Annotated in this window: 31 protein-coding genes; 5 read left to right on the forward strand and 26 right to left on the reverse strand. The window is 69.2% G+C overall.

What is annotated here, in order from left to right:
* Positions 1-77 precede the first annotated feature (77 nt).
* The 13 genes from fhuE to DBV14_RS02310 all read right to left on the reverse strand — a co-directional run bounded on the left by fhuE (position 78) and on the right by DBV14_RS02310 (position 26,083).
* Entirely contained in the window at positions 78-2,546 is a 2,469-nt protein-coding gene (fhuE, locus tag DBV14_RS02250; RefSeq protein ID WP_124457573.1) for a ferric-rhodotorulic acid/ferric-coprogen receptor FhuE, read from the reverse strand.
* 70 nt (positions 2,547-2,616) lie between these two features.
* Positions 2,617-3,672, reverse strand: a complete 1,056-nt coding sequence (locus tag DBV14_RS02255; protein ID WP_124457574.1) for a FecR domain-containing protein — start codon at positions 3,670-3,672, stop codon at positions 2,617-2,619.
* A 7-nt stretch (positions 3,673-3,679) separates the two neighbouring features.
* Positions 3,680-4,189, reverse strand: coding sequence for a sigma-70 family RNA polymerase sigma factor (locus tag DBV14_RS02260; RefSeq protein WP_124457575.1), 510 nt, complete (start codon positions 4,187-4,189; stop codon positions 3,680-3,682).
* A gap of 74 nt (positions 4,190-4,263) precedes the next feature.
* On the reverse strand, positions 4,264-6,759 hold the full coding sequence (locus DBV14_RS02265) for a TonB-dependent receptor (protein WP_221621865.1): 2,496 nt from the start codon (positions 6,757-6,759) through the stop codon (positions 4,264-4,266).
* Positions 6,760-6,885: 126 nt separating this feature from the next.
* A complete protein-coding gene (locus DBV14_RS02270) occupies positions 6,886-7,905 on the reverse strand; it encodes a FecR domain-containing protein (RefSeq protein ID WP_124457576.1) in 1,020 nt (339 codons plus the stop codon).
* Positions 7,902-8,435, reverse strand: coding sequence for a sigma-70 family RNA polymerase sigma factor (locus DBV14_RS02275; protein WP_124457577.1), 534 nt, complete (start codon positions 8,433-8,435; stop codon positions 7,902-7,904). The genes DBV14_RS02270 and DBV14_RS02275 overlap by 4 nt, the downstream gene beginning before the upstream one ends.
* Before the next feature lie 85 nt (positions 8,436-8,520).
* Complete coding sequence (locus DBV14_RS02280) at positions 8,521-20,493, reverse strand: filamentous haemagglutinin family protein (RefSeq protein WP_124457578.1); 11,973 nt, start codon at positions 20,491-20,493, stop codon at positions 8,521-8,523.
* Positions 20,494-20,662: 169 nt separating this feature from the next.
* Positions 20,663-21,694, reverse strand: coding sequence for a FecR domain-containing protein (locus tag DBV14_RS02285; RefSeq protein ID WP_124457579.1), 1,032 nt, complete (start codon positions 21,692-21,694; stop codon positions 20,663-20,665).
* Positions 21,695-21,805: 111 nt separating this feature from the next.
* On the reverse strand, positions 21,806-22,315 hold the full coding sequence (locus DBV14_RS02290; RefSeq protein ID WP_124457580.1) for an RNA polymerase sigma factor: 510 nt from the start codon (positions 22,313-22,315) through the stop codon (positions 21,806-21,808).
* The gene (locus DBV14_RS02295; protein WP_124457581.1) at positions 22,312-23,031 is read right to left on the reverse strand and encodes an STN domain-containing protein; all 720 of its coding nucleotides are present in this window, start codon (positions 23,029-23,031) and stop codon (positions 22,312-22,314) included. Before DBV14_RS02295 ends, DBV14_RS02290 begins: the two co-directional genes overlap by 4 nt.
* A gap of 193 nt (positions 23,032-23,224) precedes the next feature.
* Positions 23,225-24,466 (reverse strand): MFS transporter, encoded by a 1,242-nt coding sequence (locus DBV14_RS02300; RefSeq protein WP_124457582.1) that lies wholly within the window; start codon positions 24,464-24,466, stop codon positions 23,225-23,227.
* A gap of 14 nt (positions 24,467-24,480) precedes the next feature.
* The gene (locus DBV14_RS02305; RefSeq protein ID WP_124457583.1) at positions 24,481-25,344 is read right to left on the reverse strand and encodes an NAD(P)-dependent oxidoreductase; all 864 of its coding nucleotides are present in this window, start codon (positions 25,342-25,344) and stop codon (positions 24,481-24,483) included.
* Positions 25,345-25,501: 157 nt separating this feature from the next.
* Positions 25,502-26,083: a TetR/AcrR family transcriptional regulator gene (locus tag DBV14_RS02310; protein ID WP_124457584.1), complete on the reverse strand. Its 582-nt coding sequence runs from the start codon at positions 26,081-26,083 to the stop codon at positions 25,502-25,504.
* Positions 26,084-26,796: 713 nt separating this feature from the next.
* Here DBV14_RS02310 and tuf point away from each other — a divergent pair.
* Positions 26,797-27,993: an elongation factor Tu gene (tuf, locus tag DBV14_RS02315; RefSeq protein ID WP_124457585.1), complete on the forward strand. Its 1,197-nt coding sequence runs from the start codon at positions 26,797-26,799 to the stop codon at positions 27,991-27,993.
* A gap of 56 nt (positions 27,994-28,049) precedes the next feature.
* On the opposite strand, the gene DBV14_RS02320 is transcribed toward tuf, so the two are convergent.
* From DBV14_RS02320 to DBV14_RS02330, 3 genes are read right to left on the reverse strand one after another with little or no spacing between them, the layout of a single operon-like run.
* Positions 28,050-28,490, reverse strand: a complete 441-nt coding sequence (locus DBV14_RS02320) for a VOC family protein (RefSeq protein WP_124457586.1) — start codon at positions 28,488-28,490, stop codon at positions 28,050-28,052.
* Positions 28,491-28,523: 33 nt separating this feature from the next.
* Entirely contained in the window at positions 28,524-29,288 is a 765-nt protein-coding gene (locus tag DBV14_RS02325) for a hypothetical protein (protein ID WP_124457587.1), read from the reverse strand.
* Entirely contained in the window at positions 29,288-30,214 is a 927-nt protein-coding gene (locus tag DBV14_RS02330) for a LysR family transcriptional regulator (RefSeq protein WP_124457588.1), read from the reverse strand. Before DBV14_RS02330 ends, DBV14_RS02325 begins: the two co-directional genes overlap by 1 nt.
* A gap of 138 nt (positions 30,215-30,352) precedes the next feature.
* Between DBV14_RS02330 and DBV14_RS02335 the strand changes: the two genes are divergently transcribed.
* Positions 30,353-31,789 carry an MFS transporter gene (locus DBV14_RS02335; RefSeq protein ID WP_124457589.1) on the forward strand — a complete coding sequence of 479 codons (1,437 nt, stop codon included), beginning with the start codon at positions 30,353-30,355 and terminating at the stop codon, positions 31,787-31,789.
* A gap of 45 nt (positions 31,790-31,834) precedes the next feature.
* On the opposite strand, the gene DBV14_RS02340 is transcribed toward DBV14_RS02335, so the two are convergent.
* The 7 genes from DBV14_RS02340 to DBV14_RS02370 all read right to left on the reverse strand — a co-directional run bounded on the left by DBV14_RS02340 (position 31,835) and on the right by DBV14_RS02370 (position 36,447).
* Positions 31,835-32,266 carry a hypothetical protein gene (locus DBV14_RS02340; RefSeq protein WP_124457590.1) on the reverse strand — a complete coding sequence of 144 codons (432 nt, stop codon included), beginning with the start codon at positions 32,264-32,266 and terminating at the stop codon, positions 31,835-31,837.
* 255 nt (positions 32,267-32,521) lie between these two features.
* A complete protein-coding gene (locus DBV14_RS02345; RefSeq protein WP_124457591.1) occupies positions 32,522-33,334 on the reverse strand; it encodes an ornithine carbamoyltransferase in 813 nt (270 codons plus the stop codon).
* Positions 33,335-33,375: 41 nt separating this feature from the next.
* Positions 33,376-33,708 carry a hypothetical protein gene (locus DBV14_RS02350; RefSeq protein ID WP_124457592.1) on the reverse strand — a complete coding sequence of 111 codons (333 nt, stop codon included), beginning with the start codon at positions 33,706-33,708 and terminating at the stop codon, positions 33,376-33,378.
* 317 nt (positions 33,709-34,025) lie between these two features.
* On the reverse strand, positions 34,026-34,187 hold the full coding sequence (locus DBV14_RS33580) for a hypothetical protein (protein ID WP_221621866.1): 162 nt from the start codon (positions 34,185-34,187) through the stop codon (positions 34,026-34,028).
* Between the two features lie 126 nt (positions 34,188-34,313).
* Positions 34,314-34,706, reverse strand: coding sequence for a VOC family protein (locus DBV14_RS02360; protein ID WP_124457594.1), 393 nt, complete (start codon positions 34,704-34,706; stop codon positions 34,314-34,316).
* A 122-nt stretch (positions 34,707-34,828) separates the two neighbouring features.
* The gene (locus DBV14_RS02365) at positions 34,829-35,701 is read right to left on the reverse strand and encodes a DMT family transporter (protein ID WP_124457595.1); all 873 of its coding nucleotides are present in this window, start codon (positions 35,699-35,701) and stop codon (positions 34,829-34,831) included.
* Between the two features lie 119 nt (positions 35,702-35,820).
* A complete protein-coding gene (locus tag DBV14_RS02370) occupies positions 35,821-36,447 on the reverse strand; it encodes a TetR/AcrR family transcriptional regulator (protein WP_124457596.1) in 627 nt (208 codons plus the stop codon).
* Positions 36,448-36,598: 151 nt separating this feature from the next.
* Here DBV14_RS02370 and DBV14_RS02375 point away from each other — a divergent pair, with 151 nt between their 5' ends.
* Positions 36,599-37,816 carry an ABA4-like family protein gene (locus DBV14_RS02375; protein WP_124457597.1) on the forward strand — a complete coding sequence of 406 codons (1,218 nt, stop codon included), beginning with the start codon at positions 36,599-36,601 and terminating at the stop codon, positions 37,814-37,816.
* Between the two features lie 241 nt (positions 37,817-38,057).
* On the opposite strand, the gene DBV14_RS02380 is transcribed toward DBV14_RS02375, so the two are convergent.
* The 3 genes from DBV14_RS02380 to DBV14_RS02390 form a co-directional block, all read right to left on the reverse strand.
* The gene (locus tag DBV14_RS02380; protein ID WP_124457598.1) at positions 38,058-38,525 is read right to left on the reverse strand and encodes a hypothetical protein; all 468 of its coding nucleotides are present in this window, start codon (positions 38,523-38,525) and stop codon (positions 38,058-38,060) included.
* Positions 38,526-38,556: 31 nt separating this feature from the next.
* Complete coding sequence (locus tag DBV14_RS02385) at positions 38,557-42,789, reverse strand: OmpA family protein (RefSeq protein ID WP_185545898.1); 4,233 nt, start codon at positions 42,787-42,789, stop codon at positions 38,557-38,559.
* Between the two features lie 89 nt (positions 42,790-42,878).
* Positions 42,879-50,924, reverse strand: a complete 8,046-nt coding sequence (locus DBV14_RS02390; RefSeq protein ID WP_124457600.1) for an SdrD B-like domain-containing protein — start codon at positions 50,922-50,924, stop codon at positions 42,879-42,881.
* Between the two features lie 221 nt (positions 50,925-51,145).
* On the opposite strand from DBV14_RS02390, the gene DBV14_RS02395 reads away from it, so the two are divergent.
* Together DBV14_RS02395 and DBV14_RS02400 are read left to right on the forward strand one after the other, a co-directional pair.
* On the forward strand, positions 51,146-51,991 hold the full coding sequence (locus DBV14_RS02395) for a helix-turn-helix domain-containing protein (protein ID WP_124457601.1): 846 nt from the start codon (positions 51,146-51,148) through the stop codon (positions 51,989-51,991).
* An 8-nt stretch (positions 51,992-51,999) separates the two neighbouring features.
* On the forward strand, positions 52,000-54,333 hold the full coding sequence (locus DBV14_RS02400) for an ATP-binding protein (RefSeq protein ID WP_124457602.1): 2,334 nt from the start codon (positions 52,000-52,002) through the stop codon (positions 54,331-54,333).
* Positions 54,334-54,499: the final 166 nt, after the last annotated feature.

The raw sequence follows: 54,499 nt of genomic DNA on the forward strand, positions 1-54,499 counted from the left end.
GGTGTCAGTCGCACAAGCCAAGAATGACCCCGCTCCCGCTCCCAAGCAGCGCCCCCACATCGACACCCCTGCCGCAGTCAGAACTTGTAGTTCAGCGTCGCCACGACATTGCGTGGAATGCCGACATAAGCCTGCCCGTCGATGTTGTTGTAGTACTTCTTGTTGAAGAGGTTTTCGACGTTCACCTGCAACGACAGTTTCGGCGTGAACGCATAGCGCGCCATCAGGCTCACAACCGCCAGCGACTTCTGCGTGTAGCGCATCGCCACGTCGTCCACGCTGAACCGGTAGTAGGTGCGGTTCTGCCAGTTGACCCCGCCGCCGACCGTCAGTTGCTGCCACTGGCCCGGCAACCGGTACGTCGTGAACACGTTCACCAGCGTCGACGGCATCGCCGTGTTGACCCGGTCGCCGTTCGCTTCACGCGCCAGCGTGCGTGCAATGCCCGCGCTCAGGTTCCATCCGCTCGCCAGTTCGCCCGACACCTGCATCTCGAACCCCTTGCTCAGCACCCCCTTCGCGCCCCGGTAGGCCTCGTTGGTCGAGTCCGGCACCAGCCGGCCGCCGTCGCGCTGCGCCACGTTGTCCTGCTGCGCGCGGAAGAGTGCGAACGACGTGTTGAGCTTGCCGCCCAGGTGCTCGCCCTTGATGCCGATCTCGTAGCTCTTGCCCGTCACCGGGTCGAGGTACGCGCCGGTGGCGTCGCGGTAGTTCTGCGGCTGGAAGATGTCGGTGTAGCTCGCATATGCCGAATACGTGTCGTTGATGTCGTACACCAGTCCGGCATAGGGCGTGAACACCTCATGGCGCCGCGTGGCCTTCGAGTTGCTGGTGCGCCAGCTGTTCTGGCGTCCGCCGACGATCAGCTTGAGCGGGTCGGCCAGCGAGAAGCGCACGGCGCCGTAGTAGCCGGTCTGCCGCGTCTTGTCGATCTCGGACACCTTCAGCGGGCCCCACGCCGGCTCGGGGAACGAGCCGTTCCACAGGTAGAAGTTGCCGGAGTCGGCCACCTCGCCGACGGGTGCGTGCTTGGCCTGCACATAGCGCGACTGCGCGTTGCTCATGCCCACCACCACCTCGTGCTTGCGGCCCAGCAGCTCGAACGGGCCGGTGAGCTGCAGGTCGACGTTGTTCTGGCGGAAGGCATGCTCGAAGTGGCCGGTCAGCGCGCGCAGGCCGGTGCCGGTGATGCGGTCCATGTCGCCGTACAGGTAGAGCAGCCTGGCGTCTTGTTCGCTCTTGCGGTGCGCCAGGTTGGCCTTGAGCTTCCAGCCGTTGTCGAAGCGGTGCGTGAGGTTGGCGAACACGATGGTGTTGGTCGCGTCCCAGTTCGTCCACGGCGTGCCCACGGTCTTGGAGGCGTCCCAGCGCGCGGGCGAGCCGTCGCTGAACACCAGCGGCAGGCCGCCCCAGGTCGAGCCGGTCGGGCGGTTGGCTTGGTACTCCACGCCCACGCTCAGCGTGGTGTCGGGCGTGAGGTCGGCATCGACCACGCCATAGAACACGCGCTTGCGGCCGTGGTACATGTCGATGTACGAATCGCGCGCCTCCGCCATGCCGATGACGCGCGCACGCACGCGGCCGTCTTCGGTCAGCGGCGTCGACAGGTCGACCGTGGCGCGGCGCTGGTTCCACGAGCCCAGGCCCAATGACACCGCGCCGGCGAACACCTTGCTGTCGGCATGCTTGCGCACCAGGTTGATCGAGGCCGACGGGTTGCCCGCGCCGCTGAGCAGACCGGTCGAGCCGCGCACGACCTCGATGCGGTCGTACAGCGTGGGGTCGTTGTTCGAGGCGCCGAAGAAGTCGGTCGTGACCGTGGTCGGCACGCCGTCGTACTGGTAGTTGTCGATGTAGAAGCCGCGCGAATACAGGTCGGTGCGGTCGGTGTCGGAGCTCACCGAGAAGACGCCGGTGACGCTCTTCATGGCCTGGCCGAGCGACAACAGGTTCTGGTCTTCGATCTGCTGGCGCGTGAGCACGGTGACCGACTGCGGCGTGTCGCGCAGCGACAGCGCCAGCCCGGTGGCTGCGGCGGTGGCCGGCGTGGTGTACGAGCCGGTGCCTTCGGTGGTGCCGCTGCGGTCGGCCTCGGCCGTGACCGTGACGGGCGCCAGCGTGTCGACACCGCCCTGCGCGTTGCTGCTGCCTGCCGGGCGGCGGCCCAGCGTGTAGCTGCCATCGGTGCGCGCCACGACCTGCAGGCCGCTGCCCGCCAGCAGGCGCGTGATGGCCTCGCGGGCGGTGAAGCGGCCCGACAGCGCCAGGCTGCCGAGCCCCTCGGTCAGCACCGGGTCGAACGACAGCGCAATGCCGCTGCCGACCGCGAAGCTGGCCAGCGTGCGGCCGAGCGGGCCGGCGGGAATGGCATAGGCACGGGTGGCCGCGGCGTCCAGCGACACCGCTTCGGCCGCGAAGGCCGTGGCGGGCATCCCGGCGCCGACAAGGCCTCCCAGGGCCAGCATCAGCAGCGCATGGCGAAGGGCGGAATTCAGGCGGCGCTCGGCATGCGGATGCGGCGGAACGGACGAACGGGGAGCGGACATGGGAGCGGGCCTTTCGGTTGGGCAACGGAGGGTTCTTCACCTTCCTTGCCAGCCGAAACGAAAAAAAGTCTCACCCCTTGGGCGAAATATTTTCAGAAACTTTGGCGGACGCTTTCGGCACGCTGGATGTGCCCTTCGGCACCAACGTGACCCAGTAGCCGCGCAGCCGCGTCACCGCGTCCACCGGATAGGTCGAGACCAGCATGCCGAGCACGCGGTCGGTGTCGGCGATGGGGAACGCGCCGGAGATGCGCAGGTCGGCCACGGCCGCATCGCAATGCAGCGCGCCGGGCCGGTAGCGCGACAGCTCGGCCGCGAAGTCGGCCAGGCGCATCTTGTCGGCCAGCAGCATGCCTTGCGTCCATGCCACGTCGGCTTCGTCGGCCGGCGTGAAACCACCAATGCTTTCCGAAGTGAAGCGACCCTGCTGCCCGGCCTGCAGCACGCGCGGCGCCGGCGCGCCCCAGCCGCCGGGCGACAGGCGTACGGCCCCTTCGAGCACGGCGACGTGCGTGGCCGGCCCTTCGCGGCGCACGCTGAAGCGGGTGCCCAGTGCTTCCATGGTGCCGCTGTCGGTCGCCACGCGAAACGGGCGGTGGGCGCCGCCGCTGTCGGGCGCGGTGGCAATCCATATCTCGCCCGCGCGCAGCACCACCAGGCGCTGCGTGGCGTCGAAGCGCACGTCGATGGCGCTGGCGGTGTTGAGCGTGAGGCGGCTGCCATCGGCCAGCCGCAGTTCGCGCCGCTCGCCGGTGGCGGTGCGGTGCTCGGCCGTCCAGCCGCGTTCGCTGGCCAGCTGCCATGCGACCCAGCCCGCGGGCACGGCCGCCAGCAGCGCGGCCAGCCGGGCCACGGCGGCGCGCCGGCCTGCTTGGGCGGATCGCGTGGGCCGCGAGAGCGATGGCATCGCCAGTGCCGAAGGCAGGCCGCCGAGCTTGTTCATCAGCAGCTCGGCGCGGGCCCATGCACGGGCATTGTCGGGGTGGCTCTGGCGCCAGCGCTCGCAGGCGCGGCGGTCTTCGTCGGTGGCGGCGCTGTCGTTCAGGCGCACCAGCCAGTCGGCGGCCTCGTCGAGCGCGCGGGACGGCGGCGCGACCGAAGGCGCCTCGAAGGCAAGCTGCTTCATGGCGCGCTCAGTCCATCAGCGCCAGGCAACCGCGAAAGCCCTGCTGCATGTAGCGCTTGACGGTGACGAGCGACACGCCAAGCTCGCGTGCGATGTCTTCGTACTTCATGCCTTCGATCTGCGACAGCAGGAAGGCGCGCCGCGCCAGCGGCTTGAGCGCGTCGAGCATGGCGTCGATCTCGTGCAGCGTCTGCAGGATCAGCAGGCGCTGCTCGGGCGACGGCGCCTCGGGCTCGGGCACGTGGGCCAGCGCCTCCAGGTACGCACGCTCCAGCGCCTGGCGCTGGTACCAGTTCACCAGAATGTTCTTGGCGACGCTTGTCAGGTAGGCGCGCGGCTGCGCGATGGCTTCAGGGTTGCGCGCGGTGAGCAGCCGCGTGAAGGTGTCTTGCGCCAGGTCGGCCGCATCGAAAGAGTTGCCCAGCTTCTTGCGCAGCCACGACTGGAGCCAGCCGTGATGGTCGCTGTACAGCGTGTGGACTTGCTGGAAGGCTGCTTCGGTGGCGGCGGCAGACATGGTGGCGGGCGGCTCGGCGGCCTGGCTGCCGCCACTTAATAAGAATGGTTCTCATTTTACAGCCGCCCGCGGCGTCACAGCTTCGGCGTGTATTTCACCGTGAACATCACGTTGCGCGGATCGCCATAGTTGTTGTTGCCGTTGGTCTCGTTGAAGGCCGGGATGTAGTAGCGCTTGTCGAAGATGTTGTTGATGTTCACGGCCAGCGAGACTTCGGGCGTGGCCTGGTAGGCCAGGCGCGCGCCCCACACCGTGAAGCCCGGCACCTTGTACGTGCGGTCGTAGCCCAGCGTGTGGCTCTGCGCCGTGAAGCCGCCGCCCACGCTGAGCTTGCTCCAGTCGCCGGGCAGTTGGTAGCTGGCCCACACGCGCAGCATGTGCTTGGGCGTCCACTGGCTGAACACCTTGCCCTTGTTGTCGGGGTCTTCCAGGAACTTCGTGGTGTTGAAGGTGTAGCCGGCCGTGAGCTGCAGGCGCGGCGCGATCTCGCCGCTGACCTCGGCCTCGATGCCCTGGCTGCGCACCTTGCCCGACGACTTGGAGCAGTACCAGCCGTCGCAGGCATAGCCCGCGTCGTAGTCGGCCACGGCGCGGTTCTTGTGGTCGTAGCGGAACACGGCCAGCGAGGTGTTCAGGCGCCCGTCCATCAGCTCGCCCTTCACGCCCAGTTCGTAGTTGCTGCCGATGATCGGCTTGAGCCCGTCGCCCGCTGCGGTGCGTTCGGTCTGCGGCTCGAACACGTCGGTGTAGCTCGCATAGGCCGACCATTGCTTGTTCAGTGCGTACACCAGTCCCACATAAGGCGTGACCTCGCCCGACGTCTTGACGGTACTGCGAATATCCTGGGCGCGCACGGTGTAGAGGTAGTCGTACCAGCTCACGCGCGCGCCGACGATGGCCGTCAACGGCTCCGCGAGCTTGGCGCGCCAGGTGCCGTAGATGCCCTTCTGCCGCACGTCGTAGTGCGGGTCGCTCGCGCGCCCGCCGGCTGCGAGGATGGTCTGGTAGTTCTGCGGCGGACGGTAGTGGTCGATGGCGAAGATGTTGCCGCCGCCGCTGAAGCGGCGCGCGTACCTGTCGTTCGACAAGAACTTCATGTAGCTCGCGCCGATGGTCACTTCGTGCTGCATCGACAGCGCTTCGAAGCGCCCGTTCAGGTAGGCGTCGAAACCGGTCTTGCGCGATTTGAAGGCCGTGTCCCAGTCGGCAAAGTCGAGGCCGCTGCCATCGGCCTCCACGTCGCCGTGCATGCGCTGGTGCCGCGAGCTGTTCTTCTCGTTCATGCCCAACGCCGAGACCTTCAGCTTCCAGTTGTCGTTGAAGCGGTGCGCCAGGTCCGCATACAGCGTGGTCTGCTCGACCGAGGTGTGGTTCCACACCGCGCCCGTGAACACCGAGCGCGGCAGGCCGATGTCGCGGCCATCCGGGTAGCGCGGAAAGCCGCGCAGCATCGGCCGGCCCTTCATGTCGGCGTTGCTCACGCCAATGCCCACGGTGGTGTCGGGCGAGAGGTCGTAGTCGAGCGCGGCGTACAGCGAGCGCGTGTTGCTCCACTCGTAGTCGGTGAACGAATGGCGACGGTCTTCGTCGATCACCACGCGGCCGCGCAGCGTGCCTTCGGCGTTGAGTGGACCGCCGGCATCGAGTTGCGCGCCGTAGCGGTCCCACGAGCCGGCCTTGCCCGTCAGCGTGAGCGTCTTCTCGGCCTGCCCGCGCTTGCGCACGAGGTTGACCGCGCCACCCGGGCTGCCGGTGCCCTGCAGCAGGCCCGAGGCGCCGCGCAGCACTTCGAGCCGGTCGAAGAACACCGTGTCTTCGCTGGCCCAGTTGCCCAGCGAATACATGTTGCGCGGCACCGGCACGCCGTCGTATTGCCAGGCGTCGATCTGGAAGCCGCGCGAAGACAGGATCATTCCCGGCCCCACGCCCTTCACACCCACGATGCCCGTGACGCTGTTGGCCGCGTCGCGCAGGTCGACCAGGCCCTGGTCGTCCATGCGCTGGCGCGTGAGCACGCTCACCGATTGCGGAATGTCTTTCAGCGACTGCTCGCCCTTGCCGAGCGTCACGGCGCGCGCGGTGTACGACTGCGTGCCTTCGGTGGTGGCACTGCGCTCGGCCTGCGCCGTCACCGTTACCGCCTCCAGCGTGGAGCCGCTGGTTTCGCTGTCCACCGGACCGCCGATGGCCGACGAACGCAGCGCATACGAACCGCCCGAGCCGCCAGCCGCTTCGAGCCCCGAGCCAGCCAGCAGGCGCGCGAAACCTTCGCGCACCGCGTGGCTGCCTTGCAGGCCCGGCGACCGCTTGCCCTGCACCAGCGCGGGCGGCATCGTGATGCTCACGCCCGCCGCGGCGGCAAAGCCCGACAGCGCCTCGTCGAGCGGACCGGCCGCGATGCTGTAGGCCTTGCGCGGCTCGGCCTGTGCCGCCGGCGTGGCGGGCGCGCTCTGTGCGTTCTGCGCGGTGGCCGTGCCTGCCGCGGCGCAGGCCATGGCGAGCAGCGCGCCATGCACCGCGCGCGAGACTTGGTGGGAATCGAAGGGAAGAAGCGGTCGGCGACGGGCCATGAAGTGATCTCTCGCGAAAGGTGTGAAGTTGCTGTTCCTCAAGGCTTCACACGCGAGAAAAAGAAAGGGGACACGCCGGGACAAAAAGATTTCGATTCGCGCAGACGACCGGCGCGGGCCTGCGCTTCAGCCGCCCGGTGCCACTACCGTCACCCAGTAGCGCGTGCGAAAGAGCACGTCCACCGGCAGCGCCTGCGGCAGGCTGTCGAGCACCGGGCCGGTGTCTCGCAGCTGGAACACGCCCGACACGCGAAGGTCGGCCACGGCCGGATCGCAACGCAGCACGCCCGGCCGGTAGCGGCCCAGCTCGGCAAGAAAGTCTTGCAGCCGCATGTTCCTTGCGCGCAGCACGCCGCGCGACCAGTCGTCGGCCTCCGGGCCCACGGGCGCGATCTCGCCGACCGCCGATGCGGAGAACGCGGCCTGCTCGCCCGCCTTCAGAACCACGGCTAACCCGCGCGCGTCATCGGGCCGGATTTCCACCGCGCCTTCGAGCACCGCGAGATGGCTGCGCCGGTCTTCGTGCTGCCGCACCACGAAACGCGTGCCCAGCGCGCGCAATCGCCCCTGCGCGGTCTCGACGATGAAGGGCCGGTACGCCGGGTCGCTCGACGCCACCGAATCGGGCGCGGTGTCGATCAGGATTTCTCCCGCGCGCAGCCGCACCAGGCGTTGCTTCGCGTCGTAGGCAATGTCGATCGCCGTCGCGGTGTTCAGCTGGATGCGCGTGCCGTCGGGCAAGCGCAGTTCGCGGCGCTCGCCGGTGGCGGTGCGCTGGTCGGCCATCCATTCGCGCGCCGGCGAAGCGCGCCACGCCAGCCAGCCCGCCGGTGCGGCGGTCAGCAGGACGGCCAGCGTCTTGATGGCCGTGCGGCGGTCGGCGCGCACCTTGCGGCCCAGCGCCGGCATCGACAGCGCGCCCGGCAGCATGCCGAACTTGCGGCTCACCAACTCGGCGCGCTGCCAGGCCGCTTCGTGCGCCGGATCGGCCTCGCGCCAGTACGTCCATCGCGCGTGGTCCGCCGCCGTGGCCTCGCCCGACTGCAGCAGGAAGAACCATTGCGCCGCCTGCATGGCGACGCCTTCGTCCACGGCCACGCCGCTGTGCGTGTTGTGGGCGCCATGTGCGCTGCTCGTTGCGCTCATGCCACCAGCAGGATGCAGCGCGCCATCGCCTCGGCCATGTAGCGCTTGACCGTGCGCTCGCTCACCGACAGCCGGGTCGCGATCTCCGCGTAGCCCAGCCCTTCGAGCTGCGCCATCAAAAAGGCCTGCCGCACCGGCAACGCCAGCCCGTCGAGCATGGCGTCGATCTCTTGCAGCGTTTCCAGAATGATCGCCTGCTGCTCGGGTGACGGCGCCTGCGGCTCGGGCAGCGCGCTCAGCGCTTCCAGGTAGGCCTGCTCCAGCGAACGCCGGCGGTACAGGTTGGCCAGCAGCCGCTTGGCGACCACCGTGAGGTAGGCGCGCGGCTCGCGCAACTGCCAGTCGCCCTGCTTCTCTGGCGTGTGCTCCGGCGCGGCAAGGATGCGAACGAAGGTGTCTTGCGCAAGGTCCGCCGCGTCGAAGGCATTGCCCAGCTTCTTGCGCAACCAGCCCTGCAGCCAGCCGTGGTGGTCGCTGTAGAGCGCGTGGATGTGCGGGTGATGAAGAAGAGCAGCGGAATCGGCGGCCATGGCGGACGGAACGGACGGGACATGGCGGCCGGGGCCGCGCAAATAAGAATTGTTCTCATTTTATGCATCATCCGCCTGACCCCGTTCAAAGCCCCAGGCTGCGCCGTTCCGCCGGCGTGAGCTGGTTGCGTTCCGACGCGCCCATGGCCGCGTCGCCCAGCACCTGCACCGCGCTGCCCTTGCGGTAGCCCGCCTCGTTGCCGCCACCGCCGCGCGGCGCGCCGCCATCGGCACCGCCGCCGCCCGTGCCCGGCAGCGGCTCGTTGCCGAAGCCCAGCACACGCACCGTGAAGACCGAGGGCAGCGCCTGCCGCGCGGCATTGCGCTCGCGCTGCATCACGTCCTGCGCGGCGGCACTGGCCTGCGATGCGGCGGCGCTCGCGTTGGTCAGCGCGCCGACGTTCACCGCGGCCACGGCCGGCAGCCCGCTCGACTCGCCCTTGACCTGGATGTTGGCCGCGTTCACCACGTGCAGCGCCGCGAGGTTGACGTTGCCCGACACGCGAATGCCCGCCTCGCCCGCGTCGATGGTGCCCAGCGGCGCGATCAGGTCCACGTCGCCGGCCGGTACCTCGGCAATCGGCGCCAGCGTGGCGATGCCCGCGCCCGTGCTCGGCACGTTGGGCGACAGCTTCACGTTGCCCAGCATGTCGTACTCGCGCTTGGGCGGCGTGTAGACCACCGTGGTCTTGGAGCCCCGGCCGGCATTGATGTCGCCCTCGGCCGACCAGATCACGATGCCGCCGCCGAAGGTGGTGAAGATGCGCGACAGGCCCAGCAGCACGCTGTCGCGCGTGTAGATCTCGATGTCGCCCTTGCCCTGCGTCAGCAGGCCGGTGCTCGGCGGCGGCAGCACGCCGTTGGCCCCCACCGTGAGCCCGCCGCCGGGCGCCAGCACCTGGATGCCGCCGCCGAAGTCGGTGTGCACGCCCGCCGCGCCCTGGAACTTGATGCTTCCCTGGTGGTCGACGGCTTGCCCCTGCGCATCGCGGCGCGGCAGCAGCACCGCCGTGGCGTTGCGCCCGCGCAGGTAGCTGCCGGCGCGGCGGCTGCCGGCGTCGTTGTACTCGCGCCCGCTCTGGCGCAGTTCCTCGAAGTACACCTCGCGCACCAGCACGCCCTGCTGCTCTTCGCCCAGCGCAAGAAACGCGGCCAGCGCGCCCGCCGCATCGCCCGCATAGCCGAAGCGCTGGCGCATCCATTCGAGCAGGCGGGCCTCGTAGGTCCTGGCGACCTTGCCGGCCTGGTCGGCCAGCGGCAGTGCCGCGTCGGCCAGGTTCTTCGCATCGAAATAACGCGCGGCAAAACCGGCGTAGTCGGGGCCGCCCTTCGCGCCCATCCCGGCCGCGAGCACGATGGCGGCACCGTCGCGCGCGTCGCCTTCCACCACCGGGCCGATGCTGTTGATGGTGCCGGCCGCGCCGGGCAGCCCCTGCTGCTGGATGTTGCGCCCGGCGGACACCGAGAGCAGCCCCGGTCCGCCGATGTCGAGCGTCAGGTTCAGGATGTCCCGCCCTGCCTTCAGCAGCGTGATGTCGCTCCCGTCGGTGTTGAGCACCACGCCCGACAGAAGAATGTCGCGCCCCGCGCGCACCTCCATCCGCTTGGCGGCGATGGTCTGGAACTCGACCGCGACGCCGGCCTCGGTGCGTTGCGTCCGGCGGCCGACAGCCACCGTCACGTCGCCGTCCTTCGCGTAGATGCGAATGGGCTCGCTATCGCCGCGGTGCAGGTTGGTGGCCCGGTCCGCGCCAAAACCGAACAGCACGCCGCCGTCCGACAGCGCCTCGTAGAAATCCTGCGCCTCGGGCGAGGGCGTGCCGACCGGCAGGTAGTAGTTGCTGGCCTGGCGTGCCAGCTGCCAGAGCGGCTTCTCCGGCGTGGCGAGCAGGTCGGGGGATCCGCCCGACATCGCCGGGTCGCCGAACACATGGTCACGCGCCAGCAGTTCGAGTTGGCCCTGCCGCGATGGCGCCAGCGTCAGGCTGGTGGTGATCGAGCCGTTCGCCGCCACCGCGATGAAGCGGCCCGGGTCGTAGCGCATCTCGCTGCCGCCGTAGGGGCGTCGCTGCAGGATGTCGCCGCCGCCCGCGAACAGCTCGATGCCGCTGCGATCGGTCCACAGCGTGAACCAGTTGTTCGCCGCGCCTTCGATGCCGCCGAAGGCCGCCTGCGTCTCGCCGCCGCGCGCGGGCACGCGGCCCGCGTCCCGGCCGGTGCTCACGTTCAGGTCACCGCGCGCCTCGATGCGGACCGTGCCGTCGCCGACGATCACGCCCAGCGGACCGAAACCGAGCCGGTCGCGCGGCACGCGCGGATCGGGCGCGCGCGGATCGTTCTGCCGGCTCAGGCCGTAGCTCGTCTCCAGCGTCTGGCCGATGGAGCCGGCCCGCACCCAGGTGTCGCCGCGCAGGTTCACCACCTGCCCCGCCGTGGCCTGCACGTCGGCTGGATCGACGCCGGTGTTGACCCGCCCGCCCACTTCGTAGGTCAGCCGGCCGCCGCCCGTTTGCAGCAGCCTGCCATCGGCCGTCATGCGGCCGGTGCCCGCAACCACCAGGTCGAGCGCCGGCGTGGTCAGGGGCGACAGCATGTCGTCCATCGTCACCTTCCGGTCGGAGCCGGCATCGCCGCCCGCGCGCACCGTGAGATGGCCGCCGCCGAGCGTGCCGATGCCGCTGAAGCCGACCATCTCGACGGCACCGACCAGTCCGTCGAGGCGGTACTGTCCGAAGTTGATGCCCCACGCGGCCGACTGGCCCAGCCCGGCCCCACCCTGCAGCCAGAGCCAGCGCCCGACGTCGTTGCCGGTGCGTGCCATGTTCGAATCGGCCGTCATGAAGCCGCGCACGTCGCCCTGCGCCGACAGCAGCAGGTCGCCGCCGCCCTGCGTGAAGTACATGCGGCGCGCGTTCAGCGTGGCCTCGTAGCCTTCGTTGCCGCCGCCCAGCACCGAACCGTCGTAGGCGCGTGCGCGCTCGGTGTCCCACGCTTCACTGCCCGCGATCTGCGTGCCGGCCGTGTACACGCCGAACAGCGACTTCTGCCGGTAGTCGCCACCGGCCAGCAGTTCAAGAAAACCGGTGCCGGTGCGAACGACCGACAGCGCATGGTCGGGGAAGCCCGCCAGGCTCTGCTGGTGCGGATCGTCGAGCAGCAGGTCGCCGCCCTCGCTCAGCCTCGATTTCGGCTGCACCGTGCGGCTGTCCGCCGAGCCCAGGTCGGCACCGCTCACCAGCCGCATCGACCACGAGCGCATGCCCGGCGCGAGCATGCCGGCCACGGCCATCATGCGGCCCTGCCCGTCGTCGCGGTTCGTCCAGCCGCCGTCGTCGGGCGTCACCGGCGGCGGCTCGAAGCCATCGGAGATGCTGCCGTTGACGATGAGGTTGCCGCCCGCGCGCATCACCACCGTGCCGGGCTCGCCCGAGCCGCGCACCGCCGCGTCGACACCGGGGCCGTAGCGGTAGCCCGAGAAATCGATCTCGCGGCTGACGGTCAGGTCGCCCGTGCTTCGAATCTCCACGCCGGGGCGCAGGTGGAAGGCATCGCCACGCGCGGCCAGCCCCGCAAGGCGCGTGCGCAGCGCGCCGTTGGCGCCGGCCGCGTCGATGAAGGCCGTGCTGTCGGCATGCAGCGTGTCGAAGTAAGCCTGGTCGACCACGCCATCGGCCGGCGTGTAGCGGGCGAAGGCATCGACCGCGATGCTCGCCGCTCCCTGCACCACCACGCCTGCCGGCGCGCTCACCGCAACGTCGTCGGTGCCGATGCGGCGTGCGGCAATGCGCAGCTCGCCGCGCGGCACCGCATCGGCCGAGCGAAGGTCGATGGCGGCGCCGGGTTCGAGCCGCACCGTGCCCGCCGCCGAGGCCAGCTCGACCTGCCCCCGGTTCATCGCCTCGATGACCTGGCCGCGCCCGTCCAGGCGCAGTTGCGTGCCGCGCGCATCGAGCACCGCGCGCGGCGACAGCTGCAGGTCGTCGCGCGCCGCGAGGCGAATCGTGCCGGGGTCGTCGCCGCTCGCATCGACGCGGCCATTGACGGTCAACGAGCCGCCATCGGCGGACACCTCGATGCGGTTGGCGCGCAGTTCGTCGCCGATGACGATGTCGCCCGTCTTCACCACGAAGCGGCGAGCACCGATCACGCCGCCGGCATTGAGGCGTTGGTTGAGCCCGCTGAAATCGTCGAGCACGCCCGCGCGGATGTCGATGCTGCCGGCTTCGCGCGCCGACGGCGAGCCGCCGTCGACGCGGCCCATCAGGCTCACGCGGCCACCGTTGCCCACGGCCGTGGCACGCACCGCCCCCGCCGGCTTGCCCGCTGCCGACACGTCGATGCGCGAACCCGCCGCCTGCTCGATGGCGCCGTTCCCGGTTTCCATCACCAGCTCTCCGCCGCTGCTGTGGCGCGTCACGTCGAAGAAGCGCAGCGCGCGGCCGGCCAGGTCGATCTGCCCGTTGTCGTCCACGCGGATGCCTTCCGCGGCATCGATTGCCAGCCGCCCGCCGGGCAGTGCGACGGCCGTGTCGAGCGCCACCGTGCGGCCCGCGAGGCGGATGTCCGCCCCCAATGCATCGATGCCCGAAGTGCCGGCCGGCGCCACACCCACGGGTGTACCGATGCGCACGGCGCCGCCGGTGCGATAGACCATCGACGAGCCCGCTTCGCCGGTCAGCAGCGGCGTGCGCAGCGACAGCTCGCCCCCGCTGCCCGTCGCGGCATCGGTGCCGCGCTCGAACACCGAGAGCGTGTTGCGCCGGTTGGCCGTGATGCGCTCGCTCGCATCGAGCGAGACCGACGAGAAGCCCAGCACGAGGCGGTCGAGCGCCACCTGGTCCTGCCCGCGCATGCCGGACGCATCGCCGAACTCGATGCGTCGTGCCTCGAACGCGAGCCGGCCGCTGCCGGTGCCCGCGCCGCCCGGCACGACCGCGCCCGGCCGGCGGCTCACGAAGGGCGAACCGGGCGTTCCGAGTCCGGTCGACAGGCCGCTCCAGACCAGCGTGTCGGCCACGACGCGCGCGGTGTCGCCCGTGGTTCCCCAACCCTGGATGGCGGGTGCGGCCAGCACCAGCAACGCGCCGTCGTCGGCACCGGCCGCGCCCATGTCGAGATCGACCGCGCCGAAGAAACGCAGCGCATCGCCCGCCGTGAGACTCAGCCGCTCGACACGCGCCTGCCCCGCCGTGCCGGGCCGCAGCAGCCGCTCCAGCATGCCCTGGCTGAGGCGCACGCCCGAGCCGAGCACACCCTGCGATTCGGCGGCGGCGAACGAAGCCAGCGTGCCGACGTTGATGGTCGGCGCCGCGATGCTCAGGTAGCGCGCATTGAACTCCGCCTCGCCCAGCGACACCGGCCCGGTGGTCAGGAAGCCGATGGTGCCGCGCGTGCGCAGCATGGCGCCGTCGTCGACGCGGATCGTGCTGAACGGCGCCGTGGGCGTGCCGTCCGGCGCCGAGAAATCGATGCGGCCGTTGGCCACCGTGAGGATGGCCAGCCGGTAGGCATTCGAGTTGTCCCAGAAAAGATAGCCCAGCGACGAGTCGAGGCTGTTGGTGGGCCCCTGCGTGGTGTCCAGCAGCGCGCCGCGTTCGACGCGCACGTTGCGCCCCACCAGGAAGATCTGCCCCGCCGACAGGTGCGCGCCCTCGCGCACGACCACGTTCTCCGCGGCCATCGAGCTGAAGGTCACGCGGCGCCCGAGCTGCACGAGGCCGCCGTTGGGGTCGTAGAACGTGGCTTCGCGCAGGCCGTAGAGGCCGCCTACGATCAGCGTGCCCGCGTTGAAGGCCGACAGTTGCGCGGCGTCGAACGCTGCGTAGCCGGACGTGGCGGCGGCGCCGGGCGCCAGCACCTCCATCGGGCGCGAGCCGGTAAGAAACACATTGCCCGCCAGGCCGCCGGGGGCGGCGTCCAGGTCGACGCGCCCCGCGAACGAGAGCAACCGCCCGGTGGCATTGCCGAAGTGCAGGTGCAGGCTTTGCGCATCGCGCTCCAGCCGCGGACGCACGCGGTCGAACGCGGCGGCATTGGCCAGCGCGAAGTCGGCATAGCCTGTTTCGTTGTACTGCGAGAGGCTGCGCACCGCCTGCCCCGGCGTGAGCGTCATGGCCGTCGGCAGCGCATCGCGCACGCCGGTGTTGGCAATGCCCAGGTAGCCGCTCGCGCGCTGCGAACCGCTGGCGCGCAGCGCATCGAACTGCTGCTGCTCGCCGCGTGCGCCCAGCTCCACGCGCCAGGCGCCGGGCAACAGCGCAAAGGTCGATGGCAGCAACGTGTAGGTGCCCGCGGGCAGGCCGCCCACGGGCGCGTCGAAGCGCACCTGCTGCCCCACGCGCGGCGCGCCGGCGCCCATGTCGGGCAACACCGGTGCGTAACCTGCGTCGAAGCCCGGCACGATGGCGAACACGCCCGCGCCGGGGCTGCTGAAGGCATGGGCCGGGTTGGCGTTGACCAGCGGCGTGCGCAGCACGTCCACCGAGCCGCCCCGGCCGGTGAAGAAGCCCGCGCCGCGCAACTGCCCGCCGCCCGAAATGTCGACCAGCGAGCCCGGCTGCGCGTCGAGCCGCGTCTGGCTGAACACGATGCCGGGTCGCACGTACACGTCGTGCGGGTCGGACGGGTCGCCCGCCACTTCCGCCAGGTCGGAGAAGCGCACGGCCTGGCCGTTGTAGAGGTAGTTGAGGCCATCAACGGTGCCGCCGTACGGCAGGTCGAGGCCGCGTGCACTGGTCGAGGTGATGCTGCCGTCGCGCAGCAGCACGTTCATCACCTGCGTAGTGGGAGGCACGCTGCCCTCGAAGACCCGCGTCTTGATGCCGAACAGGATCGTGCCCAGCGGCGCGCTCAGCACGCCGCCATGGTCGATCTGCGCGGCCGCCAGCGTGAGCGAACCGAAGACCGAGGGCGGCGTGGCCGGTCGCTTGCCGCCGCTCTCGTACGCGCGCAGCGTGAGCGTGCGCGCCTCGTCGAAGCGCAACGGATCGCCGGAGCTGCCTTGGCCCCGCATGCCCACGCGCATCTCTCCGCTGGCCCCCGTGGTGGGATAGATCTGCGCGGCGGTCACGGTCATGTCGCCACCGCTGGCCAGCAGGCCGTTGGTAAAGCGCAAGTCGCCCCGGCTGGTCAGCGACGCCGCATCGAAGCCGGCCGCATCGACCGGCTTTTCCTCGTACTGGAAGTTGTCGGAATTCGGGAAGAGCCGCCGCAGGGTGGCGCCGGAGCCACCGAGGAAATTGAGGCCCCGCACATCGATCAGGTCGGCCTCGACCGACAGCCGGGCGTCGTTGCGGGCCGCGGACAGCAGCCCCAGCCCGTTGTTCAACTGCAGCCCCGACATGAACTCGTTCTGGTCGATGGCAATCGGCACCTTGCCGTCGAACAGCACATAGGGCGCCGCCAGCGACACGCGGGCGCGCGGCGATGTGTCGGCAACCGACAGCACGCCGCGCCGCAGCATCAGGGCCTCGGGCAGCCGCAGGTCGACATCGCCCTCGAAACTGAAGAGGTCGCGGCTCCAGAGATCGAGCGTGCCGAAGCCGCCCTCGCGCACCTGCGCCACGCTGATGCGCGCGCGACCGTCTGCCAGCGAGGCGTCGGCCATGCCGGGACGCAGCCCGGCGGCCGCGCCGCTGTTAACGCGGTCCTGTGTGATGCCGAACACGACCATGCGGTGCGGGTTGCTCGGCGGGTTGTCCAGCGCCAGGCTGAGCACGCCACCGGCCGCCCCTTCGCCGCCGGCCGCGGCGCGCAGCGAGGCGTCGTTGACGATGCCGCGCGACGAGCCCAGGCGGATCAACCCGCCGTCGCCCACCAGCTGCAGCGATCGCGCGGCCGAGCGCCGTGCGCTGTCGGCCGGCACGTCGATGTCGGCCGCCGAACCCGAGGCATCGAGCCGCGCGCCCGGCCGCAACACCACGAAGGCCCGGCTCGCGGAAAGAAAGTCGCGGTCGGCCCGCGTGAAGTCGTCCATGCCGATGCGCACCGAGCCGCCGCCGGGTGCCACGCCATAGCGCAGGCCGGCGCTGTCGATGGCCGTGTAGGCGCGACCGGCGGCGTCGAGCACGGCATCGCCGCCGATCCAGATGGCGGTGTCGGCCGGTGCAAGGCCCGGCGCGTATCTGGGCCCGCGCACGGCTTCGGTGACCAGCACGATGTCGCCGCCCGGCGCCACGATGCGGCCTTCCATCGTCAGTTGTCCGGCCGACATCAGCCGCACCTTGCGGCCCGCGTCGACCTCGATGCGCGCGCCCTGCGCGACTTCGAGCACCGCGCCCTGCAGCGACAGGTCGGCGCCGCCGCGTTGGGTCAGGCGGCGCCGCGCCGGGTCTTCCAGATACAGCGGCGGCAGCCAGCTTTCGAGCGTCGCCTGCGGATCGGCGCCGGTGGCAATGTCGCGCGCGGCGGCGTTCGCACGCAGCACCGGCATCTGCGGGTGCAGCACGGCATCGCCGGCAACGCGCACGCCGCTGGCACTGGCGATGCGGTAGCTGGAGAAACCGCTGCGCAGCAGCTCGGGTGCGAGCTGCTGCACCGGCTGGAACGAGATCTCTTGCGCAAAGTGCGTGCCGCGGGCAACGTCGCTGCCTGCCGCATAGGTCACGGCGAGCGGCGTGATCTTGCCGGCCGCCTGGGCAAAGCGCAGCGCCTGGATCGGAATGCCCTGCGGAAACACCGCCGAAGGCAGCACCCCGCCCACGGGCAACTGGCCCATGCCCGTGATGCGCGTGCCGGCCGGCAGCAAGGTGCCGGCCGGGCAATAGCCCTGCGCCGTATAGACCGAGAAGCCGGTGGGCACGGTCCAGGCGGCGGCCGTGTCCAGGGGCCTGGCAAGGACAGGCGTCGCCCCCGGGGGCAGCGGCGCATCGGTGAAGGCGACCGTCAGTTCCAGCACGAGGTCCATCGGCAGCCGCTCGCCGGCACCGATGCGCAAGGGGTTCGCCAGCCGCAGCGCGGTGGGCGCCGGCGCACCGGCCGCCAGCACGCCGCCTTGCAGCCAATCGTCGCGCCCGAACAGCAGGCCGCCGGGAGACTCCAGCGTGAGCGTGCCGCCGCCGAGCACACCCTCGGAGCGGATGAGTCCATCGACCCTCAACGTGGCGCTGCCGGGCGGCTCCACGCCGCTGTCGCTCACGAGCCGGGCGCCGGCCTGCAGGCTCACGTCGCCGCCGCGCGCACCGCGCAGCTTGCCGTCGCGCCCCATCGTCGCGCCCGAGGACACATCGACCACGCTGCCGCGCTCCAGCGCGATGGCGCCGTCGATCATGCGCACCGTCAGGCTGCCGCCGTCGGCGAACGCCATGTCGGCTTCGGGGCGGCCGTCGCGCACGTGGTTGGTCCAGCGGCCGCGCAGGTCGAGCCGCGCGCCTTCGCCCAGCACGAAGGCGGCACTGCCTTCGCGCATCAGCAACTGGCCGGGCCCGGGGCTGCCGATGGTCATGACCGGCGCGACGTTGCCCACGCTGATGTCGCCGCTGCGGATCGTCACGTCCGCATCGATGCGCGTGCGCGCGGCCAGCACGTCGAGCCGCCCGCCGTCGGCCAGCTGCAGCGGGCGTTCGATCGACACCTCGCCCGCCGTGACCAGCGTCAACCCGCCAAGGCCGAAGCCGGCGAGGCGGCGGGCGTCGATCTGCACGGTGCCCACGCGGTCGGCCGGCAGCGCGCCGGCGCGCGGTGCGTCCGGCCCCAGCGTGTCGCCGATGTCGGCCACGTCGCCGATCCGCACGCGGATGTCGTGCGCACCGTCCGCGCCCACGCCGTTGAGCCGCCGCAGCGCCAGCGTGCCGGCCTGCGCCACCGCGCCGTGCGGCTGCACGTAGCCATCGTTCGCCGCCCCGCGCGCCTGCGTCTGCTGCGCGCCGGTGAACACCTGCGCGGCGATGTCGCCTTCGAGCACGGCGGTGGGGGCGTTGACGACCAGCCGGCCGGCATCGCGGCCCACCGTGTAGCCGTTTTCCAGTTGGCGCTGCGGGCCGATCAGCGGGTTGTAGAAGTAGCCGGTGGACTTCCTGCCCCAGCGCGCGTGCTCGTCTTCAAAGCCGCGATAGAGGCCGTCGAACACCACGTCCGACGGCGCCTTGTCGAGCCGGTAGAGCCGGCCGTCGCTGCCCTTGAGCCAGCTCTGGTTGAGATAGCCGGTCTGCACGTCGAGCGTGCCACCCGAGAGATTGATGGCCGAACCCGCCTGCGTCACCACCTCGCGCCCGCCGAGCACCACGGTGCCGCCCTGCGCCATCCACTCGCCCAGGCTGTGCGGCTGGTTGCCCAGGTAGCCGCCCACTTCGAGCAGGCCGCCGGCGGTGTACCAGCGGTCCTTGTCGTACACGCCGGCCTTGGCCGGCACGTAGGTGAGCCGCCGCCGGTCGATCCACACGCTGGCGTTGTTGAGCTTGCCGGTGTCGCGGTTGAGCGGCGCGTCGCGCTGCTCGTTGCCCTGGATGTTCACCAGCACGTTGTTGGCTGCCATCGCCACGCTGACGCCCACCGCGCCCGACACGTCGAGCTGCGCGTTCTTCGCGACGAAGGCCCGGCGCGTCGCGCTCACCGAAACCTGGCCGCCGGTGGCGAGCGTGAGCGAATCGCCCTCGAAGCGCGCGTCGCCGCCGCTCACGATCTCGATGCGCGACAGGTCGCGGCGGTCCTGCAGCCGCGAGAGGTTGTCGAAAACGCCCACCTCCGCATTGGCGCGCAGGCGGTCGAGGTCGGCCGACTCCTTGATGAAGGCTTCGCGCTGGCTGTCGAGTGCGTTCGCACCACGGTCGGCATCGAGCAGCACCGCCGTCACGGCGTTGCGGCCGACCGTCACGGTTCCCCGCGTGTCGCTCGCCGCGTTCAGCAGGTGGACCGTGCCGCGCGTGTTGACTGTGGTGGTCGCCAAGGCCACGCCGTCCTGCCGCACGTCGCGTCCGGCCAGCGTGACGTCGCCCTCGGCCGCCACCATCAGGCCGCTGTTGCGCACCAGGCCGGCCGTGCTGTCGGGCGCGAAGCGCGGCGCGACCTCGTTGCCGCGCGTGGTCGAAAAAGTGTTGCCGACGGTGCCGGCGCCCTTGCGGATGATGAAGCCGTCGCCCGCGGCCAGCAGCGCCTGGCCGCGCGGCGTGGCGACCTCGCCGGCGTTGTGCACCTCGGTGCCCAGCAGCAGCACGTAGCCGCCGCCCTGCGTCACCGACGCGGGCTGCCGCGTCGCGATGCGCGCGCCGGGTTGCATCTCGACCTTGCCGAGCGCCTCGGTGAAGGCGGGCGCGGGCTGTCCGCCAGCCTGCGCACTGTAGATGCCGTTCTTCTGGAACTGCGCGTCGCTCATGTTCGCGGCTGCCACCACCAGGTTTCGCGTGTCGACCTGGCTCGTGCCGCCGAAGACCACGCCGTTGCGGTTGACCACCAGCACCGTGCCGTCGGCCTTGATCTGCCCCTGGATGCGGCTCGGCCGCGCCTGCGGGTCATTGACGCGGTTGAGCACGGCCCAGTCCTTCTGCTGCTGGAACTCCACCGTCGTCGCCTTGCCGACATTGAAGGTTTCCCAGTTCAGGATGGCCTTGTCGCCGGTCTGCCGGATGGTCACGCTCGTGCGGCCATCGGGCGTGCTGCCTTGCTGCGGACGCTCTGCGTTGAGCCAGCCCGCCGTGAGGCTCGCGCTGTCGACCTTCAGCCCCCCTTCCGCCAGGCCGTCGGGCACCGAAGCCTCGCCCTGGGCGGCACGGCGCGCGGCCGCTTGCGCCGCCTGCTGCGCTGCGATGCCCTGGGCTGCGAGATTCAGGTTGCCGAGCGAACGCTGCAGTTCCTGGTTGGCCCGCTGCTGCTGCGCCTGCGGGCTGGTGAGCATCGAGGCCGGCTGGCCATTGGGCAGCCGGCCCGTGGCCTCGGCCACGCCCTGTGCCATGTTCTTCTGCGCCATCCAGCCCGCGCTGAAGGCCTGCTGCGCCTGGGCCGCGCCGGTCAAGCCGGTCATGCCCGAAAAGGCCAGCAGTGCGATCGCATGCGCAACGGGCTTCAGCCGTGCACGTTGGTGAAAAGGTAACGGAAAGACGGAAGACGACGGCTGGCGGAACGACATGGTGACGGGTCCGTATGAAACGTGAGGTGTTCTTCGGATGTCCAGGCGACCGCGTTCATGCGATCGCCGGGACACCGGCTGCTACCTAGACGTTGCAGCGGCGAAGACCCGCCAAGAAATCTGCCGCCCGCCTTGTTTCTTTTCTTCTCTTCTCTCTTCGCCTGTGCGTTCAGGCCAGCAGCACGACACCGGCCGGCAGCCGCGTCACGTGGGCGCCGAACAGCTTTTCGATCTGCACGATGGCCTCGTCGAGCGCACTGATGCGAAAGTGCCCGCTCAGCCGACGCCCCGCCAGCGATTCGTTCGCCAGCACGACGCGGCCCGCGCGGTAGCGGTTGATCTCGGCCACCGCTTCGGACAGCGGCGTGCCGCGGAACACCACCACGCCGCGGCGCCACGCCAGCGCCTGCTCCATGTCGACCGGCGTGACGGCCGCAAGGCCCGCGGGGCCGTACCAGACACGCTCGCCTTCGCGCAGCGCGACGTTGCTGCCCGCCGTGTGCAGTACCTCGGCACGGCCTTCGGTGCAGGTGACGCAATAGCGTTCGTCATCCGCGCGCCGCACCTCGACGCTGCCCACGCCGGGCACGATGCGCGCGTTGCCCGCCAGCAGTTCCACGGGCCGGGCACCGGCACCGCGCTGGACGGACGCTTCGCCGGCAATCAGGCGGACCCGGTCGCCGCCTTCACCCGCTTCACCAGCTTCACCGCCAGTGCCCTGCACCGCCAGGCTGGTCTGCGTGTTGAGCGTGAGCTCCACGTGGTCGGACAACGCCACCTTCGCCTGCTGGCCCGTGCCGGTGCGGTAGTCGGCCGCCAGCTCGGACCACGAGGGCCACAGCGCCAACGGCGGATGAATGGCCGCCACGACCGCCGCGGCGCCCGCGGCCGACAGGCCGGCGCCCAGCATCCAGCGCCGCCGCGGGTCGGGCAAGGCGGCGGTGGCTGCCACTGCCGCTCGGTGCGGCATCGAAGACGAGGCCGGATACAGGCGTTGGTAGGTGGCCGCGATGCCGCCGATGTCATGCCACTCCTGCCGTGCGCGCGCAAAGGCCTCGCTGTGCTGCGTGCTGCGCGCGCACCATTGCCGCAGCAGCCGTGCGTCGCGGCCGGTGGCCTCGCCCGAGCGGATGCGGCGCACCCAGGCGCGCGCTTCCTCGTCCAGCGGGGACGCGGAGGCATCGGGGTCGTCAACGGCCATGTTCGCAGCAACAGTCATCGGATTCGGTTTTCGGGAAGCACCGTGTGCGTGGGTGCGCGCAAGGGTGCGTGTGCAAGACCTGGACGGATGGCGGGGCGATCGACCGCCAGGTTATTTGGTTTTGTTACGCATCTGCGCCACGCAGAACTCGTGCGCGGCATGGATCTCGCGCTCGACGCGACGCAGCGGAATCGCGTAGCGGCGCGCCAGTTCCTTCTGCGGAACGCCTTCGACGCGCGACGCGAACAGAAGCTGGCGGCGCAGCGGCGGCAGCAGGTCCATCGCGCGTGCGAGCGCTTCCAGGTCGATGCGCGCGCCGGCGGCGTCAGCGGGGTCGACGGCTTTCTCGTCGGGCACCAGCAGCGCATCGACCTCGTCGCCCGACAGCAGCAGCCGTTCGGAACGGATGCGGTCGATGGCCAGATTGACGGCCGTGCGCAGCAGGAAGCTTTGCGGGCTGTGCACCGGCGTGGCGGGCGCGCGGGTCGAGAGCTTGACATAGGTGTCGTGCAGCACGTCTTCGGCCAGCTCGATGGAGCCCAGCCGGTGCACCAGCTTGCTGCGCAGCGTTTCGTAGCGGTCGACCAGGAAGCGCAGCAGCTCGGAGGGCGCGACGGTCATGGCGCCGCCTTGCAGTCGCCGGTCTGCGTCGGTTGGCGCGGCAATACCAGCAGCGTGACGGGCTGCGCCAGGCCGGCGGGCGGCTCGGATGGCAACGCGAGGCCATGGAGCAGGTGGCGGATGCGCGCGTCTCGCGCGCCGTCGCCGGTCGGGTGCAGCAACACGCGCGATACGGCATTGCCGGCATCGATCCAGAGGTTGAGCGCCAGCCGGTAGGCGCCCGGAATCGTCTTCGGATCGCCGCACAGCACGGCGACCACACGGGCCTGCAGCCGGCCATAGTAGGCCTGCATCGCAGCCTTGTCGGGCATGCCGTTGTCCCGCGGCGCCGATGCAGAAGCCGCACCGTCCGGTACCGTCTCGCGCATCAGCATGAACGCAGCCTGCGAGGTGTAGCGGGCTTCGATGCCCGTGCCCGCCAGCAGGCGATGCAACGCGGCCTCGGGGGTGAACTCGCCTTGCAGCGGGCCCGCCATGTGCCCTTCGGCGATCTGGTCGTCATAGAGCAGCGACTGGCCCGTCAGCCGGTGGAACTGCGTCAGTGCGCTTTGCAGGGGCTGGCGCGGAATGTCGAAGCGAAGGCGCCCTGCGGGCACGGCCGGCGCTTCGGCTTCCACAGCCGTCGGCTGTGCACCGGCGCCGCGCGCGATGCCGCCCAGGCCGAGCATCGCCATCGCCATCAGTCCCGCGAGCGCGTACCGACCAGCGACAGGCATGCCGACTCAGCATCGAGAAAGGAGGAGGAAGCATCCATGCGGCGCAGTTGGGGGGAAGTCCGGGGCACCGGCTCATCGGCGCGGATCCGGACGACCGGCATGGTGCCGCCGCGGCGTGACGATGGCGTGTCAGCGCGATGACAACGCAACGCCGCGCCGCCGCGTGCGTTCCCGCTTCTTTTTCTTGCCTTCTTCAGTGCACGGCCGAACGCGACCCCGGTTTGAATCCATGCCCCCTGGCCCACCACGCCACCGAAAGCGCGAGCAATGCCAGGCCCGCCAGCGCCCATGGCAACGACGCTGCCCCTGCGCTTTCGAGCAGCAGGCCGCCCGCCACGCCACCGCCGGCCACCGCGAGATTGAAGACCGTCACCAGCATCGATTGCGCGACGTCGGCGTCGTCGCCCGCCGCATCGGCCATGGCCGTCTGCAACAGGGTGGGCGCACCGCCGAACGTCAGGCCCCAGGCGATCACCCCGGCGTACACGGCAGCCGGGGATGCGCTGCCGATGCCAAGCACCAATGCAGCCACCGCAAATATCGCGAGGCTCAGCAGCGTGAGCGCCCGCAGCCATCGGTCGACCCACACCCCCGTGATCCAGATGCCGGCGATCGATGCCACGCCGAACACCAGCAGCACCGTGCCCACGCGCTTCCCCAGCCCGACCGACGCCAGGAACGGCGCGATGTAGGTGTAGAGGATGTTGTGCGCCAGGATCCACGCGAGGATGACGAACAGCACCGGCCGGATGCCCGGCATCGTGAAGATGCGCGCCACCGGCCGCCGCTTGTGCGCCTCCTGCCCTGCAAAATCCGGCACGCCGAAGCGCACCCACACGAGCAGTGCCAGGGCCAGCGCCGACATGGTCCAGAACACGCCGCGCCAGTCCGACAGCGTGCCGAGCCAGGTGCCCAGCGGCACGCCGAGCGACAGCGCGATCGGCTGGCCCACGCCCACCACCGCCAGCGCGCGACCCTGCAGATGGTGCGGCACCATGCGCCGCGCATAGCCGGCCAGCAGCCCCCAGATCAGGCCCGCGGCCATGCCCGCGACGAAGCGCGCAGCCAGCGTCAGCGCGTAGTGCGTCGACAGCGCGGTCAGCGTGTTGAAGACCAGCAGGCCGCCGATGGCCAGAAGGAACAGCGGCCGCCTGCGCCAGTTGCGAGTGATGGCGATGACGGGAATCGCCGCCACCACCGAGCCCAGCGCATAGAGCGTCACCAGCTGGCCTGCCAGCCCTTCGGACACACCGAGGCCCGCGCCGATCTGCGGCAGCAGGCCGGCCGGCATGGTCTCCGTCATGATCGCCAGGAAGCCCGCCATGGTGAACGCCAGCAACCGCCAGACGGGAAGCTGCGCGGGAAGCCGCGCGGTGCCAGCGGCGGTGCTTGCGGTGCGCGCTTCATCGGCACCCGCAGTCGTCGTTGTCTGCATCTCGCTTTCGTCCGCTAGGCGAGGTATGACGCGGCCATGTCCTTGTCGCCATGGCCGGCGTCGCGGGCGCGGCGGAATCTTTCGAGCCCCGCCGCAGCGGCATCGACCTTGACGCCGGCACCGCGCGCGGCATCGACGACCAGCTGCGAGTCTTTCACCGCATTCGCGACCGAGAAGCTGGTCGTGTAGTCGTCGGCCAGGATCGCCGCGGCCTTGAGCTGGAAGTAGCCGCTGTCCATCGGGCCGCCCTTGACCACGTCCACCACCAGCGCCGGATCGACGCCGAGCCCCTTGGCGATCGCCAGGCTTTCGGCGATGCCGTGCGTCAGCGCGAAGGCCCAGCTGTTGAGCGCCAGCTTCAGGCGGCTGCTGTCGCCCGCCTGTTCCGACACCCACAGCGTGCGCTTGCCGATGGCGTCGAACACCGGCTGCACGACCGCGCGGCCTTCGAGCGGGCCCGATGCAAGGACGACCAGCTGGCCCTGCTCCGCCGGCTGGCGCGTACCCTGCACGGGCGCGTCGTAGAAACCGAGGCCGTGCTGGCGGGCCAGCGCGGCGAGCGCTTCATTGGCATCGATGCCGACCGTGCTCAATTGAATCCAGGTCGCGCCTTTCGACAGCGCCGGTGCCGCTGCGTCCAGTGCCTCGCGCACGGCCGGTCCGTCCTTCAGCGAAGTCAGCACGATGTGCGCGCCCTTCACCGCCTCTTGCGCGGTGCCGAACACCTGGACGTCCGATGCCTCCAGGGCCTGTGCTTTCTGCGCCGTGCGGTTCCAGGCACGGACCACGAAACCCTGCTTGCGCAGGTTCCTGGCCACGGCCGCGCCGATGATGCCCGTGCCGAGCACGGCGACGGTGGTGGTAGAGGTGTTTGCCATTGAAGAATCTCCAAGTGAATCAAGAAAAAAAGAAAGAAAAGCGACAGGAAAGCCGCACGCTGGGTACTGGAACGATCAGTACAGAACTGGGTAAATTTTTGGCACGCAGCCTCGCTTCCCTTCGGAAGCCGGCGGCGCGCCGTGGGGTGTCTTCTGCCTAGATCGCGTCGATGGCCACGTTGACCACATCCAGCAGGCGTTGCCGCCGTCCCTGGCGGCTGCTGCCCTTGCTGAGCACGCGCAAGCCCTGGATGGTCGCGACCACGAAGCGCGCGACGGCGCGTGGGCTGTTGTGCGCGTCGATCTCGCCGCTTTCCTGCGCGCGCACCAAGGCGCGTTCCAGCGCCTTTTCAAGCCGCAGGAAGTTCTGCGACACGATCTCGGCCACCACCTCGTCCTGCCCCGCCAGCTCGAGCGTGGCATTGGCAGCCAGGCAGCCGCGCTGGTCGGCGTCGCCGAGTTCGTCTTCGACGATCCGCATCATCAGCTGGCGCACCAATGCCTTCACCGGTCCGGGCTCGGACAGCAGCTCGATGTTCGACACCGTGAGAGCGTGGTAGCGACGCAGCGCGTGTTCGTACAGGCCGTGCTTGCTCTCGAAGGCGTTGTAGAGGCTGCTGCGCGCAAGGCCGGTACCGTCGATCAGGTCCTGCATCGAGGTACCGGCATAGCCGCGACGCCAGAACACCTGCATGGCGGCGTCGGCAATGGCATCGGGTTCGAACAGCTTGGGGCGCATCGGAAGACTACTTTTGGAATGATCGTTCCAATAAATGTAGATTCATCCACGAAGCGTGTCAATCGATGCCCTGTCCGGCCCTTGTCCGCCGCGGGTTGTTGGCGCGCCAGGCAACGACTGCGGTATGCGCGCAACGCTCTCGTTGCCGGATTGCTATTGCAGTGTTAGCCTCCGACCCCCAAATATCAACCATCGCACCGCGGCTCTAACAGCTCGCCGCACGAGAAACCCATGAAGCAGTTCCCGACCCCGCAAGACGCATCGATGACCCGCAAAGCTGCGGCGACGTCGCTGCGCGCTTTTGGCGCCCCATTGCTTTACTAGAGCCTTTCGCACCCGGAGGCTCGGCCTCCCAGTTCCACAAGACCCGGTAGGCCTCGAGCCACCGGGTTTTTTGTTTTCTGCCTGCCCCATTGGAGACCTGGACATGAGCTTCGAACGAGAACTTTTTCTTTTCGCCGCACGCGCTGCCGGCGCGGTGCTGTGCGTCGACTCCGTGGAGTGGTTCGTGTAAAGCCTCCAGGCCCTCGTGCGCCTGGAGGTCCATCCTTCAGGCAAGAAAAGAAGCCTGTCGGGTGGCCCACCCCGGCAGGCTTTTTTTTCGCCCGCATGGCGGGCATCGCGAGTTTGGTGCGCGCGCACCGACAACCCGCCGACCGTTTCGCCTGGCCAGCGAATCGGATCGGTTTTTTACTCTCAAACTGGAGAAAACAATGATGAACAACAAGGTTCATGTGAACGTCGGAACCATCGGTCATGTCGACCATGGCAAGACGACGCTGACGGCTGCTCTTACCTTCGTGCAGGCTGCGCGCACTGGCGGCCGTGCGCTGTCGTACGGGCAGATCGACAACGCAAAGGAAGAGCGCGAGCGCGGCATCACGATCAACACTTCGCACGTCGAGTACGAGTCGGATGTCCGTCACTACGCACACATCGACTGCCCCGGGCATGCCGACTACATCAAGAACATGATCACCGGCGCCTCGCAGATGGATGGCGCGATCCTGCTGGTGGACGGCACCGAAGGCGCGGCACGGCAGACCATCGAGCACGTGCTGCTGGCGCGCCAGGTGAACGTCGGCCACATGGCGGTGTTCGTGAACAAGATGGACCTCGTTGCCGACAGCGACCGTGCGGAGATCGAGCAGCTGATCGAAATGGAGATCGGCGCGCTGCTGGCTGCGCACGGATACGACGATGCCCGGTTCGTTTTCGGCAGTGCGCTGAAGGCTTTGGCCGCCGCTGAACGCGGCGAGCTCGACGGTCCCGACGTGCAATGCATCGTCGAGCTCGTGAACGCGCTGGACTCGCGCATTCCTGATCCGGTGCGCGACTACGACGCGCCGTTCATGATGCCTGTCGAAGGCGTGCACACCATCACGGGCCGCGGCACGGTGATCAGCGGCCGTGTCGAGCGCGGAATGATCCGCGTTGGCGACAGCCTGGAGATCGTCGGGCTCAGCTCGGTGGGCGACGAGAAGGTGGTCGTTACCGGCGTGCAGTCGTTCCACAAGGACGTCGCCGAGGCACGGGCCGGCATGAACGTCGGCCTGCTGCTGCGCGGGGTCAAGCGCGACGATGTCGTGCGAGGCCAGGTCGTGGTGAAGCCCGGTGCGCTGAAGCCGTACCGGACGGGGCGTGCGCAGATCTTCGTTCTCGGCAAGGACGAAGGCGGTCGCCATACCCCGTTCGGCTCCGGCTACCAGCCGCAGTTCTTCTTCGGCACGACCGACGTGACGGGTGTCATTCGCGTCGACACCGAGACCGGCATGGTCGAGCCGGGCGCGCAGGCGCAGATCAGCTTCGAGCTGAACAAGCCCGTGGCCATCGAGAACGGCATGCGGTTCGCAATGCGCGAAGGCGGCAAGACCGTCGGCGCAGGCATCGTGACCGAGGTGCTCGGCTGAAGGGCTGATACGCCACTTGCCCCTGTCGTCCGCTTGTCGGGCGGCAGGGGCTTTTTTTATCCCTGGCCGAGTTGTTCGGCCAGCCCGACGAGGATGCCCTCGGGCCCTCGAATGTAGGCGAGCTTGTACGACGCCCCGTACTGCATCTGGCCGATGAGATCCGCGCCATGCGCCTGCATCCGCGCGACGACGGCATCGATGCCATCGACGGCAAACATGATGCGGCGAAGACCCAGGGCGTTCACCGGCGCATCCACCGGCCCGAACCTCACGGCATCGGGCGTGTGGAACTTGTCCAGTTCGATTCCCTGCCCATCGGGCGTGCGCAGCATCGCAATGGTCGATCGGACGTCTCCAAGCCCGATGAGCTTTCCGACATCAGGCCCCTCCACCGTGGTCTCGCCCTCCAGTTCGAGGCCAAGCTCGATGAAGAACGCCTTCACCGCTTCGAGATCGTCGACGACGATCAGGATGTTGTCCATTCGCTTGATGGTCATGTCTTTGGTCCTTCTTTCAATCGTCGGGCCTTCTCACCCCGCTCGCGCCTGCCGGGCACGGTTCAACTCGCTCAGGCAGGAGCCCGGTTGCTGCTCAACCTCCCCCTCCGGCCCCAGAACAGCGATGAGCGGCCCATCGACGACAACCTGGAGCCCCGGAGGAACGGCGAAGAACTTCACCAGGTCCGGCCTGTCGATTGCCAGTTGGTAGAGAGAAGTCTTCGTGAATTGCGACGGGTCTTGAGCGCCATGCTCGTCGGAAAGATCGGTGAGCCACCAGCCCGAATCGGTCGCGTCATGGGGCGCCGCGCGCGTCAACAGAACTCTGGCCGCCGACTTGTACTGCAGATGCACGACGGCACTCTCTTGCAACGACGGAAAGTCCGGCGCGATCTCCGGCACAAGGCTTTGAACGACGTCCTTCTGGTTTCGCAAGTGCATTAAGGTGCTGTCCACGGAATCGATGAAGTGCACCGGAATCTGCTTCATGTCCGGCTCCATGACCCGCAGGAAGCCGTCGTCCGCTTTCTCGAGCATGGTGTACATCCAGCCGACTTGCAGACTCTGGCCGCCACTGAACTTTTCTCCCTCTGCCACCCGGCTCTCGAGGAAGCGAAGAAACCACGCCACGTCCTCGTCCGGTATGGCCTTGTTGCCGACACGAACCCGGAATTCGGGATGACCGAAACGTTGGCAACCGGCGGTCGCGTGAACCACCTCACTGTGCGGGTCGGTGGGCTTGGGCTTGAGCTCGAGCTTGCTCTTGCCGAGCGATGCAAATATCGAACGCAAGGACATCACGCCTCTCCTGTCTTCTCATTCAGCGGCCGGCAAACCTCCAGCACCACCCCGCGCAGCCACCGATGCGCAGGGTCCTTATCAAGGCGCGGATGCCACATCTGCGACACGGTGATCTGCGCCGTGGGCATCGGCAGCGGGAAAGAACGCAGCGTGCCTCGTTCCCTCAGGTGTTCGAAGTACGAAGACGGTATGAGCGCCACCATGTCGGTCGCGGCCGCGATCGACAAGGCGGTGCTGAAGCTGGGCACCACGACCGCGGTATTGCGCACCAGGCCCATCGCCGCGAGTGCGTCGTCCACCGGCCCGACCGTGCGGCCGTGGCGTGAAGTGACCACGTGGTCGCAGGCGGCGTAGCGTTCGACGGTGATTTCGGGGCCTGCGAGCAAGGGATGGCCCTCGCGCACCGCGCCGACGAAGCGGTCGCGGTAGAGCGCCTGAACACGCACCTCCGGGCCCGACTCGCCGAGAACGCCGACATCCAGGTCGATCAACCCCTCGCGAAGCGGGCGAACGTCCTTGTTGGGCTTGGGCGCGAAGCGCAGGCGAACGCCGGGCGCTTCGTGCGCGGCACGCGCCACGAGCTGATGCGCGAAGCCCTCGATGAAGCCGTCGTTGGCCCGTATGGTGAACAGTTGCTGGAGCGTGCGGGGGTCCATGCCCGCGCCGGCAGACTGGAGCACCGCGCGCGATTCCTGCACCAGTTCCCTGACGCGGTCGCGCAGTGCCAGCGCATGCGGCGTGAGCACCATGGCGCGACCGGCGCGCACCAGCAGCTCGTCGCCGGTCGATTCGCGCAATCGCGCGAGCGACCGGCTCATGGCCGATTCGCTCAGGCCCATGCGCTCGGCCGCCTTCGCGACGCTGCCCTCGGAAAGAAGTGCATTCAACGCAAGCAGCTGGTTCAGGTCGGCATCTGTCGGCATGCCCCAAACCTAGCATGGTTGTGGCGGTTTCGACAGGCGTGGCGCGCAGGGACAAGCTGCGCGCCACGCGCTGGGCAAGCGGTGTGCGCGGTCCTAAGCTGGCCCGGCGCAATAAAGCGTGCCTCCCGGTTGCCCACCATGTTGTCCTCCACGCTTCGGCCGAACTCTTCTTCCACCCTGCCCCGCACCGCCAAGACCCAGGAGGTGAACGCAGCAGCACATGACACCGATGGCCTGCCCCTGCCGCGGCGCCTCGCAGCCGTCGCCGCGATCCTGGGCGCGGTCATGATGGTGGTGCTCGACGGCGCCATCGCCAACATCGCGCTGCCCGACATTGCCGGGCAACTGCAGGCGACACCCGCCGATACCGTCTGGATCATCACCGCCTACCAGCTGGCCGTGGTCATGTTCCTGTTGCCGGCTTCCGCCATCGGGGAGCGGTTCGGATACAGGCGCGTTTTTGCGGGTGGCGTCGCGCTGTTCACCGCGGCGTCGGTGTTGTGCGCGCTGGCGCCATCGCTGCCATGGCTCGTGGCCGCGAGGTGCCTTCAGGGCCTTGGCAGCGCCGCCGTGATGCCCCTCGGATTGGCGCTCTTGCGCTTCACCTATCCACGCCGATTGCTGGCGCGCTCGATCGGCTGGAATGCGCTCGCCATCGCGGCCGCTTCCGCGGCGGGGCCCACCCTCGGCGCTTTCATCCTCTCCACGGCGAGCTGGCCATGGCTCTTTGCGGTGAACCTGCCGATCGGCCTTCTCGTGCTCGCCGCCTGCGCGGGGTTGCCGGGCCCGGCGCGCTCGATGCGCCCCATCGACGTGTGGAGCATCGCGCTCAACGCGGTCATGTTTGCCGCCTTCGTGCTCGGAAGCGACCAGTTGGTGGCGCATCCGTTGCACGGCGCCGCGTTGCTCGCCCTGTCGGTCGTCTGCATGGTCTTGCTGGTGCGGCGCGAAATGCCGAAGGCAGCACCGTTGATCCCGCTCGACCTGCTGCGCGTGCATTCATTCCGGGTCTCCGTCATTGCCTCCGTGTGCTGCTTCACCGGCCAGATGGCCAGCCTCGTGGCGCTGCCGTTCTACATCCAGCACGAACTCGGCCAGAGCGCGGTAACCACCGGCCTCCTGATGACCCCATGGCCTTTGGCCGTGATGGTGGCGGCGCCGCTGTCGGCACGCCTGGCCGAGCGCGTGCCCAGCGCCTGGCTGTGCGCGGTCGGAGGTGCGTGTTTCGCGAGCGGCCTGGCCCTGTGCGCCCTGTGGCCGTTGCATGGCAACGCGACCTTGCCGATCGCGCTGTTCACCGGCCTCGCCGGCCTGGGCTTCGGCTTCTTCCAGACGCCGAACAACCAGAACATGCTGCTCTCCGCTCCCAGGGAGCGCAGCGGAGCGGCAGGTGGCGCGCAAGGCACAGCCCGGCTCACGGGGTTGACGCTCGGCAGCCTGTTGATGAGCTTGATGTTCGGGCTGCTGCCGGCACACGGCGCCGTGCACTGGGGCCTGGGGATGGCGGCGCTGGCTGCATTGGCCGGGAGTGTGGTGAGCTTGCTCAGGGGTCCGGTGCGGGCCGGAGTGGCGTGAGCGGCGTCCTCGATGGCTCCCGAGGCAAGCTTGCCGACCGATTACCTAGCGAGATGGCACCGACGCAATTGCGTACGGTGACGCAGAAGATGCGTTGGCGTGCGGTTGCGTCTTATCGCATTCCATCGGCTTGTTTACTGCCGGGAGCAGGACCCGGCCCGTCTCCTTCACAGGGGTGCGTGAGACTTTTCCTTCACCGTTCGACGAGAGCAAGCTGAGCGTTGTGACGCACGCAGAGCCTGCCGCCATCTTGATCGACAACTCATATTCTTCGGCCGGCTTCGGAGAAAAGATCGGCACCGCGCAGGTGCCAGCCTGCGCGCTCTGAATAGCCCCGTGCGTCGCAGGATTCATCGAGAAGAGGATTGTTCCTGCATCGAGCAGCGCCACGGTCATCCACGGCATGACCGCCATCGGGCGATCCGGTGCAACGCGCCTCTCAAGGACGCCGTCTCGCGGCATCGTGGTGTCGAGCATGCCGACTCGTGCCGTATCGATCCTTGCACCTCCGCTAACCCAACCGATGTCGGCCGCGGGCTTGCATGCGGTCAGATCGGCCGTTGCAAGTCGAAGCGCAAACTGCTCCGGATTGGGAACGACGACGCGCAACTTGGCTGAACTTTCTCCCTCTGGCTGCTGGTAGTCCGGGATGGAAGCGCATCCAGCGGAAAGCGCCGCAAGGCAGCACAACACGAGTCGATATCGAATGGGCATGGGATGGACCGAGCTATTTCAGGAAAGGGAGTTGCCTGCTTGAGAAAGCAGATATCGAAGCACCGCTCTTTGCACTGGCAAGAGGAGCTTCTTCTGCTCGTAGCCGGCAAAACGCGGATAGCGAAGGGGGTCCACCGAAAGCTCGCCACCGACAACGAACGGTGGCGTTGGCAACAGCACAGGGTGACCCATCCGAGCCAGATCTTCGATTGACAGCGGACGGCTCAACTGCTCCGTGCCTCTGGGCCAGCCATCGGTGATGACCACGTCTACCGTTTCGCGCAAAGACGATGAAAAGGATACGTTTGGTACGGCCTCGTGAAAACTCTCGTGGCATACGTGCAGAAGCGAAAATCCCATCACGCCGGCCAACTCGTGCCACGAACGGAACACGTTTGTCGGCGGCCCCCAAAGGCAGATGCGTACCTTCTGGATCGAGCCCAGGGTCGTCTCGATGAAGTAGGCGTCAGTAAGAACTTCGCACGGATGGCCGGCGCTCGACATTGCATTGACAACGGGCCTGCGGGATGAAGCCGCAAACTCCGCGAGTCGTTCGTGGTTCGATTCACGGATGACGTAGATGTCATAGAAAGGGTCGAGATAGCCTGCGAGATCGCAAACTCGCTCGTCGGTTTTCAGGAGATTCGGCAACTCGATGACGGAGAGGTTCAGTTCGTGGAATGCCTTCAGAAACGTCGTGCGCGTGCGAATGCCATTTCCTTCGAACGACCATGCGGCGGTGCCTTGCACGTCCAAGCCAGGCGATGCGACCAGGCGCCAGATCGCGCGAACGTCCTCGGGTGAGAGTGCTAACAGGCTGACCAGGTTCATGGCTTGGGATGTGTCGGAGACCCGTCGCGAGATCGCCGCCTTCATTGCAAGAACGCTTTCGCCGCCCAGCTGTCGAACGCGTCTCGGTCGGTGACTCCCCTCTCGCTCCACCACTGACCGAACCCTTTCAGATCGCGGATGGATGCGCCCGTCGCTTCTCTGAACACGATGACGATTTCCATCGTGGTCAGCCCCTGTGCCAGTAGCCCGTTTGCGATCTCCGACGGAGATGTTCCCGCGTGCAAACGCTCCACTGTCAGCGAGATGTCCGTGCGAAGTCTGGCCAGAACTTCGGGATATTGGTTCGTCATATTTTTTTCGCTGCTGTTCGGCCCCCGCCGAAGCAGCGAGCGGCGCTTCCAACCGAGTGCCATCTACTTGCCATTCAATGCCATCCGCCTCTGTGCAGCCTGGAAGTTGCGTCCCCGCATGAGTCGCATGGCTTGGCCTGCGTAGCCGCTGGCGATATGGGGCGGGCCAGATGCAGCCCACCAGAACAGTCCGCATGGCAAGCCGACGGGCGGCCCGCCCGTATCTTGAGGTCTGACCATTTGCGCGGCGAATCCCGGAGGCAGCACTTGCTGGTCTGCCCGGCGCCCGTCCTGCAACAGGAAACAGCCTAGCTTCGCCATGTCCAACACGGGCCGGGGCAGCGTGAGCGGCGTCCCAAAAGGAGGCCTCGAGCCGAGCATCAATTGCCTCGACGGAGAAACACTTTTCCTCCGATGCTCTCAAGAGAATGACACATGCCACTCGCATAGCGGTCATCGGCAATGAACACCTCGAAGACCTCTCGGGCAGCGATCTTCTTCACCACGTTCTTCGCCTCCGCGCGGGATATGGGCGTGCTCATTTGCAGTGACCGCAAGAACTGTCTTTCCACGTAGCCTCCCAGGGTGGGAAACCATGCAACGGCTTCGTCCCACCCCGTGACTGTCAACATGCATGACCTTGCAGGCACCCGCTTGGAATGAATCATTTATTGCGCCCCCCAGCTCGCCTGCTGAAGCACCACCCGATAGCCATCGCGGTCTGCAAACGTGCGGCCTTGCCGTTGCCAGTACGGATTGAAGGAGGACACCTCGGTGAATCCCGCAGCGAGCATGGCTGCCGACAGGCGCTGCCATTCCACGAGGTCCGGCACATAGAAAACAGTGAGGTCGTCGGCCGTGGGGGTCGGGACCAACGGTTGCTCGCGGCAGTAGGTGAGCGCGAAATGGTACGGCAAGCCCGGGAATCCGAGCAGGGCCGCATCAAAACCCTGGCGGTCTGCAAAGCGCTCGATTTCATGCAGGCCGAGACCGTCGCGGTACATGGCGATCGAGTGTTCCAGAGAACTGACCGGACGGACGATTCGAAGCTGGGGTTTCATGCGAAAGAACTCTCCTTGGCATCGCCATTCACTCGATTCAATGGGCCTGGGCATCGAAGTATGCCTGCCGCCCATGACGGCGACGAAGCCCGACCCATAGGCCGTTCAAGCGTCTTGTTGCGTCACTGCCGCCGGGGCGCCTCGCTTCGCGCCAGCCACAGCCCGCTCGCAACGATCAACGCCCCGCCGCCCAGCGTCCATGCATCGGGCGCGGCCTGCCAGAACATCCAGTCCAGCATGAGCCCCCAGGCGAGGGCGCTGTATTCGAAGGGCGCGATGGCGGCGGCCTGGCCGTGGCGGAAGGCCTCGGCAATGGCCATCTGGCCCAGGAAGCCGCTCACGGCCAAGCCCGCAAGCACCCACGTGTGCTGGGGCTGGATGGGCACCCATTGCGGTGCCGCCAACAGGCTGCCACCGAGAGCCATGCCCGCCGTGGTCCAGAAGACCAGCGCGGCGCTCGATTCGGTGCGGCTGACGAGCCGGCCCAGCATGTTCGACAGCGCATAGCAGACGGCGGCCACCAGAATCGCCAGCGCGCCCGTCGAGAGAAAAGCCCCCTGCTCGGGCCGCAGCGCGATCACGACACCGACGAAACCCAGCCCGATGGCGATCCAGTGCCTCGGCTGGACCGACTCGCCCAACAACGGCACGGCGATGAGCACCATCAGCAGCGGCGCGATGAAAGTGAGCGTGTAGGCCTCGGCCAGGCCCAGGGTCTTCAGCCCGTGGACGAAGAGCACGAGCATCGTCATGTTCAGCGCGGTGCGCAGCAGATGCAGGCGCCAACGCAGCCGGCGGTTGAAAACGCCGGCCGCCTCGCGCCGCCAGGCGATGTACAGGCAAACCAGCGGCAGCGCGGTAAGGCCGCGCATTGCCATCACCTGCACCGGCGGGTAATGCCCGGCCAGGTTCTTGAGCAGCGCATCCATGCAGGCGAAGAAGGCGCAAGCCAACAGCATCGCGGCGATGCCGCGCAGGGTTCCGGTCGATTGCATGGTCGGGTTGTCTCGCGGCAGTGGCGGCGAGAGAGGGGCTTGTTTTCGAGAGCCTGGCACAGGCGCAATGGACCGATGGTACCCATCCGGCCGAGCCCGCCGGGCCCCGGCACTGCCTGCTACGGCCAGAGCTGCCGCAATATCTCCGGCAGCATCCCCGCCACGAAATCTTTCGTGCATTCCGTGCCGGCCTGCTGGCCGAACTTTTCGTCCAGCGCAAGGTGCGCAAAGCCATGCACCGACGACCAGGCCGCCAGCAGCGTGGCCTGCGTCGCGTGGTTCAGGGGCTTCTTGCGGCCCCAGCCGGTGTAGTCGCGCACAGCAAGCTCCAGCTCCATCAGCGCCGCATCGCCCGCGGCCTTGAGCCTTTCGTCGGGCATCAGCCGGTCCTTGCGGAACATGAGGTGAAAGCGCCCCGGGTAGGTCAGCGCGAAGTGCACGTACCCCATGCCCTGCCCGCGCAGTCTTGCCGCGGGGTCTTCGCCGCCGGTAGCGGTGCCTTCGCGCAGGCAGCGCGTGAGTTCGTCGAACCCGAGGATCGACACCTCGGTCAGCAGGCCCGCCGCGCTGCCGAAATGGTGCAGCGGCGCGGCCGGCGACACGCCCGCGCGCCGCGCCACTTCACGCAGCGTGAAGCCCTCGATGCCGCGCTCGGCCAGCAGCAGCTCGGTGGCCGCGATGAGCGCCGCGCGAAGGTCGCCGTGGTGATAGGGCGTGGGAGCGCTCGCTGTCTTTCTGGTTGCCATGGGTGGAGTGCCTGTTTCCGGGGGCGTTTTCGGGTGCGTTTTCGAATCGGAACTTTACACCGTTAAATTTCATTGGATTTTTTATCTAAACACCGTCAAGATAACGCCCATCCGATTCCGGATCGCCCCTCTTCCCGCACGAAAGGCCACCATGTTCGACTCACTCTTCAGCGCGGGCAGCACCGTCGCCCTCCCCGCCTGGGCGGCCCTTGGCGCGGCCCCGTGGCTGGGGCGCGCCAAGCCCGCCATCTGGGCGCTGACGGGCATCGTCATTCCGGTGGGGCTTGCCCTGGCCTACGCCTGGCTCATGGCGACCTACTGGTCTTCCGCGGAGGGCGGCGGCTACAGCTCGCTGTCGGCGGTGCATGCGCTGTTCCAGCACCCGGGCCTGCTCACGGCGGGGTGGTTCCACTACCTCGCGTTCGACCTGTTCGTGGGCACCTGGATCGCACGCGAAGGCGAGCGCGCGGGCATTGCGCCGGTGCTGCTCATTCCCTGCTTCGCGCTGACTTTTTTGTTCGGCCCGGTCGGACTGCTGGCTTTCCTGGCGCTGCGCGTGGCGCCGGCCTGCGCTGCACTGGCGCGCGAGCTGCACCGGCGGCAGCCGCGGCTGGCGTGGTTCGGCGGCCTGCTGCTGGTGGCGATGGTGCCGGCGCTGGTGGCGGCCACTGTCGATCCGCGCACGCTGAACGGCGTGGGCGTGTGGGTCAAGCCGCTGAAGTTCATGGCATCGGTGAGCCTGTATGCGCTGACCACGGCCTGGCTGCTGGGCGACCTGCCGCGCGCGCAACGCGGCTCGCGCACCGAGCGCACCATCGTGGCGGTGGTGATTGCCACGGGCCTCTTCGAGGTCGCCTACATCACGCTGCAGGGCGCGCTGGGGCAGGCCTCGCACTTCAACGAAAGCACGCCCTTCCACGCGGTGATGTACGTGCTGATGGGCGTAGGCGCGCTGTCGCTCAATGCCATGGCGTTGCCACTCGCATGGCTGTTCGCACGCCATGGCGGCACGCTGGCGCCGGCCTACAGGCTGGCCGCGGTGCTGGGCCTGGTGCTGACTTTCGTGGGCGGCGCCGGCGCGGGCATGGCCATCAGCCAGCACGGCGGCCCAACCTTCGGCGCGATTGCGGGTGGCGCGGTGCTTCCGCTGTTCGGCTGGTCGGCCACCGGCGGCGACCTGCGGGTGGCGCACTTCCTGGGAATTCACGCGCAGCAGCTGCTGCCGCTGGCCGGTGCGCTGATCGGCATGCTGCACCTTCCGTTCGAACGGGCCACGGTGTGGCTGGCGAGCGGCGTGTATGCGGTGCTGATCGCGCTGGCGTTCAAGCTGGCCTATGCCGGAGTACCGCTGTTTTCGATGGTGGCCTGACGCCGGCGTTTCCGCAGCGGGAGTAAGAGCCAGGGTCGTATGCCGACTGGCCAGTTGCCCCGCGCTTCCCGCGAACCTACAGTGCCCCTCCCCGCCATGCATCGGTGGGTGTGTGCCACTGACCACGGAGGTTCGTCGCGATGCAGCAGTCTCTCGTCTCCTTCTATGCCTGCGTCGGCGCCTGGGGCGTCGGGCTGGTCGCGCTTCCGCTGCTGCGGCCGGTCAGGCTGAACGCGCAACCTCAGATGCGGTCCCTGATCTCCGCCTTCAACGACTCGGGCAACACGGCGGCGGAGAGTCCGAGCGTCGCGTTCATCAGCAGCGACCACGAGGTACTGCCGCCACTGCCACCACCGGAACCATCGCCGCGGTCTTCGGACCTGCCCTCCGCGCGCAGCCTGGCCTCGAACAGCGCCTCGCAGCAACGCACCGCCGCGGCGAGCTGCGCTTCGTTGTAGAAGCGCCCGCCTATCATGCACGCCGCGCCCGGCGTGAACCCATAAGCCGCGGCCTTGCTGCGGGCGAAGGCCGCAACGTCTTCGCGGTAGGTCTCGTCGGGCCGGCGACCGGCCAGCACGCGCGCCATGAAGTCGGTCTGGAAGTCTTGCGCCCACTCCTTGTAGAGCCGGTAGCGCTCCCTGTCGTCGCCGGGATAGGTGGCACGCGCTAGGGCCTGCGCAATGTCGATCAACGGCAGCGTGAGGTCCATCTCGCGGCCGTCGTGCAGGGGGCCATGCGCCTCAAAACTTGCCCAGCACATTGAGGAACCACCCCTTGCTGCGATAGCTCATGTCAGTGAGGTTGTCGGAGTAGTCGGTGAAGTTGTAGCCCACGCCCACCTTCAGGTTCTCGTTGACGTGGTAGTACGCCGCGGTAACCCAGCCGTTCTTGCGGTCCTTCAGTTCCTTGGCGCGCAGCGAGCGCCACTCGACCATCCAGTCCCAGTTGCGCACCAGCTTCCAGTCGACACGCAGCACGGCCAGTTGCGCCGAGCTCTTGAACCACGGCGCCGAGCTGTCGCGGCTGGCGCGCAGCTCGCCCAGGCGCCAGGCGTACTTGCCGCCGATGGTCCAGCGCGCGTTGATGTCGTAGGTGGCATCGACGGCAAAGACGTGGCTGCGCTGCTGGTAGTCGATGCCGGTGCTCGACACGGTGGTGCCCAGGTTGCCGTCGAGCCCGCCGCGCGAGACCACCTGGCCCGGCGACGACAGGTCGTACAGGTAGGTGTACTTGAAGAGCAGGTTCAGCCGGTCGTCCAGCGCCGGGCGCATGGCATAGCCGAGCATGGCTTCGGTGTACTTGGCCGCCGCCAGGCTGCCGGTGGTGCTGTCGCTGTCGGCCCAGTTGAACTTGCCGAGCCAGCGCTCGTCGTCGTTCACCTTCCAGGTGAAGGAGTTCTTCACCAGCCAGCTGGTGCGCGTCTCGGCCGTGGTGCGGTCCTTGCGGTACTCCAGGCCGCCGCTGTACTTAAGCCGTTCGCTCGAATAGCCGGTGGTGAACGCGACGGCCTGGCGGCGCGTGGCGCCGAGCGTCTCGGCACCGACCCAGCCGTTCTCGAAGTTGACGCCGAAGGTCCAGCGCGTGTCGGGCGCGTACTGCACGCCGTAGGCATGCGTCAGGCCCGGCTGCGTGCCGGTGGCATGGCGGTGCTCGGTGAACATGGTCAGGCCGTCGCCCACGCGCGAGCGCACGCCGGTCACCAGGCTGCCGCCGCGGCCGATGAGGTTCTCGTCGGTGCGGCCGGTGTCGGCCACGTAGGTCATGTACAGGTTGGAGCGGTCGTCGTACTGGTAGTCGACACCGGCCTTGCCGGCCAGGCCGCCGTCGCCGGTCGAGACTTCACCGCGCAACGCCAGCTTGTCGGTCAGGCGGTAGCGCCCGCCCAGGCCGAGGCGGTCGTTGTCCAGCCGCGTGCCGGTGCGCCGCAGCGTTTTCTGCGCGAAGCCGTAGAGGCTCCAGCGGTCGTTGCCGGTGTATTCGAGCTGCACGGCCGCGTCGGCGCGTTCGCCCGACACCGCCTGCGTGGTGGGCAACGACGGGCTGGTGATCAGCGTGTCGCCGGTCTTGTCGTCGTAGCGCAGGCCCAGGCCCAGCTTCCAGTTGGGCGACAGGGCCAGGCCGTACTGCGCATCGACCACGCTGCTGTTGTAGCCGTCGCGTTCGTCGCGGCGGTCGACCTTCAGGCGCAGTTCGCCGTTCTCGCCCTTCTCTCCGAAGGGCACGGTGCCCGACAGGCCGACCTGCCGCGTGGCATTGCTGGCGTACTGGCCCGGCGCCGAGAAGCCGGCGTCGCGCGACTGCGCATAGGCGCTGATGCGCCCGCCGCCGCGAATATCGAAGTCGGCCAGGTCGGCCTGGCCTTCGAGCCGCCAGGCGCTCGCGTTGCCGGTGGGGCCATTGCCCAGGCGCGAACCCGAAAGGCCATTGCGCCCGCTGAAGCTGAAGCCGCCGTCGAGCGAATCGAGCTGGCTGGTGCCGGGGCCCTTGCTGCGCGCGAACTCGCCCTTGACGTAGGTGGTCTCGGTCTTGCGCAGCGTGATGTCGGCGCCCGCCAGGCGCTGGTCGCCGCCGATCTGGTCTTGCCGCGAGGCGGTCACGCCCACGCCCACGTGGTCGTTGGCCCACCACGACACGCGGCCGCCCACGGCGAGCGTGTCGAGCGAAGTGGCCATGGGCGTGTATTCGTAGTCCACCACCAGGTAGGTCGGCATGCCGGTGAAGCCGCCCGCACGCACCAGCGAGCCGTCGTCCGACAGGCTGGGCAGCGGCGCCGACAGCAGCACGCGGCCCTGCAGGTAGTCGATCTCGTAGTCGGAACTGGGCACCAGTTGCGTGCGCTTGAGCACGAAGCCCGAGTCGCGGTCGCGAATCTCCAGGGTCACGCGCTCGGCACCGCGCGTGATGTCCTGGTTGCGAAGGTAGTAGAGCGAACCGCCGGTGCCACGGAATTCTTCGCGCGCGGCCAGCGTGCCGGGCTCGGCCGCGTAGGCGTCGATCTTCAGGCGCGCTTCGCCGAACGAGGTCGACTCTTCGCCCAGGTAGCGGCCATAGAAGCCATACAGGCCACGGCTCACGCGGGTCAGCTCGGTGTCGCCGAAGTTGAGCTTGAAGTTGCCCCACATGGCCTGCGAGCGGCCGTCGTCCACGCGCAGGTAGAAGCGGCCCTGCGTGGGTGCGTCCTCGATGGTGGTGGAGTCGTCGCCGAAGGTGCTCCACGAATCCTCGGGGTCGAAGCGGCGGAACAGCGAGGTCGGGTCCTTGCGGTCGAGGTTGCGGAACAGCTCCTTCAGCGGACGTTCCTCGGTGTCGACGCTGGCGGTCAGCGTCCAGCGGTCGTTCAGCTGGCCCTTGGCATAGCCCGCGATGCGGCCTTCGCTCCAGCCGCCACCGCCGTAGCGGTTCTTGTCGTTGGTCATGATCGCGGCCGGCCCGCTCACGCTGTTGCTGCCCACGGTCAGGTCGGCCTGGCCGACGAAGAACCAGTCGCTCTTGGGCAGCTCGAAGTCGCGGCGGTAGGCGCGCGTGGCGCCCTGCGCATCGGTGACGGCAATCTCGCCGGTCTGCACGCGGCGCGGCACCAGTTGCTGGAACACGAAGCGCCCGCTTTCGTCCACCGGCACGGCAAAGCCGAGCGCACGCACGGTCTCGCCGGGGCGGATGCTCGCGCCGCTGGCCGTCACCGTGCCGGCCGCCAGCGGAATGTTGGCAATGGCGATGTTGTTCTGGCCGTAGGCGCGCAGCAGTTCGCGCGCCACGTCGGGCGTGGTTGCGTCGGGCACATGGCGCTCGGCCACCGACAAAGACAGGTCGTCGGTTTCGTCGAAGCGGCCCTGGCGGTCGTACACGCGCACGCGGTAGTACAGCTTGCCGGCGGTGCCGGCGGCCAGCCGCTCGCGCAGGCCCTCGGGCACCAGCCATTCGCCGCGCAGCCCTGCATCGAGCGGCACGGTGGCCAGCAGGCGGCGCTGCATCACGTCGTTGGCGGTGAAGATGCGCAGCTCGGCCTTCGAGGTGAAGAGCAGGTAGTTGCTGTAGCCGGCAAAGCGCACGGTGTCGCCGGCCACCACGGTGGTGGGCCATGCGGAGGCGCTCAGGCGGCGCGGCTGCGACAGGTTGTCGTACTGCAGGCGCAGCTGGTTGCGCTCCAGCTGCACGTCGACGCAGCGCTGGCGGTCGGCGCTGGTGGTGCCTTCGCCCGCCACGGTCGATGGGCTCTTGCCGTCCGGCGTGAGCAGCTGGCCATCGACGCTCAGGCGCAGCGGCGCATCGTCGGTGCCGATGGCGGTAAAGGTACGGCAGATGCCGGGGTCGGCTGCCGGCGCGGGCGCCGCCACGGCCACCGGCGCATCGCGCCAGTACACGCGCACTTCGACGCGGCGGTTGGCGGCCCAGTTGGCGGGGTCGGTGGCCGGCGTGGCCACGGGCACGTCGGGGCCGCGCGAGGTGGCCGCCGCAGCGCCTTCGGGCAGGCCCAGGCGCTGCGTGAGGTAGCGCCCGACCTGCTGCGCGCGGGCCAGGCCCAGCGCGTGGTTGTCGGCAAAGCGCTCGCGCGACTTCGCGCTCAGGGCCTGCGTGTCGGTGTGGCCGACGATCTCGAAGCGCAGGCCGTCGTGGCCCTTCACCTGGTCGGCGATGCGGTCGAGCTGCGCGCGGTCGGACGGCACCAGGCCGTCCGCGCCCAACGCGAAATGCGGCGTGCCGGTGTCGCTGCGTTCGACCGGTGCTGCGGGTGCCGCGGTGGCCGCTGCCGACGCGGTGGCTGCCGCCACGGGTTCGCGCGCGTCGCCCAGCACGAAGGTGGCCTTGGGCAGCTCGCGCTCGCCGCTGCGCGGCAGGTGCCGTGCGCCGTCGAGTTCCACGGCACGCGGGTCGGCCGCGGCATGCTCGAGCATGCGGCCGCGCACGGCGGTCTCCTGCGCGAAGGCAAACCCCATGCTCATGCAGGCGGCGGTGACGGCGCCCGCAAGGGCCATGCGCTTTGGAAGCTGTCTTCTTCTCATGTCGGCTCGCTGGAACGGGTTCGGTGCGGTGGGTCGGGTCATGGCTGCATTCATGGCTGCGGTCATGGCTTCGAGGAGGCGGCGGTGGCGGGCACCAGCTCGACCTCGATGTCCAGGTTGAAGAGCGGCGCTTCCTTGCGGTCCGCGCGTTGCTCGCCCAGCTGCTTCCAGCGCGACAGCACGGCGGCCTTCACCGCGTCGACGCGCTGGCGGCCCAGTGCCTCGGCCTCGCCGGGCGCTGCCCGGTAGGCCAGGCGCAGCACCGAGGTCTTCTCGGCCAGCACGGTGACGGTGCGGTCGAGCTCGGGCACGAAGCCGGCGCGCAGCGCGGCGCTGCCGTCGTCGAAGGCCGCGCCCTGCAGCGCGAGCCGCACCACGCGGTGCACGGTGGCGCCGAAGTTGACCTTCAGCACCTTGCCGCGCGTGGCGCGCTCGGCCGCCGGGTTCTCGCTGGTCGTGCGATAGCCCGAAGGCAGCGTGCGCTCGTCGAGCTTCAGCACCAGGTTGCTGCCGGTGCCGTCCTTCGGAATGGCGGCGCAGGCGATGTGGTAGCGGCCTTCGGCGTCGGTGGTCACCAGCACGCCGTTGACGGTGGCGATGCGCACGTTCGCGATGCCGGGCTCGCCCTCGTCCTGGTAGCCGTTGGCGTTCTTGTCGTCGTAGACCTTGCCGATCACGTCGGTGCAATCGAACAGCGCATCGGGCACCACGCGCACGGTGGCGGTGGCCAGGTTCGACAGCACGCGGCCACCCACGCCCTGCGTGGCGATGACCTGGTTGACGAACTCGCCCTCGCCCACGCCGACCCCCACGCCCGCGACCATCAGGTATTCCTTGGTCTCGTTGGGCGCGAAGTTCTGGCCGGGCACCACCAGCTGGCGTCCGTTGACCTGCGGCACCACCGGCAGCGCGACGCCGCCCGGCAAAGTGCGCACGCTCAGCGAGCCCTGCACGTAGCGGAAGCCCGGTGGCAGCGTGTCCACCACGGCCACGCCCGGCACGGGGTTGCCGCGCGTGTTGCGCGCCGTGATGCGGTACGGCAGCAGCTCGCCCTTCTTCACGGTGAGCTTCGACGTGGTCTTGCGCAGCTCGATGAGCGTGGCGTCCGACGGGTCGAGCGGGATGTTGTTGGCCACCACGTGCTGGCCGCCGCCGCCCGGCATCATGAACATCAGGTAGTAGCCGGCGCCGGGCACCAGGGCCGCGCCCGGGCTCACCACGCAGGGGTTGGTCTGCGCGGGTGCCGGTCCGTTGGCGGGCGGCGAGCACGACTGCGTGCCGAGCGCGCCCACGGCGGCCGGGTAGATCGACGACGGCAGGTAGTTGCCAGGCGGCGTGATCGCCAGGCGGTACTCGCCGGCCGGTGCGCCCGGCAGCACGAAGAAGTCGTAGTAGCCACCGGGGCCGGTGGTGTAGCTGTCGCGTCCGTCGAACAGGTGCTGCGCCGGATCGAAGCCGGGCGGGCCCACCAGGCGCACCACGGCGCCGGGCACGGGCGTGCCGCTCACGCTGTCGTACACCACGCCACCCGGGTCGTACGGCAGGTCTTGCTTCTGCACGTTGGCACCGGGGTTCACGCGCACCTTGATGGTGAAGCGCGGGTCGCTGGCCGGCGGCGTCGGGTACGGGCCGTTGGCGCCGTTCTGCGATGCATCGGTCGGCCACACGCCACCGACCAGGCGGCCGTCGGGCGAGCGGAAGCGCACGCGGTATTCGCCGGGCGTGAGGTCGCCGAAGCGGTAGCTGCCGTCGGCGCCGGTGGTCACGCTGTAGAGCACGGTGGTCGCCGTTTCGGCGCAGGCGTAGCCGCCGTCGCCGCAGCGCAGCAGCTCGACGGTCCAGCCTTCACCGCCGCCCTCGCCGCTTTCGCGGCCGCGGTTGTGGTTCTGGTCGAACCACACGGTGCCGGTCAGCGACGCGGGCTGGTTGCTGTGCTCGTTGAAGTCGTAGCCCGTGCCGTTGGCGTTCAGCGAAGTGAAGGTCACCTGGATCTGGTTCGGCCCACGCGCGGTGCCGCCCAGCGTGCCCGGCACGGCAATGCCTTCGTCGTAGCCCGCGGGCTGCGTCTCGGTGATGGTGTAGCCACCGGGGCCGGGTAATGGCAGGCCCGGCAGGTCGTAGCGGCCGTCGGAGCCGGTGACGGCGGTGCGCGTCACGGGCTGGCCCGCGGCGTCGGTGCCGGTCAGCGTGATGGTCACGCCGGCAATCGGCAAGTCCTGCGGCTCGCGCGTGCCGTTGCGGTTGGCGTCGTTGTAGACGGTGCCCGCCAGCGAAGCGCCGCGCTCGCCGAAGTTGTAGTTGTCGCCGTTGCCGCCGCGGTAGGCGATGGCGCTGATGACGTCATTGCCCAGCGTGCCGCTGGCCACTCCGTCGAGCGTGCCCACGGCGTCCAGGCCGTCGGCGTACGTCACGGGTTGCGTCTCGCGCACGGTGTAGCCCGCGGCGTCGGCCGGCAGCAGGCCGGTGAAGACGTAGCGGCCGTTGGCGTCGGTCACCACGGTGGTGTTGACCGGCAGGCCACCCGAGGTGCGGCCGGTGAGCGTCAGCGTGACGCCCGCGATGCCGGTCTCGCTCGCCTGGCGGATGCCGTCGTTGTTGGCGTCGACGTACACCCAGCCCGCGATCTGCCCACCGCGCTCGCCGAAGTTGTAGTCGATGCCGGCTTCTTCCGACACCAGCGCGAGCCCGCCGAAACGGTCGTTCACGGTGCCCGGGTTGGCGGTGCCGCGCGGCGCGCCGCCCACGGTGCCGAGCGACTCTGGGCCGTCGGCCATGCCGGCGGGTTGCGTCTCGTCGATCTGGTAGGTGCCCGGGGGCAGCGTGTCGACCAGGTAGCGGCCGTCGGCTGCCGTCTGCACGGTGCGATCGACGGCGTTGCCCAGGAAGTCGGTGCCGGTCACGCGCACGGTGGTGCCGCCGAGGCCGGGCTCGCCGGGGTCGCGGGTGCCGTTGGACGGCGCCACGTCGGCATACACGTAGCCCGACAGGCTGGCCGGCCGCACGGCCGCGAAGTTGTTGGCGGTCGAACCCGCGCCGGCGACGCCGAGCACGATGTTCTGGATGACGTTGGCGGTCGAGCCGTTGGGCCCGTTGGTCACGCCATTGCCCGACGTGGGCACCGAGCCCGGCGTGCTGCCCGCGCCGCTCACGGTGCCGGCCTTGGTGATGCCGGGCTCGTAGCCCTGCGGCCGCGTCTCGGTCACGGTGTAGGTGCCCGGTGCGAGGTTCAGGAAGCTGTAGTCGCCATTGCCGCCGGTGGTGGTGGTGCGCGTCACCTGCTGGCCGTTGATGTCGGTGCCCGTGAGCGTGATCGTCACGCCGGCCAGGCCGGGCTCGACGCCCACCGCGCCCTGCGCGCCATTGCCGTCGCGGTCGTAGTACACGCGGCCCGAGATGCCGCTGGGCAGCAGTTCGCCGAAGTAGTAATCGCCTTGCGTCAGCGGCACGTTGGTGCCGGACACGGTCACGCCCGTGATGCTGTTGCCGTCGGCCTGCGCCGTGCCGGGGTGGCCGTTGGCATTGGCCTTGCCGGGCGCGTAGTTGGCCGGCTGCGTCTCGGTGATGGTGTAGCCGCCCGCTCCCGATGGAGGCACGTTGCGGAACTCGTAGCTGCCCGCGGGGCCCGTGGGCGTGGCAAGGATGTTCACCGGGTTGCCCGCGGCGTCGGTGCCGGTCAGGCGCAGCTCCACGTTCGGAATGCCCGTGTCGCCGGCCTGCGGAATGCCGTCGTTGTTGCCGTCCACGAACACGCGCACCGGAATGCGGGTGAGCAGTTCGCCGAAGTCGTAGCCGGTGGCGTTGACGTTCGATTTCAGCGCAATGGCGCTCACCACGTCATTGCCCGCGGTGCCGCCTGCCGTGCCGGCCGCGTCGCTGCCATCGGCAAAGGCCGCGGGCTGCGTCTCGGTCAGCGTGTAGTTGCCGGGCGTGAGGCTATTGAAAGCGTAGTTGCCCGTGCCGCTCGCGCTGGTGGTGGTCAGGCTCACCGGATTGCCGAACATGTCGGTGCCGGTGAGCGTGACGGTCACGCCCGCGATGCCGGGGTCGCCCGCGCTGGCGGTGCCGTTGTAGTCGGCGTCCTGGTACACGCGGCCGGCCAGGCTGGAAGCACGCACTTCGCCGAAGTTGTTCGACGTCGAGCTGCCGCCAAGGCCCAGCACGATGTTGTTGATGTTGTTGGCGTTCGAGCCGTTCGGCCCGTTCGAGGTGCCTGGCGGCACGGTGCCGGGCGTGCTGCCCGGGCCGGCGACGGTGCCGGCCTTGGTGATGCCGGGCAGGTAGGCCGTGGGCTGTACCTCGGCCACGCTGTAGGTGCCGGCGGGCACGGTGAAGCCCCAGTTGCCGTTGCTGTCCGTGGTGGTCGTCATCGAGACGGCGTTGCCCAGGCTGTCGGTGCCGGTCAGGTTCAGGGTGACGCCGCCGATGCCGGGCTCGCCGCCGTCGAGCACGCCGTTGCCGTTCGTGTCTTCGTACACGCGGCCCGACAGCGCGCTGTTCTGCACGGTGATGCTGCCGTTGTTGAAGTTGTTGCCGCCGTTCGGGTCGGCACCGCCGTTGGTGTCGCCCGAGCCGGTGGTGACGATGTGCGCGCGGTTGGTGATCACCGTGCCGTTGGCCGGTGTCGCGCCGCTGAAGCGCACGGGGATGCGCACGGTGGCCGTGCCGTTGGCGGGCATCGACGCGATGGCGCAGCTCACGGCATTGCCGCCGGCCACGCCGGTGCAGGTGGGCGCGACGGGCGTGAAAGTGCCGCCGGTCACGGTGAACACCGGCGTGCCGGCCAGCACCAGCGAGGCGGGCAGCGTGTCGGTGAAGCTGGTGGTCTCGGCGCTGTCGGGGCCGTTGTTCTGCACCTGCACCAGCCAGTCGAAGCCCTGGCTGCTCGACACCGTGGCGAGTGGCGTATTGGTGCCCGTGGACACGGCGGTCTTGGAGAGCACCTGCACGTCGGCCTTGAAGCGGAACGTGGTGTTCTCGGCCACCGTGTTGTTGGCCTGCACGATGTCGAAGGCATTGCGCGCGGCGTCGACGAAATCGACCTTGGCGTTGTTCTGGAAAGTGCCGCGCGACACGCCGCGCAGCACCACGCGGAACTGCAGCGTGCTGGTCTCGCCGGTGGAGGTGGAGCCCGCGCCGCCCAGCGTCGGGATGGTGAACACGATCTGGCCGCCGGCGGAGCCGATGGCCGCGCCGGCGGCCAGCGCGAAGGTGGTGCCCGCCGGTGCATTCGACGGGAGCGCCACCGACACCAGCGTGGGCGGGGCCTCGCCGTTCGGGCCGGGCAGCGGGAGCGTGTCGACCATGCGCACGTCTTCCGCCGTCGAGGCGCTGTTGTTCGACACCGTGATGGTGTAGCCCACGTCGTCGCCCACGTTCACCGGGTCCGCGTCGTCGAGCTTGGTGACCACCAGGTCGTACGCCGGCGCGGTGACGGTCACCTGTGCGGTGGCGTTGTTGTTGGTCGAGTTGGTCTCTGGCGTTGCCGTGGAAACCTGTGCGGCATTGGTTACCGTGGAGCCGTTCAGCACGTACAGCGGCCGCACGCGCACCGTGACGGTCTGCTGCACGTTGCGGTCCAGCGAGGTCCATGCGCACGCGAGCTGGTTGTTGGTGGTGCCGGTGCCCGTGGGCTGCGTGGTGTTCGGCACCGTGGTGCAACTGCCGCCGCCCGAGGCAGTGGCCGAGATGAACATCAGGTTGGCCGGCAGCGTGTCGACCACGCGCACGTCGTAGGCGCGGCTGAGGCTGCCCTGCTGCAGGCTCTGGTTGCGCACGGTGAGCGTGTAGCTGAGCAGTTGGCCGACCGGAATCGAAGCGGGGCTGGCCGTCTTGGTGACGACCACGTCGCTGCGTGCGACGAGGTAGGCGGTGGCTTCGCCATCGTTGTTCGCCAGGTTCGGATCGGCCGGCGTCGTCGCGAGGGCGTTGGCCTTGTTGTCGATCTCGAAGCCGTGGTCGGTGGCCGAGCGGCCGTTGCCGTAGTGCGATGCCACCACGCGCACCACCGGGCACAGCGGCAGCGCGCTCGGTGCGTCGGTGCTCGCGCGGCAGACCGGCAGGGTCGACAGCGTGCAGTTGGAAAGCGAGGCCTGGCCGAAGCCGCTGCCGTTGGCCGGCAGCGCGCAGCTGCCGACGAAGGTGCCGCCGTTGGGCGTCTGCGAGACATTGCCGGCGCCGATCACCTGCGCGAAATTGTCGGTGACGACCACGTTCTGCGCCTCGGAGGGGCCGGCGTTGACCACCTCGATTTCCCAGGTCACGGGCTGGCCCACGATCTGGCGGTTGCCGGCGCCGTTGCCGATGCCCACCACGCGCTTGAGCACCTTCACGTCGGCGGCGGTGGCGTTGTCGTTCACGCCGGTGCCCAGGTTCACGCAGTCGTTGCTGGTGTTGGCGTCGGGGTCGGTGCCGAGCGTGGGCGCCGTGGCGGGCAGCGCCACGTTCACGCACATCCGGTTGACGATCTGGCCGCCGCCCGGGGGCAGTGCCGCGATGGTGGCGTTGACGATGATGTAGCCGGCGTTGCGTGCGCTGCTGCCGGCGGACAGGTCGACGTCGATGTCGGCCGTGAGCGTGCGCGTGCAGCTCACGGTCGCGGGGCCCTGCACCGGAGTGGCAGGCGTCGGCACGACGGTGGCGCCGCCCTGGGTCACCGTGCAGGTGTAGCCGTCGCGCTGCGTGACGCTGTTGATCTGCACGCCGGCCGGCAGGTCGTCCAGCAGCTGGACGGTGCTGCCCGCGAGCAAGCGCGTGCCGCCCAGGTTGGTGGCGCCAACCTGGTAGTCGAAGGCCTGGCCCAGCGGCACGTTGTTCTGCGGCCAGCCGCGGCGCTTGTCGGCGCGGAAGTCGGTGGCCGAGACCGCCACGTCGGCGGGAACGCTGCCGGTGGCCGAATTGGCGATGGGGCCGGTCGCGCTGACGGTGGCTTCGTTGACGACGCCGGTGCCGGCGGTCATGGCAACCACCGGCACCAGGATGTCGCCGAGCGCCACGCTGGCGCCGTTGTTGCCGCCGATGTTGCTGCGGGTGCAGCTCACCGTCTGGCCGCTGACGGAACAGCTCCAGCCGGTGGGCGGGTTGATCGGCAGCTGGATCGCGAAGTTGGCGGGGATCGTGTCGCTGAGCGTCACGCCGGTGGGCGGGGTGCCGCTGAAGCGCGGGCTCAGCCGGAAGTTGAAGCGCTGGCCCACCAGCAGCTGGCCGCCGTCGTGGCTCTTGGCGAGCGCGAGCACGTAACCGGCCGTCACGGTGGTGTTGGCGGTGACGCTGTTGTTGGTGGAAACGCCGTCGCCGATCGAACCCGTGGGCGCCACGGCCGGCTGGTGGGTGATGGTCGAGCCCGCGCCCGCGGTGACCACGCCGTTGATGCTGAAGGTGCGCGTGTTGCTGCCCGGGGTGGCCGGGGTGGCCGGCACGTTGCAGGTCAGCTGGCTGCCGCTGATCGAACAACCCGGGGGCAGGCCGGTGCCCGAGACCGTCAGGCCCGTGGGAATGGGATAGGTCAGCGTCGAGCCCGTGCTGGTGTCGGGGCCGTTGTTGGTGAGCGTGAAGACGATCGGCACCGTCGAGCCGCTCGCCGCGTTGGCCGGCGCGTTGACGGTCACCGCCATGTCGGCGCCCTGGTTCACGGTGATGGTCTTGGTTTCGCTGGTGCCGCCGCCCGAGGGTGTGGCCGTCACGCTCAGCGTGCCCTGCGTGCGCGTGCGCAGCAGCACCTCGAAGCCTGGCGCCTGCCCGGCCGCCAGGGTGATGCCCGAGCAGGTCAGCGTGCCGGGGCCGGGGCTCCCCACCGCCACGTCGGCCGTGCAGCTACCCACCGGGACCGCGCCGGTGCCCATGTAGATCGTGTTCGCGGGAATCGTGTAGGTGAACGACATGCCCGGCGAAGGGATCGGCATGCTGTCGCTCTCGGCCACGGTCACGGTGCTGGTCACCGTGCCGCCGGCCGGCAGGATGTCCGGCGCATGGACCAGGCTGGAGATCTGCGGCGCCGCGTGTGCCGCTACCGCGAACAGCAGCCCCGCGAGCGACGTTGCCGCCACCCGTGCCAGGGAAAAGGTGCGACGCAATGCGTGCGCGCCCGACAAACTCGTTGAATTCCTGAACATCCCGTCCCTCGTGATGCGTCGACCGGCCGGATGCGTTCCAGCCCGCCGCGTTGCGCGGGGGTGGCTGTCCGGAGAAGGGGGGGATTCTTGAAACGGGGGGCTTGCCGGGGTTTTGCGCGCCGGTACGGAACTATTGCCCGAGATGACATTAATTTACTATTGCAAACAAATGTGAACTTAGTCACATCGGGTTTCCCGGGAACCCGCCTACGCTCGGCCGCATGTCTTACTGGTCGTCCACTCCCACCAAGCGCGCGCACATCCTGCTGATCGATGACAACATCGACGAACTGCAGGTTCTGCTGGGAACGCTGCGCGGCGCGGACCACCGCATCAGCTTCGCGTTCGATGCAATGCAGGGCTACCGCCGCGCCACCGCGCTGCTGCCCGACCTGATCCTGCTCGACGTGCGCATGGGCGCCATCGACGGCTACGCCACCTGCCGGCTGCTGAAGGCGGACCGCGCCACGGCGCACATTCCGGTGATCTTCGTCACGGCCTCGGGCTCGGTCGAAGAGCGGCTCACGGGCCTGCGCGAAGGCGCGGTCGACTACATCCTCAAGCCCTACGAAGCCTCCGAAGTACTGGCCCGCGTGGCCATTCACCTGACCCTGGCCGATAGCAAGCGAAACATCGATCCCGCCGAGGTGGTCTATGTCGATGCCGACGGCGCCGACAGTCCCGATGGCGGCAGCGCCGGCCGCGACAAGGCCGACCGCGTGATCGCGCAGGCGGCCGAGCGCGTGCTGCTGTCGAACCTGTCGCGTGCGCCTTCGCTGGCCGAGATCGCGATGCGCGTGGGCACGCATGAAAAGCGCTTGTCGCGCGTGTTCCGCGAGCGCACCGGCCAGACCGTGTTCGAGTTCCTGCGCGAAGCCCGGCTGCAGCAGGCGCAGCGCCTGCTGCTGTCGTCGGCACTGAGCATCGACGAGGTGGCGCTCGAGGTCGGCTTCTCGGGCGCCGCCAACTTCTCCACCGCTTTCCGCGAGCGCTTCGACGCCACGCCCGCCGCCTTTCGCAACGCCAGGTTCCGCGCCGCCGAGACCCCAGCGGCGGCGCGCGCCTGAACGCCGCGATGGCCCCGCGGCGTTGGGTTGCGGCGTGGCTGTGCGCCGTGTGCTGGCTGTGGTTGCAGCCCCCCGCGCATGCCGCGGCCACGCTGCATATCGATGGCAGCCAGGCCTGGCCCGTGGCGCTCGACAACGAAGTCGAATGGCTCGAAGACCCGACCACGCAACTGACGGTCGAAGCCGCCGACACGCTCACCGAAGACAGCCCCGGCGGCTTCCTGCCCGGCACCGCCGCGCGCATGCGGCCGGGTTTTTCGAGATCGGCCTTCTGGCTGCGCTTCACGCTCGTGAACGACACAGGCACCGTGCAGCCGATGCGCCTCGTGCTCGACACCACATGGCTGCAGCACGTCGACTTTCATGCGCTGCGGCGGCGCCCCGGCTCTGATCTGGAAGCCTGGACCCACACGGTGGCGGGCCTCGGCACGCCGCAGGAAGCCCCGGCCGACCGCGTGCCCACGCTCGACCTCGACCTGCAGCCCGGAGAAAGCGCGCGCGTGCTGGTGCGCGTGCAAAGCCGCAGCAGCGTGAAGCTCAGCCCCTGGCTGCACACGGCCAACAGCTGGCGCGAATCCGAAAGCCGCCACGCACTGCTCGACGGCCTGCTCATCGGCGGCCTGCTGGTGCTGGCCGTCTACTCGCTCGCGCTGTGGTTCCAGACCCGCACCTTCGCGATGGCCGCGCAGAGCCTGGGCTTTGCGCTGGTCGCGCTGTACGAGGGCACCTACCGCGGCCACACGCACCTGGCGCTGTGGCCCCACAGCCCCGAATGGAGCTACCGCGCGGCCGGCGTGCTGGCCGGCTGCTGCGTGCTGAGCATGGTGGCGTACCTGTATGCGCTCACGCGGCGCGGCCCGGTGCGCCCGCCGGGCCTGCCCACGCTGGCCATGCTGCTCGCCGTGCAATGCGCCATCACGATCGGCACGCTGGTCGGCACCTACGCTCCCTACGCGCAGGCCGGCGTGCTGAATGCGCTGCTGCTGGTGCTTGCGCTCACCGTCAGCAGCTTTCTCTACATGCGCCGCGCGGGGCCCGGCGGCAAGCTGGCCTTTCCGGTGATGCTCGTCGTGACCGTCGGCGTGTGCCTGCGGCTGGCCGAGCTGTCGCTGCCGGCGCGGGCGTTGCCGGGCCTCGATGCCTATGTGCTCGGCTTTCCCGGCCTGCTGGTCGGGCTGGTCGCGCTGGCCTCGTGGACCCATCGCCTGTCGCACCAGCGCCGCCAGGCAAAGGGCACGCTGCTGCAATGGCAGGCGCACGAACAGCAGCGCCTGCGCGACGAGGTGGCGCGCAAGACGCACGCGCTGAACGCCGCGCTGGAGCAGGCCGAGCACCATGCGCGCGAGCAGAACCGGCTCATGGCCTGCATCGGCCATGACCTTCGCGCGCCGCTGGCCACCATCGTCGGCCACGTGCGCATGCTGCGCAGTGAGCTCGGCTCCAGGCCCGAGCAGTTGCAGGCCATCGAGCGCAGTGCCGGCTACCAGCTCTCGCTGGTCGACGACCTGCTCGAATACGCCAAGGGCGAGCTGATGCCTTTCGCCTTCGATCCCCGGCCGGTGCGGCTACCGGCGCTGATCGAAGACATCGCGCAGTACGCCGCCGCGCTGGCGCAGCGCCAGAACAACCGCTTTGCGCTCGACCGCAACGGCGCGCTGCCGCCGGTGGTGTCGCTCGACAGCAAGCGATTCCAGCAGTTGCTGTTGAACCTGCTGTCGAACGCGGCCAAGTTCACGCGCGACGGACAGATGGGCCTGCGCGTGGAGGCGCATGCGGTGTCGTCGTCGCAGTGGCGGCTGGACATCGAGGTATGGGACAGCGGCATCGGCATAGCCCCGGAAGACCAGCAGCGGGTGTTCCTGGCGTTCGAACGCGTCGGCGCCAGCACCGACGGCCATGGCCTGGGCCTGGCGATTGCGCGCCGCATCGTGACGCAGATGGGAGGCGTGCTGCAACTCGACAGCCGGCGTGACCTGGGCACGCGCTTGCGCTTCTCGGTGGTGGTCGATGCGGCACCCGAGTCAGCGGCGCCGCCCCTTTCGGAAACGACGCTCACACCGATGCCCCCGCCGATGCCGACATTCACCGAGCCGCGTGCGCAGGGCTGGCGGCGGCGTCCGCGTCCCGTGGCGGGCATCGCTCCGTTGCCCGACGCGATGCGCGCCGAGCTGGAAACCCTCGCACGCGAAGGCCGATGGACGGACCTGCACGAGTGGGCCGACCGGCTCGCGGACGATGCACACCACGCGGCGCTGGTCGCGGCTGTGCGGCAGGCGCTGGACGCACTGGACTTCGAGCACATCCGCCATTTGGCGCGCGCTACGCCTGGGGCGCGGGGCTGAGTTCGTGGTCGCTTTTTGGCGCTGGCCGTTGTTCAGGGCGACGCTCACGCCGACGGTGTGCTCTGCTCCGCGAATGTCCCCCGCTTCGCTCCTCCTTTATTTCGCTGCGCAGAGCACACCATCCGCGTGAGCGTCATCAGAGTGGTCGTTGATCAGCGGTACACCA

Source organism: Variovorax sp. KBW07 (assembly GCF_003852515.1).
GTDB lineage: Bacteria > Pseudomonadota > Gammaproteobacteria > Burkholderiales > Burkholderiaceae_C > Variovorax.

Bases quoted from the DNA above. Each gene is read 5' to 3' on its own strand.
- DBV14_RS02275 (WP_124457577.1), bottom strand. From the start codon at position 8,435: ATGGCCGCCGATTCCGCTGCTCTTCTTCATCACCCGCACATCCACGCG.
- DBV14_RS02265 (WP_221621865.1), bottom strand. From the start codon at position 6,759: ATGGCCCGTCGCCGACCGCTTCTTCCCTTCGATTCCCACCAAGTCTCG.
- DBV14_RS02385 (WP_185545898.1), bottom strand. From the start codon at position 42,789: ATGGCCCTTGCGGGCGCCGTCACCGCCGCCTGCATGAGCATGGGGTTT.
- DBV14_RS02400 (WP_124457602.1), top strand. From the start codon at position 52,000: ATGGCCCCGCGGCGTTGGGTTGCGGCGTGGCTGTGCGCCGTGTGCTGG.
- DBV14_RS02325 (WP_124457587.1), bottom strand. From the start codon at position 29,288: ATGTCCTTGCGTTCGATATTTGCATCGCTCGGCAAGAGCAAGCTCGAG.
- DBV14_RS02350 (WP_124457592.1), bottom strand. From the start codon at position 33,708: ATGGCACTCGGTTGGAAGCGCCGCTCGCTGCTTCGGCGGGGGCCGAAC.
- fhuE (WP_124457573.1), bottom strand. From the start codon at position 2,546: ATGTCCGCTCCCCGTTCGTCCGTTCCGCCGCATCCGCATGCCGAGCGC.
- DBV14_RS02360 (WP_124457594.1), bottom strand. From the start codon at position 34,706: ATGAAACCCCAGCTTCGAATCGTCCGTCCGGTCAGTTCTCTGGAACAC.
- DBV14_RS02295 (WP_124457581.1), bottom strand. From the start codon at position 23,031: ATGCCTGTCGCTGGTCGGTACGCGCTCGCGGGACTGATGGCGATGGCG.
- DBV14_RS02300 (WP_124457582.1), bottom strand. From the start codon at position 24,466: ATGCAGACAACGACGACTGCGGGTGCCGATGAAGCGCGCACCGCAAGC.
- DBV14_RS02280 (WP_124457578.1), bottom strand. From the start codon at position 20,493: ATGTCGTTCCGCCAGCCGTCGTCTTCCGTCTTTCCGTTACCTTTTCAC.
- DBV14_RS02260 (WP_124457575.1), bottom strand. From the start codon at position 4,189: ATGTCTGCCGCCGCCACCGAAGCAGCCTTCCAGCAAGTCCACACGCTG.
- DBV14_RS02335 (WP_124457589.1), top strand. From the start codon at position 30,353: ATGTTGTCCTCCACGCTTCGGCCGAACTCTTCTTCCACCCTGCCCCGC.
- DBV14_RS02320 (WP_124457586.1), bottom strand. From the start codon at position 28,490: ATGACCATCAAGCGAATGGACAACATCCTGATCGTCGTCGACGATCTC.
- DBV14_RS02375 (WP_124457597.1), top strand. From the start codon at position 36,599: ATGTTCGACTCACTCTTCAGCGCGGGCAGCACCGTCGCCCTCCCCGCC.
- DBV14_RS02380 (WP_124457598.1), bottom strand. From the start codon at position 38,525: ATGGACCTCACGCTGCCGTTGATCGACATTGCGCAGGCCCTAGCGCGT.
- DBV14_RS02370 (WP_124457596.1), bottom strand. From the start codon at position 36,447: ATGGCAACCAGAAAGACAGCGAGCGCTCCCACGCCCTATCACCACGGC.
- DBV14_RS02395 (WP_124457601.1), top strand. From the start codon at position 51,146: ATGTCTTACTGGTCGTCCACTCCCACCAAGCGCGCGCACATCCTGCTG.
- DBV14_RS02330 (WP_124457588.1), bottom strand. From the start codon at position 30,214: ATGCCGACAGATGCCGACCTGAACCAGCTGCTTGCGTTGAATGCACTT.
- tuf (WP_124457585.1), top strand. From the start codon at position 26,797: ATGATGAACAACAAGGTTCATGTGAACGTCGGAACCATCGGTCATGTC.
- DBV14_RS02310 (WP_124457584.1), bottom strand. From the start codon at position 26,083: ATGCGCCCCAAGCTGTTCGAACCCGATGCCATTGCCGACGCCGCCATG.
- DBV14_RS02365 (WP_124457595.1), bottom strand. From the start codon at position 35,701: ATGCAATCGACCGGAACCCTGCGCGGCATCGCCGCGATGCTGTTGGCT.
- DBV14_RS02390 (WP_124457600.1), bottom strand. From the start codon at position 50,924: ATGTTCAGGAATTCAACGAGTTTGTCGGGCGCGCACGCATTGCGTCGC.
- DBV14_RS02290 (WP_124457580.1), bottom strand. From the start codon at position 22,315: ATGACCGTCGCGCCCTCCGAGCTGCTGCGCTTCCTGGTCGACCGCTAC.
- DBV14_RS02345 (WP_124457591.1), bottom strand. From the start codon at position 33,334: ATGAACCTGGTCAGCCTGTTAGCACTCTCACCCGAGGACGTTCGCGCG.
- DBV14_RS02305 (WP_124457583.1), bottom strand. From the start codon at position 25,344: ATGGCAAACACCTCTACCACCACCGTCGCCGTGCTCGGCACGGGCATC.
- DBV14_RS02270 (WP_124457576.1), bottom strand. From the start codon at position 7,905: ATGAGCGCAACGAGCAGCGCACATGGCGCCCACAACACGCACAGCGGC.
- DBV14_RS33580 (WP_221621866.1), bottom strand. From the start codon at position 34,187: ATGAGCACGCCCATATCCCGCGCGGAGGCGAAGAACGTGGTGAAGAAG.
- DBV14_RS02255 (WP_124457574.1), bottom strand. From the start codon at position 3,672: ATGAAGCAGCTTGCCTTCGAGGCGCCTTCGGTCGCGCCGCCGTCCCGC.
- DBV14_RS02340 (WP_124457590.1), bottom strand. From the start codon at position 32,266: ATGCTCGACACCACGATGCCGCGAGACGGCGTCCTTGAGAGGCGCGTT.
- DBV14_RS02285 (WP_124457579.1), bottom strand. From the start codon at position 21,694: ATGGCCGTTGACGACCCCGATGCCTCCGCGTCCCCGCTGGACGAGGAA.